Source organism: Acuticoccus yangtzensis, assembly GCF_001927245.1.
In the GTDB taxonomy this organism is placed as follows: domain Bacteria; phylum Pseudomonadota; class Alphaproteobacteria; order Rhizobiales; family Amorphaceae; genus Acuticoccus; species Acuticoccus yangtzensis.
In genome coordinates, this window is sequence record NZ_MJUX01000003.1 from 398327 (window position 1) to 454656 (window position 56330).

The window sequence follows — 56330 nt, forward strand, 5'->3', positions numbered from 1 at the left end:
AGCCAGTTGAAGAAGATCACCGCGACGACGACGAGAAGGAGGCCGCGCGCGGCGCCGAACACGAAGCCGACCAGACGGTCGATCGCGCCGACGGGGGAGTCCATCACGAAATCGGAGATCTTCATGGTGATCAGCGACACGACGATGAGCGAAGCAAGAAAGATGCCCGCAGCCGAAAGGCCGACGGCGATGGTGCGGTTGTCCACATATTCGAGAACGTAGGGCAGAGCCTGCTCGTAGAACATGTAGGCCATCACGGCGGCGGCGACCCAGGCGGCAATGCTGAGCACTTCACGCACGAAGCCCCTGAACATGGCAAGGACTGCCGAAATGAACACCACGGCAATGACAACGCCGTCGAGGATCGCGATATTCATCAATCGTCTCCGAAAGAGGAAGCCTGCCGCTCGTCGGCAAAGCCATTTGGTGCGATGCGGTGAACCAAATCGCTTAGCAATGCAACCTCACTGGTTGCGCAACCCTCGCTATCCGCAGCCCCTTGGCCGGGGACGATGGCTCCGCGAAACCCGAGCTTCGCCGCTTCCTTCAGCCTCCCATTGGCGTGGGGGACCGGGCGGACCCGGCCCGAAAGGCTGACTTCACCGAAATAGACCACGTCCGGCGGAAGGGCGATCCCCGCGCGGGAAGAAATCAGCGCTGCAGCCACGGCAAGGTCCGCCGCCGGCTCGGCAATGCGAAGACCCCCCGCGACTGCCAGATAAATGTCATAGCTCGATAATACAAGCGCACAGCGTGCCTCCAGCACCGCGAGCACCATGGAAAGGCGCGAGGAATCCCAGCCGATGACCGCCCGGCGCGGGGTGCCGAGGCGCGACGGGGCGACCAGCGCCTGAACCTCGACGAGGAGCGGGCGCGTCCCCTCCATGCCCGCGAACACCGCCGCGCCGGGCGAGGACACGTCCCGCTCGCCGAGGAAGAGCTCGGACGGATTGTCCACTTCACGCAGGCCGCCCCCCGTCATTTCAAAGACTCCCAGCTCGTCGGTGGGGCCGAAACGGTTCTTGGAGCCGCGCAGCAGGCGGAAGGCGTGGGACGGGTCGCCCTCGAAGGTCAGCACCGCGTCCACCATGTGCTCGACCACGCGCGGCCCTGCGAGCTGGCCGTCCTTGGTGACGTGGCCGACGAGGATCACCGCCGCCCCCGACAATTTGGCATAGCGGATCAGCGCCTGGGCGGAGGCTCGCACCTGCGTCACCGTGCCGGGGGAGGCCTCGGCGATGGAGGTCTGCAGCGTCTGGATGGAATCGATCACGACGAGCGCCGGGGGAGGGCCCGCCGACAGGGTTTCGAGGATCGTCTCCACCTCGGTCTCGGCGGCGAGGGCGACGGCGGACTTGTCGGCCCCCAGGCGCCGGGCGCGCAGCTGCACCTGCGCCGTCGCCTCCTCGCCGGTGACGTAGACGACCCGGTTGCCCCGATCCGCCAGCGTGGCCGCGACCTGAAGCAGCAGCGTCGATTTGCCGATGCCGGGATCCCCGCCGATCAAGACCGCCGATCCGGGGACGAGGCCGCCGCCCGTCACCCGGTCGAACTCGCCGATGCCGGTGACGATGCGCGGCGCCTCGGGGATCGGCGCGTCGAGCGAGGAGAGGGTGAGGCGGCGGCCCTTGGAGCGCGACGTCTTGCCGGTGGCGGCCGCCATGATATCGGCGGTTCCGGCCTCCTCGATGATGCTGTTCCAGGCCCCGCAGGCGTCGCACTTGCCGGACCAACGGTTGTGGACCGCGCCGCAGTCCTGGCACACGAAGCGGGAGGCGCGTTTGGCCAATCGGCTCTCCTTGCCCGGCGCCTTGGTGGGCGCTGCGGGATCTATTAGGGATCGGTCGCGAACACGGCGACGCCGTCCGGCAACCGCACCCAGGGATGGCGGCGACAGTCGTAGACCGAGGCGGTGGGGGCGGGGAAGGCCGGGTCGGCGAATCCCCCAACCGCGACGCTGACGCCGTCCTCTCCCGCCTCGGTGTGGAACAGCGTGGTGCCGCAGGAGGGGCAGAAGTGGAAGGTGAAGCGGGCGCCGCCGTCGCCGCGCCGCTCGTAGCGGGTCGACGCGCCGCGGACGGTGAACGGTGGTTCAAAGTAGGCGAGCGCGGCGAACACGCTGCCGGTGCGCCGCTGACAGGCGAGGCAGTGGCACAGGCCCGTGCCGAGATGGCGCGCGTCGTCGACGGTGATGGTGAGCGCGCCGCAGGAGCAGGTTGCGGTGCGCGGCGCCATCCTCAGAGCGGCCCGGCGATGCGCTCGGCCCGCCGCGAAAGGCCAGTCAGAAGTTCGTAGCCGATGGTGCCCGCGTGGGCCGCGACCCGGTCCACCGGAACGTTGGGGCCGATCACCTCCACGAAGTCGCCGCGCCGGGCGCCTGTGCCGGTCACGTCCACGGCGATGAGGTCCATGGAGACGCGGCCGAGGAGGTGGGCGGGCTGGCCGTTCACGAAGGCCGGGGCGCCCTTCACCATGTCCGAGCCGCCGGATTGGCGGATATAGCCGTCCGCATAGCCGAGCGAGATGATGGCGATCTCGGTCGGGCGCTTCACCGTCTCGGCGGCGCCGTAGCCTACGGTCTCGCCCGGCACGACCTTGCGCACCTGGATGATCCTCGCCTCCAGCCGCGCCGCCGGCTCCAAGGTGCCCGCCCCCTCGGCCGATGCGCCGCCATAAAGGGCGATTCCGGGGCGCACCAGGTCGTAGTGGGCCTGAGGGCGGGTGAGGATCGCGGCGGAGTTGGCGAACGTGGCCGGGACGTCCGCGAAGGCGCGGCGCACGGTGGCGAAGGCGGCCTCCTGGGCGGTGTTGAGCGAATGGTCCGGCACATCGGCACAGGCGAAGTGGCTGGCGAGGAGGCACGGGCGCGGACCGTCATAGGCAAGCGCCTCGGTGACATCGAGGCCGAGCCTGTTCATGCCGGTGTCGACGTTGAGGGCGAAGGGCGCATCGGCGGGCCAGTCCGCCACCGCCTCCAGCGAGGAGTGGAAGGGGCGCAGGTTGGCGGCGAGCGCCGCGGCCGTGTCGAACACGCCGTTCAGGATGTAGATGTCCACGTCCGGCAGCAGCGCGCGGAGCCTCTGCCCCTCGCCGAGCAGCGCGACGAAGAAGGTGCGGCAGCCCGCGGCGGCGAGCTTGGGGGCGACCACGTCGATCCCATGCCCATAGGCGTCGGCCTTGACCACTGCGCCGGCGGTGGCGCCGGTGCGGCTCTTGATCGTTTCCCAGTTGCGCACGATGGCGGCGGGGTCGATCGTCAAGCGCGCGGCTGCGGTGGTCGAAGCAGAGACGGTGGTGGCGAGACTGGCTGACATGCCGATTAAGCTAACCGAGCCTGCGCCTGCGGAGAACCGCCGCCGACGCATCAATGGCGTGCAGCGATGAGAGGACGCGTGCCGACTACGCGGGCGCCCTTCACCGCTTCTTGTTCCGACCATCCAAAGTCTTGGAGGATCGTGGCGGGGTCAAGCGATCGCCCGGACCCACGCGCAGGCGCCCCCTCTTGAGGGGGCGGCGAGCATGGGGAGGACGGTCGCTTGATGCCGTCACGATCCTTCTGAGCCTTGGTGCAGCCTTCAATCCTCTTCCGGATTGAAGGCCTGCCCGCTGGCGAAGCGGAGAGGAGCGCGAGGAGGGGAACTCCTCCTCGCTGCAGCGGTCCCGCACGGGATGCGCCGCCGCTCCCACTTGGCGGTGCCTCAATCGTTGGTGATCGCCTCGAAGCGGCGGATCATCTCGGCCAGGAAGGCCAGCTCCTTGGCACCGAGCCGCTTCTCGATCGTCGGAATATCGCCCTCGGTCTCCGGCGTCTCGCCGCGCTTCATCGGCGGCAGGCGCTTCAACTCCGGCGTTTCGTCCAGCTTGGAGCGCTGCACCACGACTTCGAGGTTGGCGCGCTCCACGAGGCCGGTGACGCGCAGCCGCTCCAATTCGGCCGCGAGCAGCTTCGCCTCGCCCGACAGGGTGACGGTGGCGTGGACGTAGCCGACGGGAACGGCGTCTTTGTCGTAATCGGCCATGTGCCTCCTACTCGTAGCTGACTGCGGTCCCGTGCTCGGGCGCAAGGTTGCCGAAGCGGGTCAACTCCGCCTCGAACTGGAGCTTCACCGTGCCGGTCGGACCGTGACGCTGCTTGGCCACGATCACCTCGGCAACGCCGTGGCACGCCTCCATCTTGGCCTCCCACTCGAAGAATTCCTGACTGCCTTCCGGCGGCTTGCGGGCCTGCAGGTAATATTCCTCGCGGTAGACGAAGAGGACGACGTCGGCGTCCTGCTCGATGGAGCCCGATTCGCGAAGGTCCGCAAGTTGCGGGCGCTTGTCGTCGCGGTTTTCCACCTGCCGCGAGAGCTGGGAGAGGGCGATGATCGGCACCTCGAGCTCCTTCGCCAGCGCCTTCAGCCCGGTGGTGATCTCGGTGATCTCGTTCACGCGCGACGCGCCCGGTTTGCCCGAGCCGGACAGGAGCTGCAGATAGTCGACGATGAGGAGGTCGAGCCCCTTCTGCCGCTTCAGCCGCCGCGCGCGGGCCGCCAGCGCGCCGATGGAGATGCCGCCGGTCTGGTCGATGAAGAAGGGCAGCGTCTGCATCGCCGTCGCGGCGCCCACGAGGTCCTGGAACTGGTGTTCCTCGAATGCGCCGCGGCGGATCAGCGAGGACGAGATACCCGACTGCTCGGCGAGGATACGGGTGGCGAGCTGCTCGGCACTCATTTCCAGGCTGAAGAAGCCGACGATGCCGCCGTCCAGCGTCTTGTTCACCCCGTTCTCGAGGCCCGCCCGGTAGGCCCGCGCGACCGCGAAGCCGATGTTGGTGACGAGCGAGGTCTTGCCCATGGCCGGACGCCCGGCAAGCACCACGAGGTCGGAGCGCTGCAGGCCGCCCATCAGCCTGTCGAGGTCGGTGAGGTGGGTGGCGATGCCGGACAAGGCGCCGGCGCGGTGGAAGGCGGCGTCCGCCATCTCGACCGATGCGGTCAGCGCGTCCGAGAAGGTGACGAAGCCCTGGCTCGCCGCGCCGCCTTCCGCGAGACCGTAAAGCCGCCGCTCGACACCCTCGATCTGCGCGCGCGGCGTCATGTCAGGCGTCGCGTCGTAGGACTCGTTGACGAGGTCTTCGCCGATGGTGATCAGCTCGCGCCTCATCGCGAGGTCGAAGAGGTTCCGCCCGTAGTCCTCGGCGTTGATGATCGTCGTCGCGTTGGCGGCGAGGCGCGTGAGGTACTCCACCGGGGCGAGATCGGCGAGCGGCTGGTCGGCGGGCAGGAAGGTCTTCACCGTCGACGGCGTCGCCACCTTGCCGGAGCGGATCAGCTTGGTGATCAGGTCGTAGATGCGCCGGTGCGGCTCGATGAAGAAGTGGTCCGTCTTCAGAAAGTCCGAGACGCGGTAGAAGGCCTCGTTGTTGACGAGGATCAGCCCGAGCAATTGCTGCTCGATCTCGATGTTGTGGGGCGCTTGCCGAATTTCGAGCGCGGTGTGATCGAGCGGCTGGTTCATCGGAGCTCCCGTGGGTTGGACGGCTGGTGTACGCCGCCCCGCGGTCCGCTTCATGGGAACAGATGCGAACCCTGCCATTCTCCACTCACTGTGGACGGGTTAAGAGCGAATTAAGCTCTTCCTAAATGATTCGCTTGACCCGTGCGACGGAGCCGCATCGCCGGTCCCCGGTGCGTTGCGTGAGCGGGTCGGCGGCGTGGTCTTGCGCGGCGATAGGCCGGCGCTGGCCCCGGCCCGTGCGCCGCGCACAGCCTCGCACCATCCACCCCGTGCAAACCAGAATTCTCATCTCGACGTGCCACCAGGAGGTGACGGCATGGGTGCGCTTGAAAAGCTCGCCGAGGCGTTGGCCGGCCATACACATCCGGCGGTGATGCTGTCCGGCGTGGTGTCGGAGGCGACGCCGACGGACCGTTATGTCCGCGGGCTGTCCGCCCACGCGGCGCTCGGCGACCAGCTCCTCATCAACCATCACGACGGCACCGCGCTTGCCGAGGTCGTGCGGATCGACCGCTCGCTCGTCGTCGCCTCGCCTTATGAAAGGCGCGCGTCCGCCTTCCTCGGTGCCAAGGCCTCGCTCGTGGGCCGGTTCGAGATCCGCCCGTCGGAGGCGTGGCTCGGCCGGGTGGTGGATGCGCTCGGCCGTCCGCTCGACGACGAGGAGCCGCCGCTGCCCGGCCCCGTGCGCCGGGTGGACGCCGACCCGCCCAAGGCGCTGAAACGAGCCCCGCTCAACAAGGCGATGAAGACCGGGGTGAAGGTGCTCGACATCTTCGCCCCTCTGGTGGAGGGCCAGCGCGTCGGCATCTTCGCGGGGTCCGGCGTCGGCAAGTCCACGCTGCTCGGCATGATCGGCGTGGCGGCGTCGTTCGATGTCGTCGTGGCGGCGCTGGTCGGCGAGCGCGGCCGCGAGGTGATGGAGCTGCTCGACGGCCCGCTCGCCACCCATCGCGACCGCACCGTCGCCGTCGTCTCCACCGGCGACGAAACGCCGATGATGCGCCGCCTCTGCCCGATGAGCGCGATGGCGATCGCCGAATATTTCCGCGACCAAGGCAAGCGCGTCCTCCTCGTGGTCGACAGCCTGACCCGCTACGCCCACGCCTCGCGCGATGTGGCGCTGGCGGCGGGGGAGCCTCCCGTGTCGCGCGGCTATCCTCCCTCCGTCTTCGCCGATATGACGCGGCTCGTGGAGCGGGCGGGGAGGGCGCAGGGCTTCGGCTCCATCACAGGCGTCTTCGCCGTCCTGGTGGACGGTGACGACATGGACGAGCCCGTGGCCGACACCGCGCGCGGCACTCTGGACGGCCACATCATCCTCTCGCGCGCGATCTCGGAGCAGGGGCGCCTTCCCGCGGTGGACCCGCTCTCGTCCCTCTCACGCCTCGCCGACAAGGCGTTCCGGCCGGACGAGTGGGAGCTGTCACGCCGCCTGCGCGCGCTCATCTCCCGCTTCGAGGACACGCGCGATCTGCGGCTTCTGGGCGGCTACAAGCCAGGGTCCGATCCCGAGCTCGACAAGGCGGTGAAGCTCGTCCCGCAGATCTACGAGGCGCTGGTCCAGATCCCGACCGATCCGCCGTCCACGGACGCTTTCGCTGAGCTTGCCCAACTTCTGACCTTACGGGGCGAGGCCGGCAAGGGAGCCGAACCCTCAGCCTGACACAAGCAGGAACACGCAAAACAGAATGCGTGTCGAGTGGACGGGCATGTCGGCCCGCGAGCGCTAATCGGATCGGCGTGGCGCCCTGACGGTCAGTCCGGCGCCGATAAAAGGAAAGTCCATGAGCCTCTACAATATTCTTCGGACCGGCGTGTCCGGCATGAACGCGCAATCCACGAAGTTGGCGACCGTCGCGGACAACATCGCGAACGCCAATACTGTCGGCTACAAGCGAGCCGATGCCGAGTTTTCGACCCTGGTCCTGAAGTCCGGTCCTGCCAACTATCAGCCGGGCGCTGTTCAGGCCAACATCACGCACGAAATCTCCCGCCAGGGCGCGCTGTCCTACACGCTGTCCAAGACCGATGTCGCCGTGCAGGGCGCCGGCTTCTTCGTGGTGCAGGACCAGAACGGCGGCCACTACCTGACCCGTGCCGGCTCCTTCGTCATCGACGGCCAGTCGGGCGACATGGTCAACGCCGCCGGCTTCGCGCTGATGGGCTTCCCCTCGATCGACGGTCAGGAGCCGTCCATCACGCTGAACGACACGGCCGGCCTTCAGGTCGTGAACCTCGACTACATGAACATGCGGGCGACCCCATCCACCGTCGGCACCTTCCGCGCCAACTTCGACGAAGGCGCCGAGGTGATCGACCCCGGCACCAACAACACGCCCGGCAACACCGCGGCCGGTGCCACCACGAGCGATCCCGTCGTCGACGTGAACTACACCGTGAAGTCCTCGGTCATCGCCTACGACGATCTTGGCCGCGCCAAGACGATCGACATCTACATGACGAAGATACAGGACTACGACCCGCTGGCGCCGACCGACCCGCAGTGGGAAATCGTGATGTACGACCAGTCGACGCGCAACACCGCGTTCGAGGGCGACTTCCCCTACGCCGTGCCCAATCCGCCGCTGGGTGAGGCCGCCGCCACCGAAGCCTGGATCGGCAAGGCCACCGTGACCTTCGATCCGACCAACGGCTCCATCTCGGCGATCGAGACCTTCGACGAGAAGACGGGCGCTTCCAACGGCGTGACGCTCGTCGACCCGAACAATCCGGATCAGCAGGCGCTCATCCAGGTCGCCCTGCCGGACGCCGAAGACCGCCTGGTGATGAACTTCTCCGGCACCACCCAGCTCGCCGCCGACTACGAGCCGCTCGAAGTCGAGATCAACGGCAACGCTCCGGCGACGGTGCAGGAGGTCGGCATCTCCGACGACGGCCGCGTCTACGCCGTCTACGAGGACGGCTCGGAGGTCGAGTTCTACCGCCTGCCGCTCGCCAATGTCCCGGCGCCGGATCAGATGGAGCCGCTTCCCGGCAACGTCTATCGCATCACGCCCCAGTCGGGTGCCGTTCGGATCGGCCTGCCGAACGATGCCGGCAACGGGTCGCTGGTCGTCGGCGCGGTGGAGCAGTCCAACGTCGACCTCGCCTCCGAGCTGACCGACATGATCATCGCGCAGCGCGGCTACACCGCCAATTCCAAGAGCTTCCAGACGGGCAACGAGCTTCTCGACGTCCTGATGAACCTCAAGCGCTAAGGATCACACGATGAGTCTCGACGTTGCAGCCAACGTCGCGCGACAAGCGCTGATTGTCGCGCAGCAGCAGATCGCGCTCTCCGGCCGCAACGTCGCGGCCGCCGGCGATCCGACGCGCAGCCGCACCTACGCCACCCTCTCCACCACCATCGACGGTGGCGTCCACGTCTCCTCGGTCCGCCGGGCCGAGGATCTGGCCCTCTTCACCCGCATGATCGCCGCCACCTCCGCTTCGGCCGAGGCGGACGTCGTGCTCGCCCATCTCCAGGTTCTGGAAGACACGATCGGCGACCCGGAGGACGGCACCTCGATCGCCTCCATGATCGGCGATCTGGAAGCGGCGATCGCCGACTATGCCAACGCGCCGGACGACCCGCTCTTCGGCCAGACCGTCATCGAAGAGGCGCGTCAGCTCGCCGAGGCGCTGAACAATGCGGCGACCGAGCTCAACATGCTGCGTGAGCGCGCCGACCAGGAAATGGCCGACTCGGTCCAGGAGGTGAACCGCCTGCTGGAAGACTTCCACGCCGCCAACAACGCGGTGAAGAAGGCGATCTCCACCGGCGCAGATCCGACGATGGACCAAGACCGGCGCGATGCGATCATCGCCGAACTGTCGATCTATATGGGCGTGTCGGTGCTGCAGCGGGACGGGGGCGACATCGCCCTCTTCACCGACAGCGGCATCACCCTCTACGACAAGTCCCCGCGCGAAGTCGCCTTCGTGCGCACCCCGGTCTACACCGTCGACACCCAGGGCGGCACCGTCATGATCGACGGGATGCCCGTGACCGGCCCGGACGCGCCGATGCCGCTGCGCTCCGGCCTCATCGTCGGCCAGGCGACGGTGCGCGACACCATCGCGCCCACCTACCGCCTGCAGATCGACGAGATCGCCCGCGAGCTGGAAACGATGTTCGCCGATGGCACCGGCACCCTCTTCGTCACCAATGGCGGGCCGGACTATGCCGGCACCATCGCGGTGGCCGCCGCCGTCGACCCCTTCCAAGGGGGTGCGGTGGAGAATTTCCGCGACGGCTCGGGCAATCCGTCCGGCTATGCGGCCTATCCGGACCGCCTTCTGGCGCTCGGCATGGCGTTCGAGGACATCCGCCCCTGGGACGTCGATGCCGAGCTGTCCGGCGCCACGACCCTGCGCGATTTCGCGACCGAATCCGTGGGGTGGCTCGAGAAGATCCGCGTGACCGCCTACGACAAGGCCACGCGCGAACGCTCGATCCTCGCAGGCGCGTCGGACGCGTTGTCCCGCTCCACCGGCGTCAACATGGATGACGAGTATGCCCTGCAGCTCGCTATCGAGCGCAACTATGCCGCGTCCGCGCGGCTGATCACCCTCATCGACGAAATGTTCGACGAGCTTCTGAGGATCTTCTGATGCATACAGCCTACGTGTCGACGGCGGCGCTTCGCAACGCGCCGCGCTCGGAGATCGTTCGCCTGCAGGCCGAACTGACGGACCGCACGGTCGAGATCGCCACACAGCGCCACGCCGACGTCGGGCTGGCGCTGGGCTCGGACACCGGCCGCACCGTCGGGACGCGCATGGACCTCGGCCTGGTGGAGACGCTGCTCATCTCGAACGGGTCCGCCACCGCGCGGATGGAGCAGACGCAGACCGCGCTCGCCGACCTCGAGACCATCGCCTCGGAGATGCTCGCCTCGATGGTGGCGCTGCCCCCCGGCAACGCCGCGGCGACGACGCTCAGCATCCAGGCCTTCTCGTCCCTGGACCGCTTCTCGGACCGGCTCAACGCATCGGACGGCGGGTCCTACCTGTTCGGCGGCCAGAAGAGCGACACGCGGCCCGTGGAGCGCTTCGACAACGGGCCGCAGGCCGCCATCGAGGCCGCCTTCACCACCAAGTTCGGCTTCCCGCCCAGCGATCCCTTGGCGGAGACGATCACCGTCACCGACATGCAGGACTTCCTCGCCAACGAGTTCGCCGATCTCTTCACCCTGGCGAACTATACCGGCACCTGGTCGCACGCCTCCTCGGACCGGATGGTGAGCCGCATCTCCCCGTCCGAGCGCATCCCGACCAGCGTGACGGCCAACGAGGAGGCCATGCGCACGATCGCCATGAGCTTCTCGATGATTGCCGGCCTCAACTTCGAGGGCCTCAATCAGGAAGTGCGCAACGCGGTGGTCGCCGAGGCGCGGATCGTCATGGGCACCGGCATCACCCAGGTCGTCAGCCTGAAGTCGATGCTGGGCTTTGCCGAAAACGCCGTCGCAAAGGCGAACGACCGGATGAGCCTGTCGCGGGACATCCTGCGGACCAAGATCGCCGATCTGGAAGGCGCCGATCCGGTGGAGGCGAAGGTGCGAATCGACCTGATCACCACCCAGATCGAGATGAGCTACGCGCTCACCAACCAGCTCTCACGCATGTCTATCCTCAACTACGCCTAAGGAGAGCGACCTTTGACGGCGAGTATCTATGCGGACGTTATCCAGGGCGGCAGCGAAATGGGCCGCGAACAGGAGAAAGAGGCCTTCGACCGGGGCATCTCTCTCATGGAAGCTGCCCAGGCCCGCCCCGACGATTTCGAACGCAAGCGAGACGCCGCCCGACACGTTCAGACCCTGTGGGGCTACCTGATCAAAGATCTGTCGCACCCCGCGAACGACCTTTCCGATGAACTGAAGGGCAACCTGATCTCCATCGGCCTGTGGGTCATCCGCGACATCGACGCGATCATCAGCGGGTCGAAGACCGACTGGGCCCCCCTCATCGAGATCAACAAAACCGTGCGCGAAGGACTGGCCACATGACTGCCTCGACCAACCGACGCTCCCCGCAGCCCGACGAGGGCCGGCGCGAGAGCCCCCGTCCGATGCACATCTCGCTTCGTGCAGGTGAGCGACTGTTCTTGAATGGTGCCGTCCTGCGCGTCGACCGCAAGGTGACGCTGGAGCTGCTCAACGACGCGACCTTCCTCCTGGAAAACCACGTCCTCCAGGTGGAAGACACCAAGACGCCGATGCGCCAGCTCTACTTCGCCGTGCAGGCGATGCTGATGGATCCGGCCAACGCCCCCGCCAGCCGCGCTCTGTTCGAGGCGATGGCCCACGACGTCACCCAGATCTACCGCTCGCAGACACTGCGCGGCGGCATTCTGGAGGCGGTGCGCCAGGTGCTGTCCGACCGGCCCTTCCATGCGCTGAAGACCCTGCGCGGCCTGTTCGCGGAGGAGACCGAGGTGCTGGCCGGACTGGAGGCGAGCCGGGTGCAGAACGCCGCGGCCCAGTCGTCCGCTCCGGTGTCGGAGCTGCCGAAGGCTCCGGCCAAGGCGGCGGCTCCGACGGGCGGCGAAATCCCCAAGCCGATCGCCGCCGGCAGTGGCACCGAGACGATGGACGAGGCCGCGTTCGCAGCGGTCGGCCAGCCGCGCCGCGCATCCGCCGGTCTCTCCCATTGACGCAGCCCCATTCCCGCAGCGCCGGGCCGGCCGGGCCTGTCCCCCGCTGTCCCTGATCGCCCGCACTTTCCGCATTGAAGGAGCAAGGCCATGTCCGTCTCTCCCATCAGCGCCGTCGGCACCAACACGGCAAACCAGACCTCGGCGCTGCAGCCCTCCGGCCCGTCGTCGCTCGACTACGACGCCTTCCTGCAGCTCCTGGTGACGCAGATGCAGAACCAGGACCCGCTGAACCCGATGAACGACACCGAGTATGTGGCCCAGCTCGCCACCTTCTCGAACGTCGAGCAGAACATCATCACCAACGAGAACCTGCAGGCCATGCTGACGGCCCAGTCGCTGGGTGATGCGGGATCGCTGATCGGCCGGACCGTGACGAGCGGTGACGGGACCAGCGGCGTCGTTACCGAGGTGCAGATCACCTCTCAGGGCAACATCGCCATCCTGGACAACGGGGCGGTGATCACGCTCGGCCAGGGCATGACGATCCGCTGATCATGACGGAAGTTGATGCCATCGACCTCGTTCAGTCGGCGATCTTCACCGTCCTCATCGCCTCGTCCCCGGTGGTGGGCGTGGCGATGCTGGTCGGCGTGACGATCTCACTGATGCAGGCGCTGACGCAGATCCAGGAAATGACGCTGACCTTCATCCCGAAGATCATCGCCATTCTGGTGGTGGCGGCGCTGACGGCCAGCTTCGTCGGCGGGCACATCTATGCCATGACCGAAGAGATCTACGGCAAGATCGAAACCGGCTTCTGACCGGCGGCGCCGGCCGCCGCCGTTACTCAGTCGCGCCGCAGGACGAACACGTCGCCCGGCACCGGCTCGCCTTCCTCCATGCGCACGGTGACGGGCTCGCTGGCAACCAGCGTCAGCCCCGCGGCGCCGAAGGTGTCGGCGATATAAGCCGGGGCGTGGGCGAAGCGCTGCGTGTCGGTCACGCGCCAGCCGCTTTCGGCGCGCTCGGTGGAGGCGACCAGCAGGCCGCCCGGTGTGAGGCACGGCCGCGCCGCCGCGGCGAAGGGCTTCAGGTCGCCGAGATAGGGCCACACGTCGGTCGCGACGATGAGGTCGAACGGCGACTCGTCCCATTCCGCCAGGAAGTTGACCGCCTCGCCCACGTAGAGGTCCTGGTACACGCCGCGCTCGTCGGTCATGTCCAGCATCTCTTCGGCGAGGTCGACGCCGACGATCCCGATCGCCACGTCCTTGAACGCCACGCCGGCGAGGCCCGTGCCGCAGCCGAGGTCCAGCATGCGCGCCGGCGGATTGACGTAGGGGCCCGCGAGGCGCCGGGCGATGGCGGGGACGTCGTAGCCGAGGTCGCCGACGAGGATGTCGTCGAACTCCTCCGCGTGCTGGCCGAAGAGGGTGGCGACGTAGGAGGGCGGGGCGGCCTTGGGGGTGGCGCGGCCGTAGCGGGCGAGGCGCATCACCACGCCGCAATGGTCGTCCGGGTCGATCTCCAGGCAGCGCAGGAAATGCTGCACCGCGGTTTCGATGTCGCCTGAGTCCTCCGCTGCGCGGGCGGCGTCGTAAGCTTCGCCCAGCGCCTCTTCGTCGATGCTCATCGGGTCCTTTTCATGCGTTGTGCGGCCGGGGCCACGCGGGTCGAAGGCCGCCGCCCGCGGCCCTCGCCGTCACCCCTTGCGGGCGACGAGGGCGGGCTGGGACGGCGCCACGCGGTCGCGGTTGGCGAGCGTGCGCTCGGCCGAGGTGATGTAGTCGCGTGTCAGGGGCACGGTGTCGATCGACTTGGCAAGCTGAATCTGGAACACCATCATGTCGCCTGTGCGGAAACTGGCCTCCGAGCCCGCCAGATAGAACTCCCACATGCGGGCGAAGGTCTCGCCGCGCAAGGCCACCGCCTCCGCGCGCCGCGCCGTGAAGCGCTCCAACCAGTGCTTCAGCGTCTCCGCATAGTGCAGGCGCAGGATCTCCACGTCGGTGACGATGAGGCCCGCCCGCTCCACCGCCGGCAGCACTTCCGAGAGGGACGGGATGTAGCCGCCGGGAAAAACGTAGCGCTCGATGAACGGGTTGGTGGAGCCGGGCTCGCCGGTGCGGCCGATGGAGTGGATCACCGCCACGCCATCGTCCTTCAACAGCCGCGCGCAGGTCTTGAAATATTCGTCATAGTAGCCGACGCCCACATGCTCGAACATGCCGACCGACACGATGCGGTCGAAGGTTTCGGAGACGGCGCGATAGTCCTGGACGCGGAAGGTGGCGTTGGGCACCTCGGCCGCGCGCGCGCAGGCGTATTCGGCCTGCTTGTCGGCCAGCGTGATGCCGACCACGTCCGCCCCGGTGATCTCGGCGAGGTAGAGCCCCATGCCGCCCCAGCCGCAGCCGATGTCGAGCACTTTCTGGCCGGGCTTCAGCAGCATCTTGGCGGCGATGTGCCGCTTCTTCGCCCGCTGCGCCTCCTCCAAAGACATGTCGAAGTGCGGGAAGTAGGCGCAGGAATATTGCCAGTCCTCGTCGAGGAAGAGGCGGTAGATCTCGTTGCCGACATCGTAGTGGTAGCTGGCATTGTGGCGCGCCGCGCGGGCGGTGTTGTGCTGGTGCCAACGGCGTGTCGCCTTGCGCAGGATGTGGGCGAGGCGGGACTGGCCGGTCGCCTCGAAGTTGCGCATCAGCATCACGAGGAGCGAGGTGAGATGGCCCTCTGTGAGCGACCATTCACCGTTCATGTAGGTCTCGCCGAGGGTCAGCTCGGGATTGCCGATCAACGCCCGTTCGACCTTGGGACTGTCGAGCGTCATCGTGTGGGGCGGGCCGCTGCCGTCGCCATATCGATGCGTCACGCCCGCGGTATCGATGACTTTGAGGTTGCCTTGGCGCACGACGCTGCGCAGAAGCCGGTTCAGAATTGGGTTCATCGCGCTTCTCCTACCCAGGCGGAAAAGGCTCCTTCACGAAGGCCGGGGACCCGCCTGCGACAGATTATCCGTGCCATTGCACATGGTGCGGCCTCCTAAACAATCCAGTCAAAAACGAACGGCCTTCAAAAACGAAAAAACCACCCCGGCAGCGTGTGCCGGGGTGGTCGTGGCGATCGAATGAGGCGGCGTGGTGCGGGAAGAGCCCCGTGGCGCCGCGGCTTGGATCAGACGTCGGGCTGGTCGCCGAGGCCGGGGACTTCGGCGTCCGCCTCGGGGGCGTCGGCCTCGTCCTCGTAGTCGTCGTCATCATCGTCGTCGTAACGCTCGGCGAGGACGTCTTCGCCCTTGGCCTGGCGCTCCGCTTCGTCGGCGGAGCGGGCGACGTTGATGGTCACCGGAACGATCACCTCCGGGTGGAGGACGAGGGTGACCTCGTGCAGGCCGATGGCCTTGATTGGGGTGCCGAGGTCGACCTGGCGGCGCTCGACGCTGAAGCCCTCGTTGGCGAGAACGTCGGCGATGTCGCGGGTGGACACCGAGCCGTAGAGCTGGCCGGTCTGGCCGGCCTGGCGGATCGCCACGAAGGTCTTCCCGGCGACGCGCTTGCCGACGGCTTCGGCGCTGTCACGGCGTTCCGCGTTGCGCTCCTCGAGGTCCGCCTTCTGGGCCTCGAACTTGGCGCGGTTGTCGCGGTTGGCGCGCAGGGCCTTGCCCTGGGGGAGAAGGAAGTTGCGGGCGAACCCGTCCTTCACGCGCACTTCCTGGCCCATCTCGCCCAGCTTGGGGACGCGCTCCAGAAGAATGACTTGCATCGTCTTTGTCCTATCTGTCCCGCCCCCGATCCGAGATCGTGGCGGTTAGAGGCCGGCGGTGCCGCGCCCCAGATGGTGCCGGTGGAAAGGCTCCACCGGCGGGGAAGATTATTTGATGACGTAGGGCAGCAGGCCGAGGAAGCGCGCGCGCTTGATGGCCTTCGACAGCTCGCGCTGCTTCTTCGCGGAGACCGCGGTGATGCGCGAGGGGACGATCTTGCCGCGCTCGGAGATGTAGCGCTGCAGGAGCTTCACGTCCTTATAGTCGATCCGCGGCGCGTTCGGGCCCGAGAAGGGGCACGTCTTGCGGCGGCGGAAGAAGGGGCGGCGGGTCGGAAGCTGGGCGATATCAACCATTATGCGTTCTCCCGGAAGCGCTCACCGCGCTCGCCACCACGTTCGCCGCGATCACCCCGATCGCCACGATCACCACGGTCGCCGCGATCACGGTCGCCGCGGAAACCGCCGCCTTCGCCGCCCTCGTCGCGCTCACCGCGCTCGCGGCGGCGGCGATCGTCACGATCGCGCTTCTGCTTCATGACGGAGGGGCCGTCCTCGTGCTCGTCCACCTTGATGGTGAGCGTGCGCAGAACGTCTTCGTTGAGGCGCATCTGGCGTTCCATCTCCTGCACGGCGGCGGAGGGAGCCTCGATGTCCATCAGCGCGAAGTGCGCCTTGCGGTTCTTGTTGATGCGATAGGAGAGGGTCTTGAGGCCCCAGTTCTCCACGCGGCCGACGGAGCCGCCATTCTCGCTCAGAACGGTCTTGTACTGCTCGACGAGCTCGTCGACAGCCTGACCGGACACGTCCTGGCGGACCAGGAACACGGTCTCGTATAAAGGCATGTTGCGTCCTCTAATTCCCCGCCGACCATCGGCAGGGCGCATCAAGCGTTGGCGCAAAGCCTCGTCGAAGTGCCGGTGAGGGCGCCTCGACCTTCGCGAGCAGGGACACGGGCGGACGAAGACGCGGAGAATTGACGCACCGCGCTCCGAGTGCGTGAGACGCACCCGCCGTTCAGCCCCAGGCCAACGTTGAGCGAGCGCGCATATGGGCCAGTTCGGGCGCGGAAATCAAGCGGGGACGGATAAAATCAAGGGAGAAAATGTCGTCCAACCGTCATTTCATTGTGCAGCGCATCTTGACGGGCGCGCCGCGCATGGTGTGAGTGCGCCCACTTGTCGGCCATGAGCCGCCTCAACATTGAGCAGCCAATCACACCATGACCTTTGCGTTTACCTTTCCGGGGCAGGGCAGCCAGTCCGTCGGCATGGGCCGCTTGCTCCATGACGCCTACCCGGCAGCCGCCCGCGTGTTCGAAGAGGTGGACGACGCTCTGGGCGAAAAGCTCTCTCATCTCATCTTCGAGGGGCCGGAAGAGGCTCTGCGCCTCACCGCCAACACCCAGCCCGCACTGATGGCCGTCAGCCTCGCCGCGATGCGCGCGCTCGAGGCCGAAGGGGTCCGCGTCGCCGATGCGCGCCTCGTCGCAGGCCACTCGCTGGGCGAATATTCCGCGCTCGCCGCCGCCGGCGCGCTCTCCATCGCCGACGCCGCGCGCCTCCTTCGCCTGCGCGGCGAGGCGATGCAGACCGCGGTTCCGGCGGGCGAGGGCGCCATGGCCGCGCTCCTCGGTCTCGACATGGAGACCGCCGAGGAGGTCGCCCGCCTCGCCGCCGAGGGCGAGGAAGTGTGCGACGTTGCCAACGACAACGCCCCCGGCCAGGTGGTCGTCTCCGGCAGCCTCGCCGCCGTGGAGCGCGCCGTCGCCATCGCCAAGGAGAAGGGCGCGCGGCGGCCGATGCTGCTTCCGGTCAGCGCGCCGTTCCACTGCCGCCTGATGGCCCCGGCCGCCGAAGCGATGGCCGATGCGCTCTCCACCGTCGACCTCAAGGCTCCGGCAGTCCCCGTGCTCGCCAACGTTTCGCTGGAGCTCCTGAGCGACCCCGCCGCCATCAAGGCGAGCCTGGTGCGGCAGGTGACGGAGCGGGTGCGCTGGCGCGAATCGGTCGCCAAGTTCGCAAGCCTGGGCGTGACGACGCAGGCCGAGATCGGCGCAGGTAAAGTGCTTGCCGGCCTCTCCAAACGGATCGACAAAGAGCTTGTGACCATGGTGGTGAACACCCCCGACGACGTGAAGGCGATGGCCGAGAACTGGGTGGCGGCGGCGTGATGTTCGACCTTTCCGGCAAGACCGCGCTGATCACCGGCGCGACGGGCGCCATCGGCGGCGCCACCGCGGCGGCCCTGAAAGCCCAGGGCGCCGCCATCATCGTCACCGGCTCCACCCAGGAGCGGGCCGATGCCGCGGCCGAGACGCTGGGCGCCAAGGCCGCCTTCGGCTGCGACATGGCCGACCGCGCCGCCGTCGACACGCTGGCGAGCGAGGCCGAGAAGGCCGGCCCCATCGACATCCTCGTCAACAATGCCGGCATCACGCGCGACCAGCTCATGATGCGCATGAAGGACGACGACTTCGACGCCGTCATCGAGGTCAACCTCGTCTCCGCCTTCCGCCTGTCGCGCGGGTTGATGCGCGGCATGCTGAAGCGCCGCTGGGGCCGAATCGTCACCATCGGCTCCGGTGTCGGCTCCATCGGCAACATGGGGCAGGTGAACTATGCGGCCGCCAAGGCGGGCCTCACCGGCTTCACCAAGTCGATGGCGCGTGAGGTGGCCAGCCGCAATATTACGGCAAACATGGTTGCACCCGGCCTCATCACATCCAAGATGAGCGATGCGATGAGCGAGGAGGCGCGGCAGATGATGCTCGGCGTGATCCCCATGGGCACGCTGGGTGACCCTAAGGACATTGCCGGAGCGGTCGTCTATCTCGCCTCCGACGAAGCGCGTTATGTCACCGGCCAGACGATCCACGTCAACGGCGGCATGTTCATGGGCTTTTGACCAGGGAGCTTCTGAAGAGGGGGCTTCTGAAGAGGAGGCTCCCGAACAAGGGGCTTCTGACGCCGGTGCCATGGGGCCGATGCCGTCCGGCTGAGGCCCCATGTTTCAACGGCGTTACGCTTTTTGAGCGTTCGGACACCAGCGGTTTGGAAACGGATGAGTTATCCACGCCGAAGACGGGCCGGACGCTTCGGGCTGGGCATTTTCGTTGTATGGAAATTCAGGGAAAACGCTCGACCCATCCCTCGCCGGCCGGCTGGCGCTTTTCAAACGGCAAAAAGGTGTGATACCGGCACCGGCAATTCGGGGGCGTCGGATCCGTCGCCCTCTCTCTCCCGTCACGCGCTCCGCCGCGACCGACACCATCTCAGCGGCCCGCAACACGGCCCATCAGGTTTAGAAGGACTTCCAATGAGCGACACGGCAGAACGTGTGAAGAAGATCGTCGTCGAGCACCTCGGCGTCGAGCGTGACAAGGTCACCGAGGATGCGAGCTTCATCGACGATCTGGGTGCCGATTCTCTCGACACGGTCGAGCTGGTGATGGCGTTCGAAGAAGAGTTCGGCGTCGAGATTCCCGATGACGCGGCCGAGACCATCCTCACGGTCGGCGACGCGATCAAGTTCCTCGACAAGAACGCGACGGCGTAACCCGCCTCACAATTTAAGTCGGATTGGCGGAGTGGCATAGTGCGTCGTGTCGTTGTGACCGGGCTCGGGACGGTCAACCCCATGGGAAATGGGATTGAGGCGTCCTGGGAGAAAATCGTTGCGGGCAAGTCTGGAGCTTCGGCGATTACGAAGTTCAAGACGGACGATCTTCCTTCGAAGATCGCCTGCCAGGTGCCGCGTGGCACCGGACCGGGCGAGTTCGACCCGTCGCAGACGATGGATGCCAAGGATCAGCGCAAGTTCGATGAATTCATCGTCTTCGCGTCCGCGGCGGCCGACGAGGCCATCGCCGATTCCGGCTGGAAGCCCACCGAAGAGGAAGACCGGGACCGCACCGGCGTCCTGATCGGGTCCGGCATCGGCGGCCTCAACCTCATCGACGTCTGCTCCACGCAGCTCGAAGAGAAGGGGCCCCGCCGCATCTCGCCCTTCTTCATCCCCGGCGCGCTCATCAACATGGCGTCCGGCGTGGTGTCGATCCGCTACGGCTTCCGCGGCCCCAACCACGCGGTGGTCACGGCCTGCTCCACCGGCGCCCACGCCATCGGCGACGCGGCCCGCATGATCGCCCTCGACGATGCGGACGTGATGGTCGCCGGCGGCACCGAAGCCACGGTGAACCGGCTGGCGCTCGCAGGCTTCGCCGCCTGCCGCGCATTGTCCACCAGCTTCAACGACGATCCGACCAGCGCGTCCCGGCCCTACGACAAGGACCGCGACGGCTTCGTGATCGGCGAAGGCGCCGGCGTGGTGGTGCTCGAAGAATACGAGCACGCCAAGAAGCGCGGCGCCAAGATCTACGGTGAAGTGATCGGCTACGGCCTGTCGGGCGACGCCCACCACATCACCGCCCCGGCGGCCGACGGCAACGGCGGCTACCGCTCGATGATGGCGGCCCTGAAACGGGCCAAGATCGCACCGGGCGAGATCGACTATGTCAACGCCCACGGCACCTCGACCCCGCTCGGCGACGAGATCGAGCTGAACGCGGTGACGCGGGTGATGGGCAACGACATCGGCGGCCTCACCATGAGCTCGACCAAGTCGGCCACCGGCCATCTTCTGGGCGCGGCCGGGGCGATGGAGGCGATCTTCTGCCTGCTCGCCATGCGCGATCAGGTGGCCCCGCCGACGATCAACCTCGACAATCCGTCCGTCGACACGGCCATCGATCTCGTTCCGCACACCGCCAAGGAAAAGAAAATCGACGTCGTCCTCTCGAACTCCTTCGGGTTCGGCGGGACCAACGCTTCGCTCGTCTTCCGCCGCGTCTGACGGGGAGTTAGTCCGTGTTTAAGCGAGGCCCAAAGGGCGGCAAGTCGAAGGCCGCCGATCTGCCGGAACAAGGCGGGCGCCGCTCCCGGCGTCCCGAGCCTCTGGTCCACGGCGGCAGAGGTCGCCGCAACAAGGGTGATGATGCGCCCCGCAAGCGCCGCTCACGGGCGGCGCGCCATCCCCTCGTCCTCCTCGCGAACATGGTTCTCTTCGTCCTCGTCGGCGGTGTCGCCGCGGGCATCGCCGGCCTCGTCGTGGGGCAGAAGATGTTCACCGCGCCCGGCCCGCTGGATCAGGATGTCGCCATCCTCATCGAGCGCGGGTCGGCGCTTCAGTTCATCGCCCAGGGGCTGGAGCAGCAGGGGATCATCTCCAACCAATACGTCTTCCTCGCCGCCGCCCGCGCGACCGGCGCCGCGGGCCGCATCCAGGCCGGCGAATATCTGATCCCCGCCGGCTCGACGATGCAGGAGGTCATGGCGCGCCTGGCCTCGGGCGACGTCATCCAGCACCAGATCACCTTCCCCGAGGGCCTCTCCTCGCTGCAGATCGTGCAGCGGATGCTCGATAACGACATTCTGACCGGCCCGGTCGAGGCGGTGCCGCCCGAGGGCTCGTTGATGCCCGACACCTACCGCCTCACCCGCGGCATGACCCGCGCCCGCCTCATCGAGACCATGCAGACCGCCCAATCCCGCGCGCTCGAGCGCGTCTGGGCCGAGCGCGATCCGGACCTGCCGCTCGACACGCCTGAAGAGCTCGTCATCCTCGCGTCCATCGTCGAGAAGGAGACCGGGATGTCCGGCGAGCGTGCCCATGTCGCCGGCGTCTTCGTCAACCGGCTCAGGCAGGGCATGCGGCTGGAGACTGACCCGACGATCCTCTACGGCCTCTATGGCGGCGAGGCGTGGACGCGCAGCCGCGTCATCACCGCCAGCGAGAAGGCCCGCCCGAACACCTACAACACGTATCAGATCAACGGGCTGCCGCCGGGGCCGATCGCCAATCCGGGCCTTGCCGCCATGGAGGCGACGGCGCACCCGACCGAGACGAACGACCTCTTCTTCGTCGCCGACGGCACCGGTGGCCATGTGTTCGCCGAAACCTATGCCGAGCATCAGCGCAACGTCGCGCGATGGCGGCAGATCGAAGCAGAGCGCCGGGCCGCCGGCACCGGACCGACAGAGTAGGGATCATGGCTCAGCGCGAGACGGCCCCCATCCAGTCCATGACGGGCTTTGCAAGCCGCGAAGGCGAGACGGGTGGGATCGGCTGGCAGATGGACGTCCGTTCGGTCAACGGACGTTCGCTCGATGTGCGGATCCGCCTTCCGGCCGGGCTCGACCGTCACGAGCCGGAAATCCGCCGCATGATCGCCGCCGCCTTCCGGCGCGGCAACATCGCGATGACGCTGACCTTCCGCCGCGGTGAAGCCCCGGCCCGCTACACGGTCAACCACGAGCAGCTCGCTGCCTACATCGACGCGATCCAGTCCCTTGCCGAGTGCGGCTCCGTCGCCGCGCCCCGCGCTGATGGGCTCCTGGCGCTCAAAGGCGTGATCGAGACCGCCAGCGAGGAAGAGACCGTCCTGCCCACCGAGGTGCTGACCGAGGTCATCGGCCTTCTGATCGGCGATCTGACCGCCGAGCGGCAGGCTGAAGGCGCCCGCATCGTGCCGATGATCCTGGGCCAGCTCGACGATATGGACCGCATCCGCGGCTATATCGACGAGCATCCCGAGCGCAAGGTGGAGACCATCAAGGCGCGCGTGGACCGGCAGATCGCGGCGCTTCTCTCCGGACAGTCACTGTCGGAGGAGCGACTACATCAGGAGGCGGCGCTGATCGCCACCCGCGCCGACGTGCGCGAGGAGTTGGACCGCCTGTCCGCCCACATCGCCGCCGCGCGCGAGCTTCTGGCCGAGGGCGGCCCCGTCGGCCGCCGGCTGGACTTCCTGGCCCAGGAGCTGAACCGCGAGACCAACACCATCTGCGCCAAGTCGCCCCACCACGCGGTCACCGCCATGGGGCTGGAGCTGAAGGCTGTGGTGGAGCAGATGCGCGAGCAGGTGCAAAACCTGGAATGACCGCACGCCAACTCCCCCGGCGCGGCCTCCTGGTCATCCTGTCCTCGCCGTCCGGCGCGGGCAAGAGCACCCTGTCGCGCCTGCTGCTCGACAAGGACCGCAACCTGTCCCTCTCGATCTCCGTCACCACCCGCGCCAAGCGCCCGTCCGAGGTGGACGGTGTCCACTACCACTTCGTCACCATGCGCGAGTTCGAGCGCATGCGCGAGCGCGGCGAGCTTCTGGAGTGGGCCGAGGTTCACGGCAATTGCTACGGCACCCCGCGCGACCCGGTGGAGACCGCATTGTCGGACGGGCGGGACGTCCTGTTCGATATCGACTGGCAGGGCGCCGAGCAGATCAACGGTGCGATGCCGGACGACGTGGTGTCGATCTTCGTGCTGCCGCCGTCCGGGCCGGAGCTGCACGCCCGCCTGGTGCGCCGTGCCGAGGACAACGAGGCCACCATCCTGCGCCGCCTGACCAACGCGCGTGAGGAGCTCGTCCACTTCAGCGACTACGACTATGTGGTGGTGAACGACGAGCTCGAAACCGCGCTCGCCGGCGTCACCGCCATCCTCAACGCCGAGCGCCTGCGCCGCCGCCGGATGACGGGCGTGGAAGCGTTCGTGGACGGGATCGTCGCCGCGCTCTAGACAGTCCGTCCCGGCACGGCGCCGGCGAGGGGGAGTGCATGGCGAAACGGACCGACCCCGGTGATACCGCGCCCACGCCTCGACGGGCCGGGCAGGCGCAGGACGGCCAGGCGCAACGCCTCACACGGGACGGGCCGCCAAACGCCCCACGTCCCGCGCTGGACCAGGACCCCCACGCCGTCAGCGATCCGCGCGAGCGCAACCTTGAAGTCGCCATCGGCCGCGAGGTGCGGGCCAGCCGCGGCCGCCTCGGCATCACCGCCGCGGAACTCGCCGCCAAGACCGGCATCTCGGTCGGGATGCTCTCCAAGATCGAGAACGGCCAGACCTCGCCCTCGCTCACCACGCTGCAGTCCCTCTCGCGCGCGCTGGGGGTGCCGCTGACGGCCTTCTTCCGCCGCTTCGAGGAGGCCCGCGCCGCCGTCTTCGTGAAAGCCGGGGAGGGGGTGGACGTCGACCGCCGCGGCACCCGTGCAGGGCACCAGTACAACCTCCTCGGCCACCTCGGTCAGACCTCCGCCGGCGTCACCGTCGAGCCCTATCTCATCACCCTTTCGGAAACCTCGGACGTCTTCCCCGCCTTCCAGCACGAGGGTGTGGAATTCCTGTTCATGCTTGAGGGCGAGGTCGTCTACCGCCACGCCGACATGCTCTACCGCATGACCCCCGGCGACAGCCTGTTCTTCGACGCCGACGCCCAGCACGGCCCCGAAGAGCTGGTGAGCCTGCCCATCCGCTACCTGTCGATCATCTCCTACCGCGGCGCCGATCCCGGCTAGCGAGAACTCATAGGAAATAATGTTTCCTGTGAGTTGATGGCGTCGCCGGGCGCTGCTATATCCTTCTCCACCATCGGAGGGGATCGCATGTGCGGTGTCGTCGGACTCTTTCTTAAAAATTCCAAGCTTTCGGGCGACCTCGGCGCGATGACGGCGGCCATGCTCGCCGTCCTCACCGACCGCGGACCCGACAGCGCGGGGATCGCCATCTACGACCCCGCCAAGGCCGGGAAGGTGAAGCTCACCGTGCGCGCCGAGGCCGGGGCGGATTGGGACGCGCTTGCCGCCCGTCTTGCCGAGGCGATCGGCGCGAAGGTGAAGGTCGCCCCGCGCGACACCCACGCCGTGCTGAAGCTCGCCGAGGACGCGGCCGACGACGCGTTTCATGCGCTCGCCACCATTGCGCCGGAGGTGACGCTGATGTCCCGCGGCGAGGCGATGGAGATCTACAAGGAGGTCGGGCTCCCCGCCGACGTGACGGCGCGCTTCGGCATCGCCGGGATGAGCGGCACCCACGCCATCGGCCACACCCGCATGGCGACCGAGTCGGCCGTCACCACCGTGGGCGCGCACCCGTTCTCCACCGGCGCCGACCAGTGCCTGATCCACAACGGCTCGCTGTCCAACCACAACAACCTGCGCCGCGTCCTGAAGCGCGAGGGCATCGCCTTCGGCAGCGAGAACGACACCGAGGTCGCCGCCGCCTACCTGACGCACAAGATGGCCGGCGGGCTCGGCCTCGGCGAAGCGCTCGACGCCGGCATCCGCGATCTGGACGGCTTCTACACCTTCGTCGTCGCCACCAAGACCGGCTTCGGCGTGCTGCGCGACCCGATCGCCTGCAAGCCCGCCGTACTGGCAGAGACCGACGACTACGTGGCGATCGGCTCCGAATACCGCGCCATGGTGATGCTGCCCGGCATCGACACCGCGCGCGTGTGGGAGCCGGAGCCCGCCACCAGCTATTTCTGGACGCACTGATGACCAGCTTCGACCTGGCGGCCCAGCCGCTGCGGGATCTCAACCGCGCCCTCCACGGCATCGCGGACGGCGACAACCGCACCGCCTGGGAGATCCTCAACCCGCGCGGCGCCCACGCCGTCGCGGTCGGCGTCAACCAACCGGTGGACATCACGGTGAAGGGCAATGTCGGCTACTACTGCGCCGGCATGAACGAGGCGGCGACGATCACCATCGAGGGATCGGCCGGGCCGGGACTTGCCGAAAACATCATGTCCGGCACCGTTCGCGTGAAGGGCGACGCCAGCCAATATGCCGCCGCCACCGGGCACGGCGGGCTGGTGGTGATCGAGGGCAACGCGTCATCCCGCTGCGGCATCTCCATGAAGGGCGTCGACATCGTGGTCGGTGGCAATGTCGGCCACATGAGCGCCTTCATGGGCCAGGCGGGGCACCTCGTCGTGCTCGGCGACGCGGGCGACGGGCTGGGCGATTCCATCTACGAGGCCGAGCTTTTCGTGCGCGGCACCGTGAAGAGTCTGGGCGCCGACTGCATCCGGAAGGAGATGGACGAGGCGCACATCGCGACCCTCGCCGGCCTTCTCGCAAAGGCTGGCTTCGATGCCGACCCGGCGAGCTTCAAGCGCTACGGCTCGGCCCGCAAGCTCTACCATTTCAACGTCGATCACGCCGACGCCTACTGAGGCCGCCATGACCACGAAAACGCCGCCGCAGTTCTCGGCCACCTTCGACGACTATACCCAAGCCGAAATCCGCCGCGCCGCCGCCACCGGCATCTACGACATTCGCGGCGGCGGGGCGAAGCGCAAGGTCCCGCATTTCGACGACCTTCTGGTGCTGGGCGCCTCCATGTCGCGCTATCCCTTGGAGGGCTACCGCGAGCGCTGCGACACGGACGTGATGCTCGGCAGCCGCTACGCCGAAAAGCCGATACACCTGAAGATCCCGATCACCATCGCCGGGATGAGCTTCGGCTCGCTGTCCGGCCCCGCGAAAGAGGCGCTGGGGCGCGGCGCCACCTTGGCGGGAACCTCCACCACCACCGGCGACGGCGGCATGACGGACGAGGAGCGCGGCCACTCCGAGCGCCTCGTCTACCAGCTCCTCCCGTCGCGCTACGGCATGAACCCGCGCGACCTTCGCCGGGCCGACGCCATCGAGGTCGTGGTCGGGCAGGGCGCAAAGCCCGGCGGCGGCGGCATGCTGCTGGGCCAGAAGATTTCTGCCCGCGTCGCTTCCATGCGCACGCTTCCCGAGGGGATCGACCAGCGGTCCGCCTGCCGCCACCCGGACTGGACCGGGCCGGACGACCTCGCCATCAAGATCACCGAGCTGCGCGAGATCACCGACTGGCAGGTGCCGATCTTCATCAAGGTCGGCGCGTCGCGGCCCTATTATGACACCGCGCTGGCGGTGAAGGCGGGCGCCGACGTCGTGGTGCTCGACGGCATGCAGGGCGGCACCGCGGCGACGCAGGCGGTGTTCATCGAGAACGTGGGCCTGCCGACATTGGCGGCGATCCGCCCCGCGGTGCAGGCGCTGCAGGACCTCGGCGTCCACCGCGAGGTGCAGCTCGTCATATCCGGCGGCATCCGCTCCGGCGCCGATGTGGCCAAAGCGCTGGCACTGGGCGCGGACGCCGTTTCTATCGGCTCGGCCGCGCTGACCGCGATCGGCGACAACGACCCGAAGTGGGAGGCCGACTATCAGGCGCTCGGCACCACCGCCGGCGCCTATGACGACTGGCACGAGGGCCGCGATCCGGCCGGCATCACCACGCAGGATCCGGAGCTTGCCGCGCGGCTGGACCCCGTCGCGGCTGGGCGGCGCCTCGCCAACTATCTCAGCGTGATGACCATGGAGGCGCAGACCATCGCCCGCGCCTGTGGCCACAACCACGTCCACAACATGGAGCCGGAAGACCTCGTGGCGCTGACCATCGAGGCGGCGGCCATGGCTGGCGTGCCTCTTGCTGGCACGGACTGGATCCCCGGGAAGACCCGCTTCTGAGGCCGTCCCGCCGCGCAATCCCCCGCCCGACTGGAGAGACATGTGACGAAGCCTGACGCCGTGGACCTTGCCGCCTACGCCGCGGACAACAAGGTCAAGTACTTCATGATCTCCTACACGGACCTCTTCGGCGGGCAGCGCGCCAAACTGGTCCCGGCGGCGGCGATCGGTGACATGCAGGCGGACGGCGCCGGCTTCGCGGGCTTCGCGAGCTGGCTCGACATGACCCCGGCGGACGCGGACATGCTGGCCGTGCCCGATCCCGCCGCGGTGTTCCAATTGCCGTGGAAGCCCGAGGTCGCCTGGGTGGCGGCCAACCCGGTGATGAACGATGCCGAGGTGGCCCAGGCGCCGCGCAACGTGCTGCGCAAGGTGCTCGCCAAGGCCGCCGCCGAGGGGCTGACGGTGAAGACCGGCATCGAGGCCGAATTCTTCCTCGTCACGCCGGACGGCAAGGCGATCTCCGACCCTGCCGACACCGCGTCCAAACCCTGTTACGACGCGCAGGCGCTGATGCGGCGCTACGACATCATCGCCGAGATCTGCGACGGGATGCTGGCGCTCGGCTGGGGGCCGTACCAGAACGACCACGAGGACGCCAACGGCCAGTTCGAGATGAACTGGGAGTTCGCCGACGCGCTGGTCACAGCGGACCGCCATTCCTTTTTCAAGTTCATGGTCAAGTCGATCGCCGAGAAGCACGGCCTGCGCGCGACCTTCATGCCGAAACCGTTCCAGGGCCTCACCGGCAACGGATGCCACATGCACGTCTCGGTGTGGGACGAGGCGGGCGCCAACCGCTTCGCCGATCCTGCGGCGGATCTGGGGCTGTCGGCGGACGGCAAGCATTTTCTCGGCGGCATCACGGCCCACGCCAAGGGGCTGACAGCGATCACCAATCCGGTGGTGAACTCCTACAAGCGCATCAACGCCCCGGTTACCGTCTCGGGCGCCACATGGTCGCCGAACACGGTGACGTGGACCGGCAACAACCGCACCCACATGGTGCGCGTTCCCGGGCCGGGCCGGTTCGAGCTGCGCCTGCCGGACGGTGCGGCGAACCCGTACCTTTTCCAGGCGGTCGCCATTGCCGCAGGGCTTTCGGGCCTTGCCGCGAAGGCCGATCCGGGTCCCCGCAGCGACATCAACATGTACACAGAAGGCCATCTGGCGGACGGCGTGAAGCTGCCGCTCAACCTCCTCGACGCGCTGCGGGCGTTCGAGGCGGACACCGCGCTGCAGGAGGCGCTCGGCACCGAGGTCTCGACCGCCTACCTGAAGCTGAAGCATCAGGAGTGGAACGATTATTCGCGCCACTTCACCGAGTGGGAACGGGCGACCTCCCTCGACATCTGACGCTCGACAACCGGCCGCACACCGGCGACGGTGACGCGCGGACTTGAAAGGGCGGCGCCCCCGGTGGAGCGCCGCCCGATGCCGTTGAACTGGCCGCCAATCGCGGCCCGCGCAGACCGCGCGAAGGAGGCCATACGTGCCAGGACCCACACCCGACCCCGTCACCAGCGCCACCAGTCTGCCATCCGAGGCGGATGTGGTCGTCGTCGGCGGCGGCATCATCGGCACCACCACCGCGCTGGAGCTGGCCGAGCGGGGCCACAAGGTGGTGCTGTGCGAGAAGGGGATCATCGCCGGCGAACAGTCGAGCCGCAATTGGGGCTGGGTGCGCCTCGCCCGCCGCGACCCGCGCGAGATCGAGCTGATGATGGCCTCGATCAAAATCTGGGAGGGGCTGTCCGAGCGCGTCGGAGCGGACACCGGCTACACCCAGTGCGGCGTGGTCGTGCCGTTCTACAGCGCCGCCAACGAGGCGGCGGACACCGCCTGGCTGGAGAATGTCGAAGGCCGCCAGACCCGCATCGAGCGCGTCGACCGGGAGACCGTGGACCGTCTGCTGCCGGGGCTGAACTTTTCCCACAATGGCGGCATCTACGCTCCGCACGACGGGCGGGCCGAGCCGCAGAAGGCCGCCCCCGCCGTTGCCCGCGCCGTCACCGCCAAGGGCGGCACGGTGATGACCGGCTGCGCGGTGCGCGCGCTCGACATCGAGGGCGGCGTGGTCAAGGGCGTCATCACCGAGCACGGGCAGGTGCGTGCGTCGTCCGTCGTGGTGGCCGGCGGGGCGTGGTCGCGCCTCCTGCTGCATCAGGCGGGCGTGACGCTGCCGCAGCTCAAGGTCACCAACTCCGTCATGCGCACGACGCCGGTGGATGACGGGCCTGAGGTGACGATCCGCGGCCCCAACTTCTCGGTCCGCAAGCGCGCGGACGGCGGCTACACGATCTCCACCCTCGTCGCCAACGACTTCGACCTGACGCCCGATTCCTTCCGCTTCTTCGGCAAGTTCCTGCCCGTTGCGAAGATGGAGTGGCGGCAGCTCCGCCCGCGCCTCGGCCCGCGCTTCTGGCGCGAGCTGAAGGAGTTCGCCCCGTGGGACCCGAACACGGAAAGCCCGTTCGAGGAGATCCGCATTCTGGACCCCAAGCCCAACAGGCGCATGACCGACCGCGCCTTCGCCGCCGCGAAAGAGGCGATCCCGGCCCTGCACAAGGCCGAGGTGGCGCAGCGCTGGGCCGGAATGATCGACGCGACACCCGATGCGGTGCCGGTCATCTCCACCGTGGAGAGCCGGCCGGGCCTCACCATCGCCACCGGCTTCTCCGGCCACGGCTTCGGCCTCGGCCCGGCGGGCGGGCGGCTGGCGGCGGACCTTGCAACAGGCGCGAAGCCGTTCGTCGACCCGGCCGCCTTCCGCCTCTCGCGCTTCTTCGACGGCTCGCCGATCGTCCCGCTCACCGGCGTCTGACACTCCGATAAGCGCTCCGGCCGCGCCGGGCAGGGGGCGGGGTGCGGCGCGGCACCGCATGGGCGTTTGACCCTGGTCGCTGCGCATCCTGCACGAACCCTGCATCGTGCGGTCCGGCGGGCGGTCGGGCGTCCGCCCGCACCGGCACGCGATGCCGGCGGAAGGGGGACACGATGCAGCGCCAGATCGGCCGGCCGGACAGCGGCGAGGGGCCCGCACCATGTCACGTCAGCGCCGCGGAGGTCGCCGCCGCGCTGAAGAGTGACCTTGCGGAAGGGCTGAGCGAGGACGAAGCGGCCCGCCGCCTCGTCGCCACCGGCCCCAACGCGCTGGCGGAGGCGAAGGCGGTTCCCCCACTCGTCCTCTTCCTGCGCCAGTTCCGCAGCCCGCTCCTCGTCATCCTCCTCGTCGGCGCGGCGATCTCCGCCTACACCGGCCATATGGTCGACGCTGCGGCGATCTTCGTCATCGTCATCCTCAATGCGCTGATCAGCTTTTGGCAGGAGTGGAAGGCGGAACGGTCCATCGCCGCGCTGAAGGGCATGGCCGCCCCGCGCGCCACCGTGCGCCGCGGCGGGGCGTGGCACGAGGTGCCCGCGCGCACCCTGGTGCCGGGCGACGTGGTGCGCCTCAAGGCGGGCGACATCGTGCCGGCCGACCTGCGCTTCACCGCCGCCAACCGCCTCGCCATCGACGAGGCGGCGCTGACCGGCGAGAGTGAGCCCGCCGACAAGGACGCGGACGCCCTCTGCTCGGCGGACACCGTCCTCGCGGAGCGGGTCAACATGGGCTTCATGTCCACCCTGGTCGCGAGCGGCACGGGGACCGGCCTCGTCACCGCCACGGGCATGGCGACGGAGGTGGGCGCCATCGCCGGGCTGATGGCGGCGGCCAAGGAGCCGAAAACGCCGCTGCAGACGCGCATCGAGAGCCTGTCGCGCATGCTCATGTTCGCCGCACTCGTGGTGGTCGCCATCGTCATCGCCATCGGCCTCAGAAACGGCATGAACGCGCTGGAGATGCTGAACACGGCGATTTCGCTCTCCGTGGCGGCGATCCCGGAGGGGCTGCCCACCATCGTCACCATCGTGCTGACCTTGGGCTCGCAGGCGATGGCCTCGCGCCATGCCCTGGTGCGGCGCCTCTCCTCGGTGGAGACGCTGGGCACCACATCCGTCATCTGCACGGACAAGACCGGCACGCTGACGCAGAACCAGATGCAGGTGATGCGCCTGTGGGCGGGCGGGACCACCTACACGGTGACCGGCGAAGGCTTCGACCCGCACGGCGACTTTCTGAACCCCGCCGGGACACCGTGCGCCGTGGAGGACGGGTCCGACCTCTGCCGCATGCTGATGATCTCCGCCTACTGCAACGAGGCGCGGCTCACGGCGGCGGACGGGCGCCCAGCCGTGGAGGGCAATCCGACAGAGGGGGCGCTAGTGGTCGCCGCCGCCAAGGCCGGCATCAGCCGCGCGGCGCTGAAGGCCGCACGGCACGACACCGTCCACGCCTTCCCGTTCGACTCCTCGCGCAAAATGATGAGCGTCCTCATGCGGATGCCGTCAGGCGCGCGGGTGCTGGTCGCGAAGGGCGCGCCGGACGTGATCCTGAAGCGCGCCACCCGCGTGCGGATCGGCGGCGAGGAGGTGGAGTTGACGGACGCCCGGCGTGACGAGATCGAGGCGGTGGTGGCGGGCTTCGGCGCCGATGCGCTGCGCACTCTCGCCGTCGCCTACCGCCCGGTTGACGACACCGCCCCACACGACGCCGACCACGAGCACGACGTCGTCCTCGCCGGGATCCACGGCATCATGGATCCGCCGCGTCCGCAGGTGGCGGCCGCGGTGGCCGAGGCCCGCAGCGCCGGTGTGCGCACGGTGATGATCACCGGCGACCACGCGGCGACGGCGGAGGCCATTGCCCGGCAGATCGGCATCATCGGCGGGCAGGGCGAGACCGTCCACACCGGCGCCGACCTCGACGCGATGAGCGACGAGGCGCTCGCCGCCATCGTCCCCCACGCGGCCGTGTTCGCGCGGGTGACGCCGGAGCACAAGCTCAGGATCGTCAAGGCGATGCAGGCGCGCGGCGAGGTGGCAGCGATGACCGGCGACGGGGTCAACGACGCCCCGGCGCTGAAGAGCGCGGACATCGGCATCGCCATGGGCATCACCGGCACCTCGGTCGCCAAGGATTCCGCCGCGCTGATCCTGCTGGACGACGACTTCTCCACCATCGTCGGCGCGGTGCGCGAGGGGCGGCGGATCTACGACAATCTGAGGAAGTTCATCCGCCAGGCGCTGACGGCCAACGTGGCCGAGGTGTCGACGATCCTGTTCGCCTTCGTGCTGATGGGGGCAGCGCCGCTGCTGCCACTGACGCCGCTGATGATCCTGTGGGTCAACCTGGTGTCGGACGGCATCCCGGCGCTCGCGCTCGGCGTGGAGCCGGCCGAGCCCGACGTGATGCGCCGCAAGCCGCGCGGGCGGGGCGAGAACATCTTCGCCGGCGGGCTGAAGGAGCGCATCCTCATCCGCGGCCTTGTGCTGGGGGCGGTGACCTTCTGGGTGTTCCAGACCGCGCTGTGGCAGGGGCACGCGGTGGACTATGCGCAGACGATGGCCTTCGCCACGCTCATCTTCGCCCAGCTCTGGCACATCTTCGACGCGCGCTCACTGACGACGCTGTTCGGCAAGAACCCGCTGACCAATCCGGTTCTGCTCGGCGCGGTGGCGCTGTCTTCCGCGCTCTCCATCGGCACCATCTACGCCGCGCCCGCCCAACTCGTCCTGGGCACTGTGGCGATCGACGCCTCACACTTGGCGCAGGCCTTCCTGTTCGCCGCGCTGCCGACCCTGGTGCTGTCGGGCCTGAAGGAGCTGTTCGGCATCCGCGTTCTTTAGAAGCGCGGCCGGGTCACGGCCGCGCCGTTCCGTCAGGCGGCGGCGATCGCCTCGGCGAGCGTCAGAAGCGCACGGTCGGTGCCACGCGGGCCGATGATGGAAAGGCCGAGCGGCTTTCCCTCGTGGCTGGCGAGCGGCATCGAGATTTGCGGCAGGCCGGCGAGACCGGCGACGCACAGGAGGTTCATCGCCGCGTGGCGGTAGGCGACTTCCACGTCGGCCACCTCGCCGCCCTTGGGCGGGGCGGTGCGCGGCACGGTCGGCATCACCAGAACGGTGCCCGGCGTGACCACCTCGCAGATGCGCTTCACGATCGCGGCGCGCTCGCCCTTCGCCTTGGCTATGGCGTCGGCGGGGATCGCCGCGGCGGTGGCGAAACGGTCGGCGACGCCGGGGCCGAATTGCGGTGCGTTGGCCTCCACCCACGGCCCGCAATTCACCCAGATCTCGCCGCCCTGGACCACGCGGAAGGTGGCCGACCATGAGGCGAGGCCGTCGCCCGCCACCGTCACGCTCTCGCCGGAGCCGAGTACAGCGTGGACGCGGGCGAGGGCGGGGGCGAGCGCCTCGGCCACGGCAGGCTCCAGCGCGGCGAAGGCGTCGTCCGCCACGACGAGGCGGGTGAGCGGGACGGCGGGAGCGTCGTCGCCCATCAGCACCGCGCCGACGAGGGCGAGGGTCGCCGCATCGCGCGCGAACCAGCCTGCGGTGTCGAAGCTCGGCGCGAAGGGGACGATGCCGGTCAGCGGGATGCGGTCGTGGGTCGGCCGCATGCCCCAGATGCCGCAATAGCTCGCCGGGGTGCGGATGGAGCCGCCGCAGTCGGTGCCGAGGGCGAAGTCGACCACGCCGCCCGCCACCGCCGAGGCGGACCCGGAGGACGAGCCGCCCGGCACACAGTCCGGCGCGGCGGGGTTGAGCGGCGTCCCATAATGCACGTTCTCGCCGGTCAGCGAGTAGCACATCTCGTCACAGATGGTGCGCCCCTCGCAGGACGCGCCCGCGGCGAGGAGGCGCGCCACGGCGGGCGCGGTCGTCGTCGCCGGGCCGTGCGTCGTCAGCCACAGGGGCTGGCCGTTGGCGCAGGTGGTGCCTTCGATGTCGTAGACGTCCTTCACCGCGAAGGTGAGGCCGGAAAGCGGGCCATCGCCGGTCGGGGCGAGGGTCACGTCATTGTCCTGGCAGAACGCGCCGAGGGCGGCCTTGTCGGCGCCCGATGCGGGCGGGCGGGCGGTGGTCACGGTCGAATTCATCCTCAGGCGGCCGGGCGGTGGATTTCGGCGACAGGGCGCGTCAACGTGCGCCTGCCGCGCTTGAAGGCATAAAGCACCGGTGCGAGCTCGGACACCGCAGTGTGCTGGCTGGCGCAGTCGATCACCGCGAGGTCGGCCGATTTGCCCGGCTCCAGCCCATAATCGGCGATGTTCATCAGCTTGGCCGACCGGCTCGTCACCATGTTGAAGCACTCCACGATGTCGCCCGCCGCGCCCACGTGACAGATGTTGGCGTTGAGGTTGGCCATGCGGATCAGCGAGCAGTCGCCGAACGGGGTGAACGGGTTGAGCACGTTGTTGGTGGAGAGCGAGCAGTTCACCCCGTGGTGCAGCAGCTCGTGGGCGTGGGCGACGCCGCGGGTGCGCCCCTCGGTCCGGTCGCGGCCCATCAGAAAGAGGTCGGTGGCCGGAAGCACGGTGAGCGCCACGCCCGCGTCCGCCATGCGCTTGCCGACGGCGGCCATCATGGCGGGATCGGCATAGGCGAGCTTGGTCACGTGGCCGATGGCGACGCGCCCGCCGCGCCCGAACTCCTCGGTCTTCCTGCACACATAGTCGAGGTCGAGCACCGAGGTGTCGGTGCCGAAGTCGAGGTGCATGTCGATGTCGGCGTCGAACTCGCGGGCGATGGCGAAAACGCGGTCGATCTGGCCGTTCGGATCCGTGTCCGTATAAGGCGCGGCGCCGACGACCTTGGCGCCCTTCTTCATCGCCTCCACCATCAGCTCTTCGGTGCCGGGATTGTTGGTCATCCCCTCCTGCGGGAAGACGCAGATCTCGATGTCGATGGCCCACTTGTAGTCGGCGATGAGCGCCATCACGCCCTCGAAGCCGCGGAGGCCGATGCCGGGGTCCACCTCGAGCTGGGTGCGCATGTGGGTGGTGCCCTGGAGGATGCACTTCTCCAGCGTCTTGGAGCCGCGGGCGTAGACGTCCTCGGGCGTGAACCCCGCCTTGGCCTTGGCAACCTCGCTGATCGCCTCGGGCAGATCGCCCTTCTTGGAGGCGCAGCGGTCGAGGATGCACGACTTGTCGAGGTGGATGTGGGTTTCGACGAAGCCTGGCGTGACGAGGCGGCCGGAGAGGTCCAGCGTCTCACCGTCGGCGGCAAGGCCCGTCTCGATCGCGGCGATCTTGCCGCCGTCGATGCCGATGTCCACGCTGGTGGCGGGGTCGCCCGGCAGGCGGGCATCCTTCAGGATCAGGTCCATGATGGTCTCGCGGGTTCAGGAGGCGGCGCCGAGATAGGCGTCCTCGAGGGTGTGGCTGGCGCGCACGGCGTCCGGCGTGCCGGAGGCCACGAACACGCCGCCCGACAGCACGTAGGCACGGTCGGCGATGGAGAGGGCCATGTCGGCCATCTGGTCGACGAGGAGAATGGTGGCGCCGTCGTCGCGCAGCGCGGCGAGGATGGCGTAGAGCTCCTCGATGAGCTTCGGGGCGAGGCCGAGCGACGGCTCGTCGAGGAGGAGCACGGTGGGCCGGGCGATGAGGCCTCTGGCGATGGCGAGCATCTGCTGCTCGCCGCCCGACAACAGCCCCGCCGGCTGGTTCTGCCGCTCGCGCAGGCGCGGGAAGCGGGTCAGCATCTCGTCCACGGCGGCGGACAGGTCGGCGGGCGGGCGGCCATAGGCGCCGAGCTTGATGTTCTGCACCACACTGAGCTGGCCGAACACCTGCCGCCCCTCCGGGACGAGCACCAAGCCCCGCCGTGCGATGCGGTCGGCGCTCTCGCCTTCCAGATGGTCGCCCGCGAGCTGGATCTGTCCGCCGACGGGGCGGTGCAGGCCCGACAGCGCACGCATGAGGGTAGACTTGCCCGCCCCGTTGGCGCCGAGCACCGCGACGAGCTCGCCCTTCGACACCTTGAGGTCGATGCCGCGCAGCACCTCGCTCGCCCCGTAGGAGGCGGAGAGGTTCGCCACCATCAGAGTGACGTCGCCGGGCACCTTGGCGGGCGCGGCCCGGCGGACGGCGGACGCGCCCTCACCGAGATAGGCTTTCAGCACCGCCGGGTTCTCGCGGATCGCGGCGGGCGTGCCCTCGGCGATCTTCACGCCCTGGTCGAGCACCAGGATGTGGTCAGAAATGCCCATCACCAGCGGCATGTCGTGCTCGATGAGGACGATGGTGAGCCCCTCGTCCGCCAGCCGCTTCAACAGGGTGCCGACGCGCTGGGTGTCATCCTCCGAAAGCCCCGCGGCGGGTTCGTCGAGCAGCACCACGTCGGGCCGAAAGGCGAGGGCGCGGGCGATCTCGACAAGGCGCTTGTCGACGTGTGGGAGGGTGCCCGCGGTGCGCTCCACGTCGCCGCTATAGCCGGTGAAGGCGAGCAGCGCCTCGGCCCGGCGGCGGCGGGCGGTGGTGGCCAGAGGCAGCACCGTCTCGACCCCGCCGACGCGCCCGTGCTTCATGGCGATCATCAGATTGTCGATCACGCTCATGTGCTCGAAAAGCTGCGTCGTCTGGTAGGTGCGGGCGATGCCGGCGCGGGCGACGCGGTGAGAACGCCGCCCGGTCAGGTCCGTGTCGCCGAGGCGCACGTTGCCCTTGTCGGGGCTGTAGTAGCCGGCGACGATGTTGAGCGCCGTCGTCTTGCCCGCGCCGTTGGGGCCGATGATCGACGTCACCTTGCCGGGCTCGGCCCTGAAGGAGACGCCCTGAACCGCCTTCACGCCGCCGAAGGTGATGGCGATGGCGTCCACCACCAGCGGCCGGGCGGAAGACGGCGCGACCTCCACGGCGGCGGCCGTCGCGGTGCGGGCCTTGGCGGCGGGGAGGAGGCCCGTCACCGCGCCGACGATGCCGCCGGGGGCTAGCCGCAGCACCACGAGGAGCAGCGCCGCCACCAGCAGGAGCCGGTATTCGGCGAGCCACGAGAAGGCTTCGGGCAGAAGCACGATGAGGAAGGCGCCGATGACGGGGCCGAGGATGGTGTCCGCCCCGCCGATCATCACCACCAGCAGGAACATGATGGATTCGAAGAAGGGGAAGCTTTCCGGGCTGATGAACCCGCTCATCGCCGCATAGACGCCGCCCGCGAGGCCCGCGAAGACGGCCGACACCGCGAACGCGGCGCAGCGCAGAAGCACCGGGTTGAAGCCGATCGACTGGGCCGCGACCTCCGAATCGCGCAGCGCCCTGAGCGCCTTGCCCCACGGGCTGGCGCTGAAGAGGGTGTAGAATGCGAGCGCCGCCAGCATCAGGACGAGGACGAGATAGGCGATCTCGGTCGGCCCGAACATCGTGCCGAACAGCACCGGCGGCATGATGCCGAGGATGCCGTTCCAGCCGCCGGTGAGGCCCTCCATCTCCGCCGCGCCCTGCTCGACGATGAACCCGAAGGCGATCGTCACCATGGCGAGATAAGGCCCGCGCACCCGTAGCGCCGGGATGGAGACGAGCGCCCCCGTCAGCCCCGCCAGCACGCCGCCCAGCGGCAAGGCGAGCCAAAAGCTGATCCCGTGGCTGACGGTGAGGATGCCCACCGTGTAGGCGCCGATGGCGTAGAAGCCGACATGGCCGAGCGAGATCTGCCCCGTCAGCCCGACGAGGATGTTGAGGCCGATGCCCACCACCGCCGTCAGCCCCGCCATGGAGAGGACGTAGACGAGATAGGCGTTCGACTGGCCGATCACGGCGATGGCGACGGCGGCGATGAGGACCCCGCCGAGAAGGTGTTTCAGCGTCATACCTTCTTCACCTCACGCGTGCCGAAAAGGCCGTCCGGGCGCAGAGCGAGCGCGACGATGACGAGGCCGAAGGTGGAGATCTGCGTATAGGTGGAGCCGAAGAGGGCGGTGATCAGCGCCTCGGCGATGCCGTAGAGGAGCCCGGCGCACATCACGCCCCACGGGTTGGTGATGCCGCCCAGGATGGCGACGGCGAAGGCCTTGATGCCGAACATCGTCCCCATGGTGGACGACACGGTGAAGAGCGGGGCGATGAGGATGCCCGCGACGCCCGCGAAGAAGCCGGAGAGGGCGAAGGCGCCGGACACCACCATGGAGACGTTGATGCCCATGAGGCGCGCGGCGGCCTGGTTCTGCACCACCGCCATCATGGCAAGGCCGTGGCGGGTGCGGCGGAAGAACAGCGTGAGTAGCACCGCGAGCGTGAGGCCGACCACCGGGATCAGCACCTGCTGCGGCTGCACGTTGAGGCCGAAGAGCTGGAAGGTGCTGGAGGTCAGCGGCGTCGGCGGCATGCCGCGCGGGTCGCGCCCGAAGGTGAAGAGGACGATGTTGTCGATCAGGAGGCCGAGGGCGACGGTCGCCATCAGCCACGCCTCCGAGCCGCGCCGCACGAAGGGGCGCACGGCCACGCGCTCCACCACCAGCCCCCACAGCGTGGAGGCGAAAAGTCCGGCGAGGATGGCGAGGGGGACGGGGAGGCCGAACGTCACCCACACGGAGAAGGTGACGACCGCGCCCAGCATCATCGTCGACCCTTGGGCGAAGTTGACCGTGTTGGAGACCACGTAAGTGACGTAGAAACCGAGCGCGAGCAGCCCGTACATGGCGCCGAGGCCGAGGCCTGTGACGAGGGCCGAAAGGATGAGCATCAGGAAGACGAGCCTTGTGCTGCGATGATCCGGCCGGAGCGCGGCCGCGGAGCCGGACCGCCGCGTAGACGGTCCGGCGATACGCCGAAAGGCGGGCGGCTTATTCGGTCGGAACGACCTCGTCGCCCTCGTAGTGGACCATGATGTAGTCGTCCGGGCCGAGCGCATCGTGGTTCTCGGCCGAGAAGGGCTTCTCGTAGGTCTTGATCAGCCCTTCATAGGTGCCGTCGAGGTCCTCCAGCGCCTGGCGGATGGCGTCGCCGTCCGTCGAGCCGGCCTGGGTGATCGCCAGCGCCAGAAGGTGCATCGCGTCATAGGCGTTGGCGGTGCCGACCGGGGCCATGATGTCGCCCGCGTCCTCCACGTCGTCGTACTTCTCGGCGAGCATGGAGATGACCTTCTCGCCCACCGGGCCCTGCTCGCCGTGGAACGAGTAGGTCTGGATGAAGTGGGCGTCCGGCGCGGTCGGCCCGGCAAGCTCCGGGAAGCGCCCGCCGGCGATGCCCCAGTGCGACACCACCGGCGCGTCCCAGCCCATCCGCTCGCGCGACTTCATCATCTGTGCGCCCGGCGGCGTGTTGGTGACGAGGATGATCGCCTCGGCGCCCGCGTCGCGCAGCCGCGTCAGCTGCGGCGTCATGTCGACGTCGGCGTTCTCGAACGTCTCGATGCCGACGATCTCCACCGCGTCGTTCGCGTCGTCCGCGGCGGTGAGGCCCCGCTCGTTGGACTCGCCCCACGGATTGTTGATCAGCATCAGCCCGACCTTCGACGCGCCGAACTTGGTGTTCGCGTAGTCGATCAGCTTCACGTCGACCAGGGCGTCGATCGCCGAGACGCGGAACACGAAGTTGGGGTCCGCCCCGTTGCGGGTGATTCCCGTGGCGGCCGCCCAGACGGCGATGAACGGCGTCTCGGTCTGGTTGGCGAGTGGCACGATGGCAAGGCCCACCGGCGAATCGATGCCGCCGAAGAAGGCGGTGACCTCTTCGTTGAAGATCAGCTCGCGCGCCGCGATCAGACCGCGCGGGGGACGCGATTCGTCGTCGCGCTGGACGAGCTCCAGCATGCGCCCGTCCAGAAGGCCGCCGGCGGCGTTGATCTCGTCGATCGCCACCATGAGGCCGCGTGTGATCGCCTCGCCGGACTGTGCCGAGGCGCCCGACAGCGCGGCGACGTGGCCGATCTTGATGGGATCGGCGGCCGCGGCGAGCCCGGCGCTGAGCGCCGCGATGCCGACGCCGGCGAGCGCCGTCAGCATCCGGGTTCTGATGAAGCTCCTCATTGTGCCATCCTTCTGAACGTTGAAGATAAGCGCGCCGGAGGGTGGCGCTTGGCACTGCAAATGCAACGGCGGGGCCACATGCCGCTTGTAAGTGAATTTTTACATACAAAAATTTGCGGGGCGCTCGAAGGACGGTGCGGCACCGCGTCGCCGAGGGCTACAAGGGAACGGCCGGCACAGGATCGGGTGCGGCGCAGGGAGCGAGGGTGAGGCGTGGCGGCAGGACGTGCAGCGGCAGAGGGCGAAGGTCCTGCGGCGAAGGTGGCCAACAAGGTGGCGGAAAGTCCGAAGGCCGCGCCGGCAAAGCGCCGGGTCGCCCGCGCACCGGCCAAGCGGGATGCCGCGGCCACCCGCCAACGCATCCTCGATGCCGCACGCCGCGCCTTCTGCGACCACGGCTACGAGGGCGCCCGGGTCGACCGGATCGCCGCCGCCGCACGGGCCAACGTGCAGATGATCTACCGCTATTATGGCGGCAAGGAGGACCTCTACCTGGCCGTCCTCGAGGACACCTATGCCTCGATCCGCACGCTGGAGCGTGAGCTCGACCTTGCCGCGCTGCCTCCGGTCGAGGGGATGCGCCGCCTGGTGGAGTTCACCTTCGACTATCTGCGCGACAATCCGGACTTCGCCGCCATCATCCGCAACGAGAACATGATGGGCGGGCGCTTCGTGCGCAAACTCGCCATGGTGCCGGATACGACGACGCCGCTGATGGCCGCCCTCAGCGATCTCCTCGACCGCGGCCACGCCGAGGGCGTCTTCCGGCCGAAGATCGACCCGCCCGAGCTTTACGTGACGATCCTGTCCCTGTGCATCATCCACATGGCGCAGCGCCACACCCTGTCGGTGATGTTCCAGCGCGACCTCGGCGCCGAGGATTGGCTGGGCGCATGGCGCGCCCGCGCTGTGGACGTGGTGCTGACCTACATGACCGCGCCGCGCGGCTGAGGCGGGGCCGGGTCACGCGGCCTTCAGCGCTGTGCGGGCGGGACCGCTGCTGCGAGGGCGTTCCCCCCTCGCGCTCCCCCGGTTCGCCACCGATGTCCGCTCGCGGACATCGGCATCAAAGAGCGGCCAACTGCGCAACAGCGCAGTTGGGTGGCAGGGGTCAGATCAGGCTGAAGAAGCCTGACCTGACACCCTGTATCGAGCCTTGGAAGAAGCGGGACGGCGTCAAGCGTCCGTGCTCCCCATGCTCGCCCGCCCGCCAAGAGGGCGGCCTGCGCGTGGGTCCGCGCGGACACTTGACCCCGCCCCACTCCTTCACACCATGTGCCCGGGGCAAGAGGGTTTTGCGCGCTTTCAGGCGTAGTAGTGAATCTCCAGAAGGACGCAGCCCTTCTCGGACTTGAACGGGCCGTGATAGGCGCCCGGCGGACGGCAGGCATAAGTGTTCGGCGCGAATGCCTCGCCCCCGTTGCCGTTCTCGTCGTTGCCCACGGTCAGATCACCGGAGATCAGGTAGACCTCCTCATAGTAGTCGTGGACGAAGGGCTTCGTTGTATATTCGCCCGGCTCGAACTTCAGAATGCGCGTGCGGTTGCCGACCTTCTTCTCCTCATCGAGGAAACCGGCCAGCACCTTCTGCTGAATGCCGGCCGGGTAACCCGGAGGCGGCGCGAACCCCTCCGTCAAATCCACGGCGTGGAATTCCTTGTGTTCCTTGTCGATGGCCATCGGCGGTCTTTCGGTTGGAGAACGGGTGTCCGGTTGGTGACGGGTTATTCGGCGGCAGTCTTCAGCGCGGCGACCTCGTCGCCCAGTGCGTAGGAGTTCAGGCAGCGGTCCACCAGACCCTGCGCCCCCGCCCAGTCATAGGTGCGGAAGGCGTGACCCTTCGTCACGAAGGTCGCCCCGGCGTAGAACATCTCGTACTGGGCGTGGCGCGAGCCGAACTCGGAGCCGATCGCATCCCACACCAGCTTGAAGAATTTCACCCTGTCGCGCGACGAGCGCACCGGGGACTGCTGCGTCTTGTCGATGATCGCGGCGATCTCCGGGTGGGCGAAATCCGACACGTCGGACGGCAGCATGATGACGCCGCCCCCGGCCAGATCGCGCAGCGTGTTCAGAACCTTGCCGTAGAGCTGCTGGGTCAGCACCTGGGCCGAGTAGAGGGTGTGGCGGTCCGGCACGAAATAGCCGTTCTCCATGCGCCCCTTCACCTCCATGGAGCGCACCAGCGCGTCCACCATCTCCGCCTCGGCGGAAACCTGGCCCAACATCTCGCGCACCTGGGGGAAGGCCAGCGTCCCGTTGGTCTCGGCGATGCCGCGGGCGAGACCGGCGAGGAAGCGCATCTTCACCATCAGCCGGATCTGGCACTGATAGTTCTGGTAGGAGTGGGCCGGCGTCGCATGGAACTGTTTGGCCACCATCTCCACACTCTTGTGGATGAAGACGCGGTCCCACGGCACCTTCACGTCGTCGAAGTACAGCACCGCGTCGTTCTCGTCGAACTGGTGCGCCAGCGGGTTGTCGAACTTCGACGGGGCCGCCGCCTCGTAGGACTTGCGCGACAGAATCTTGAGCCCCGGCGCGTTCATCGGGATCGCGAAGGAGATGGCGTAATTCTCGTCACCCTCGCGCAGCGGCTGGATGCAGGTGACGAACACCTCGTTGGCCATGATGCCGCTGGTCGCCAGCATCTTCGCCCCGCGCACCGTGATGCCGGTGGTGTCCTCGTCCACCACGCCTGCGGTCAGGAACGGGTCGGCCTGCTCGTTCGCGGTCTTCGAGCGGTCGGCCTGTGGGTTGATGATGACGTAGGTGAGGAAGAGATCGTTGTCCCGCGCGTAGGCGAAGTAGTCCTTCAGCGCCTTGGCCCGAGCGGGGTCGTAGTCCTCGAACACCTTGAGGCCCATCACCATGCCGGACAGGCAGGACGCGACGTGGTCCGGCGAGCGGCCGAGGAAGCCATAATGCTCGCCCGCCCAGGCCTCCAGCGCCTCGCGCCTGTCGACGAGGTCGGCGTAGCTCGTCGGCAGCGACCATTGCTTGTTCACCTGTGCGCCGGTCTCGGTGGTGAAGGTCATCAGCTCCGGGTTGGCGGCCTGGAAATCGTACAGCGCCGCGTAGGAGCGCACCGCGTTGCGGAAGGCCGGATGGTCGACCGGGTCGGCCACCTTCTCGCCGCCGATATAGACCGCCCGCCCATCGCGCAGGCTGTCGAGGTGCATCGCGCCGGTCTTGATCATCGTTCGGGTCCTTTCCGCGCTACCAGCCGAGTAGCCACAGGGCGTCGGCGGGGACGGCGATATCGTGCTGATGGGTGAGGTCGCGGTAGCGCCCCTGGTGGAACACCAGGGGGTCCGCGTTCGGCCGCGGCCTCTCGAAGGCGAGGACGCGGCCGATGAAGATGGTGTGGTCGCCGCCCGGCACCTGATGCTCGGCGGCGCACTCGAAGTGGGCGACGGCGCCCTGGATCAGCGGCGCGCCGGTGAGGCCGGTCTCGGGGGCGAGACCCTCCCACTTGTCCGTCATTGCGCGGGCGAAGCGGTTGGAGATGGCGCTCTGGTTGTCCGCCAGAACGTTGATGGCGTAGTGGGTGGCCGCCCGCCAGCCGTCGATGCCGCTCGCCGCGTTGGCGACCGAAAACAGCACCAGCGGCGGGTCCAGCGACACGGACGCGAAGGAATTCACCGTCATGCCGAGGCGCGTTCCGTCCGGCAGGGCGGCGGTGATGACGCACACGCCGGTGACGAAGTCGCCCAGCGCGCGGCGCAGCGCCTTGGGGTCGATCGCGGGCGGTGCGTCGTCGCTCACGAGGCGATCTCGCGGCGCTGCGTCTCGTAATCGAGGAGGGCGAGCGCGTTGTCGCCACCGGCGATGAGGCCGGGAAGGAGAACGCGCAGCCGGTCGAAGTCGGACGCGCCGAGCGCGGCGAAGAGGGTGTCGTTCACCTGCGCCTGCGTCTCGGCCATGCGGTTCAGCCGCTCGGTCCCCGCGTGGGTGATGGTGAGGTTCACGCGCCGCCCGTCCGACGGGTTCGGCGCCTTCTCGACGAGGCCCTTCTTGGCGAGGCGACCCACCTCGGCGGTCACGAAGGCGCCGCTATAATGAAGGTGGCTTGCGACCGTCGACACGCTGACATCGCCGGCCCGCGACAGATGGGCGATGGAGATGAGGATCGTATATTGCGGGCCGGAGAGGTCGGTCAGGCCGCCGAGGCCCTGACGCACCGCTTCGAGCCGCGCGGTGAAGGCGAGGAGGCCGTGGACGACGCTGCGGAACGCATCGTCGCTCCCCTCGCGGACCAGAGCGGGGCGGTTGACCGTCATCGGCCGATCCGGGTTCGGATCGTCTGCGCCGTGAACGGCAGCGGAAGGGGTGCGCTCAGGATACAATCCTGGCTCCTTTCAAAACTATATTCGCTAAGTTACAAAGGTAATTCGCCGTGTCAATGCCTTTGGCAGGGGCATGGCGAAAGGGTGTGCAGCAATGTGCCGGGACGGCCCGGCGCCCGCACCGCCCGTGCCCGCGTCGCGGTGTCGGATTTGCGAAGGGATCCGCGTCGGCTCGGGTGGCTGAGGGGAAGCGCCGCGCTCAGTGGCCGAGGGCGGCCAGCGTCGTCTCGCTCACCTCGCCGCGCTCGATCTTCAGCGCCCGATCGGCGACACCGGCCAGAAGCTGCGGGCTGGATTCGGTGATCAGCAAGGCGAGGTCGCCGCGCGCGTCCCGCACCTTGGCGAGCGTGCGCGCATAATTCAGCGCCAGCGCCGGGGCCAGCCCCTGGAAAGGTTCGTCCAGCAGAATGGCCTTGGTCGCCACCACCAGGGCGCGGGCGAGCGCCACCATCTTGCCTTGACCGCCGGACAGGCTGCCACCTGGGCGTTTTCTGAGGTCCGCAAGCTCGGGCATCAGGTCATAGACGGCAGAGAGGCGCTCGCCCTTCACCTCTTTCGAGAGGTTCAGCGCCACCGCGGGCAGAAGCAGGTTCTCCTCTACCGAAAAGGCCGGGATCATCCGCCGGTCCTCCGGCGCGTAGCCGATGCCGAGCGCCGCCCGCTGGTGGTCCGCCGCGGCGAGGAGATCGGTTCCGCCGAGGCTCATCGACCCGCCGGTGAGCGGGACGAGGCCCATGATCGCTCGCAAAGTCGTCGTCTTGCCCGAGCCGTTGCGGCCGACGAGAACAGCGGTCTTCCCCTGCGGCAGCTCGAACGTCACCCCGCGCAGCACGGTGTGCCCCGCCAGCGACACGCGCACGTCGTCGAGTTTCAACATCAGAGCACCCCCACGACGTCCCGCAGCACGGCCGGATCGGTCAGCACGGCATCGGGCGCGCCGTCCGCCACCACGCGCCCCTGGTTCCACACCACCACGCGGTCGGCGTATCGGCGCACGAGGTCCATGTCGTGCTCCACGAACACGGCGGTGACGCCGCGCTCGCGCAGCACCGCGGCGAGGCGGTCCATCAGCGGAAATTTCTCGTCGGTGGAGACGCCCGCGGTGGGCTCGTCCAGCAGCAGGAGGCGCGGCTTCAGCGCCAGCGCCAGGGCGATGTCGGTCAGCTTGCGCGCGCCCTCGTTCAGCGCGTTGGACGATGCGCCCACCATGTCTGCAAGGCCCACGGTGGTGAGAAGATCCATCGCCGCCTCTCGCACCGCCGGGCTGCCGAGCGGCGACTGCCAGCGCCAGAAGCCCTGGTTCGCCGCCACCGCCAGCATCAGGTTCTCCAGAACCGTGTGCTCGGTGAAGAGCTGCGGGATCTGAAAGGCACGGGCGATGCCGAGCTTCGTCACGTCGCGCGGGCGGGCGCTGGTGATGTCGCGCCCTTCGAGCCTGATCGTCCCGGCCTGAGGCTTCACGTAGCCGGTGGCGAGGTTGATGAAGGTCGTCTTGCCCGACCCGTTGGGGCCGATGATGGCGAGGAATTCGCCCGCGTTCACGTCGAGGTCGACGCCGTCGGCCGCCTTCACGCCGCCGAACGCCACGCGCACGCCGCGCACGGACAGAAGCGGGGCGCTCATGGCCGCTCTCCCTTGCGGGTGATCCGCTCGATCAGCCCATGGAGGCCGCGCGGCAGGAAGAAGATCACGACGAGAAGCCCCGCACCGATGATGATGTTCCAGGCGTCCGGCGCGTAGATCACCGCCGCCGCCCGCACGCTTTCAAGGAAGGTGGCGCCGATGAACGGTCCCGCCACGCCGCCGATGCCGCCCAGCACTGCCACCAGGACGAGCTGGCCCGAGGTGGTCCAATAGGCGAGGTCCGGCGTGATGTGGCCGACGATGAGCGCATGGATCGCCCCGCCGATGCCGGCCAGCACCGCCGAGCCGACGTAGGCGAAGAGGAGCACGCGCGGCACGGCGATGCCGAGATATTCAAGGCGGATCTCGTTGGACTCGACGGCCGGTAGCGCCTCACCCATCGGGCTCTTCAGGTAGCGGTGGACGACGATGCCGACCACGAAGGCGAGGCCGAGGCCGCCATAGAGCAGGATCGCCTCGAACGCCTCGCGACCGACCGTCATGCCGAGCACGCGGGGCGTGGCTATGGATAGGCCGTCCGTGCCGCCGGTGAGGGTGTAGAGCTTGGACAGCAGCGTGTAGCCGACCATCGACACCGCAAGGTTCAGCATGGCGAAGAAGATGCCGCGATAGCGCACCATGAAGAGGCCGATGACGAGGCCGAAAAGGCCCGACACGACGGCGGCCGCGACGAGCTGCGGGATGAGAAGGTTCACCCCCGCGCGGCTGGACAGGAAGCCCACCGTGTAGGCGCCGACCGCGTAGAAGAGCGCGTGGCCGATGGAGATGAGCCCGGCGCGCAAGAGGATGGCGACGCCGAGCGCGGCGAACCCTTTGGCGAGCACCAGCGTGAACACGAAGGCGAGCCACGGGAAGAAGGCCGGGATGGCGGCGAACGCGGCGGCGAGGGCGAGGATGATGATGAAATGCAGCATGGCGCGTCAGATCTTGCGCTGTGTGGCGGCGCCGAACAGGCCGTAGGGGCGCACGAGCAGCACGGCGAGCATGACGAGATAGGGAGCGACGGGTTCGAGCTGCGGCACATAGTAGATGGCGAGCACCCGCGCGATGCCGACGATGACGGCGGCGAGCGCCGCGCCCTCGATCTGGCCGAGGCCGCCGATCGCCGCGACCGCGAAGCCGAGAACGATCGCCTCGGCGCCGAGCCCCGGCGCCACGCCCGAGTTGGGCGAGGCGAGCGCCCCGCCGAGCGCGGCCAGAAACACGCCGATGGTGAAGGCGGCCATGTAGACGCGCCGGGTGTCGATGCCGAGCGTTGCCGACACTTCCGGGTCCGCCACCACGGCGACGATCATCTTGCCGAGGCGCGTGTGGTGCAGCATCACGCGCAGCGCCACCACCACGGCGGCCGCCAGCGCGATCAAGAGAAGCTGGTAGTTGAGGTAGATGATCCCGCCGATATCGGAGATGCCGAGCACGTTGACGGCGGCGTCCTGATAGTAGGCCTGCACCCCGAAGACGAGCTTTTGCAGATCCTCGAAGATGAGGAAGAGCGCGAACGTCACCAGGATCTGCACCGCTTCGGGCTTGCCGTAGGTGAAGCGGATGAAGGTGCGCTCGATCACCGGGCCGAGCAGCGCGGCGGTGAGAGCGGCGGAGAGGAAGAGAATGGGGAAGGACAGCCACTGTGGCGCCCCCGCGCTCATCACCACCCCGCCGATGGTGACGGCCACATAGGCGCCCACGGCATAGAAGCTGCCATGGGCGACGTTGAGCACCCTAAGGACCGAGAATACCAAGGTCAGCCCGACGGCGATGAAGAAGATGAGGGCCGAGGCGGCGAGGCCGTCGACCAGCATGGGAAGGAGAAAGTCCATGGCGCGTCCGGGGTGGTGTCTCTTGCTGCAGGCGCCCCCGCCGGGACGGCGCCGCCAGGGCGGCGGTGCGCCCTGGTCAGGGGAGGGCGGGGCCGCCCTCCGGACGATGCGGGCGAGCGTGTCGCCCGCGCGATCAGTTCAGCGAGCCGGGGGCGGGCAGCTCGGCGGCGAACTCCGGCGTCAGCGTCGACACCCATTCGATCGGATCCGCGCCGACGGGCGGGGTGATCGCGGCGCCCGGATAACGCACCATCTCGGCAAGCTCCGGGGTGCCCGTGCCGCCGGTCGTCATGCCGACGATCTGGTCGACGATGCCGTCGTGGTCCTCACGCACGGTGACGGTGCCGGTCAGCGTTTCCGCGGTGATGCCGTCCAGCGCGGCCAGCACCTCGTCCTTGGTCGGCCAGGTGCCGCCATTGGCTTCCATCGCCGCCTCGTAGGCCGTCTTCACCACGAGGATGGTGTTGGCCATCTTCATGCCGGGGAACACCGGATAATCGCCGAACTTCTCGTTGTAGGCGGCGGCGAAGTCGAGCGCCTCCTGCTTGGCGTCCGGCGCGTTCCAGAAGCTGTCGCCGAGAACGCCGACGATGACGCCCTCCGGCAGCTCGACCCGCTGCAGGATGGATTCGCCCAACGCCAGGATCACCTGCGACGAGCGGAACAGGCCGCGCGCGCTCGCCTGACGGGCGAAGCTCTCGAGGTCGCCGCCCCACATGTTGGAGAAGATGATGTCCGGACGCGCCGCGGCGATGCGGCTGATTTCGGTGTTGAAGCTCTGCGTGCCGAGCTTGGGGAAGAGCTCCACCACCACTTCGGCGTTCGGGTTGAAGGCCTTCATGGCCGCGGTGAAGATCGCCGCCGCATCGTGGCCGAACGCATAGTCGGGGTTGATGATGGCGATGCGCGTCGCGTCCGGCGCCTTCTGCGCGGCATATGCGGCGTAGGCGACGAATTCGGGCACCGTGGAGGAGTTCGGGCGGAAGACGTAAGGATGCTCGGCGTTCAGGAAGAGCTGGTGCGTGTCGCAGTTCCAGGTGACCATCGGCATTTCGAGCTGGTCGGCGATCGGCGCCAGCGCCATGCAGTTGCCGGAGGAGAGGGCGGCGACCATGATGTCGGTGGAGCCGTCGCCGGCGAGGCGGCGGAACTCGGAAACCACGCCTTCGCCGCCCTGCGCCTCGTCCACATAGGTCGGGGCGACGGGCACGCCGCCGATGCCGCCGTCCGCGTTGATCTGCTCGATCATCAACTCGGCGGCGTTGCGGCCGGGCATGCCGTAGGCGGCGGCCGGTCCCGAGGCGAAGGTGAAGATCCCCATGCCGAGCTGCTCGGGCTTGTCCTGGGCCAATGCTGCGGGGGCAAGCATGGGAGCGGCGGTCATGGCCAGTGAAAGGGCTGCCACGATTGCTTTCATCAAGGGCTCTCCTTCGAGTGGAACCGCCGTAGCGGTGTGGTCAACGGGTCGGACGGGGGTCGAGCATAGCCGGACCGCAGGGGCCTCCGACTCACGCACGGCGGGGCCTCGGGAGGCATTTAAAAAGAACTTGTGAAATTTCACAAGTTCTTCCATGAAGGATTTATGAGGCTCGCAGAGATACGGACATGCCGTTCGTTTCGTATGCGGCGCGCAATCTAATACAAGATCGGGGCCAAGATGCGAGGCTTCCTGGCGAAGGAGTGGGAATGGTCGACCTGGCGCTGAGGATCGAAAGCCGCGACGGTGTGCGCGACATCACGATGACGGTGAAGACACTCATCGTTGCAGGGTGGACCGGCCGCGACAAGGAGTCGATGGAGCATCACATCGCCGAGCTTGAGGCGATCGGTGTAAAACGTCCGGCTCACACGCCGATGTATTATCCGATGTCGCCGACCCGTATCAATCATGAGACACACTTGGACGCGATCGGCGACGCGCACAGCGGCGAGGCGGAATTTGTCCTTTATCAGACCCCCGAGGGGCTGTTTGTCGGCGTCGGCTCCGACCATACGGACCGTGAGGCCGAAACCATCGGCATCACCTTGTCCAAGCAGCTGTGCGACAAGCCCGTCTCGGTGACGGTGTGGCCCTATGACGAGGTCGCGGGTCACTGGGACGAGCTGGAGATCGAAAGCGTCGTCGAAATCGGCGGTGACAGCGTGACCTACCAGACCGGGCGGGTCAGCGCGATGCTGTCGCCCGAAACGCTGATCCAGGGCCTGCCGGGCGGTCTGCCCGTGGGTGCGGTGATGTTCGGCGGGACGCTTCCGGCGATCGGCGGCGTGCGTCCGGCGGATCGATTCGAGGCGACCTTGCGTGATCCGGTGTTGGGCCGGTCCATCTCGCATGGGTATACGGTGCACAACTTGCAGGTCCCCGGTTGAGGGAGAATTCCTCGTAATGGTTGAATGCGGTCATGATTTTGAAGGGTAGAGGGCGGATTCGGCGATGAGTATCGGAATGGAAAGCCACGCCCCCGCCGGCAAGCCCCTGCGCCGTCGCTCCCTTCGCGACGTCGCTTATGACCGCATCAAGGAAATGATCATCACCTGCGAGCTTCGGCCCGGCGAGGTGATCAGCGAAGCCGCGGTGAGCGCCGCCCTCGACATCGGCCGAACCCCGGTGCACCAGGCGCTGGACCGGCTGATGGTGGACGAGCTCGTCGAGGTCATGCCGCGCAAGGGCGTGATCGTGCGCCCGCTCAGCCTGCACGAGGCGCACGATCTGTCCGAGGTGCGTCTCATCAACGAGACCTATTCGGTGCGCCTGGCCGCCCAGAGGATCACGCCGGCCGAAATCGACCTGTTGCACCAGAACCTGATCCGTATGCGCGCTGCGGAGCGGGACTATGATTATCACGCCCTCATCGGCGTCGACCGGGAGTTCCACGCCACGCTGGCGTCGGCCAGCCGGAACCTCATCATGGCCGATTTCCTGTCGAACCTGCAGGATCGGGCGCTTCGGTTCTGGTTCGTGTCGCTGAAGGTGCCGGAGCATCTGGCGCGCATCTGCAGCCAGCACACGGCAATCGTCGACGCCGTGGCCGAGCGGGACCCGGACCGCGCCGAGGAGGCCATGCGCTTCCACATCGAGCAGTTCCGCAACAACGTCAGCCGCCTCATCTGAGGCGGCGGCGCGGCCCGGCGGGCGCTATTCCATCGCCAGGATCATGTTGCGCACGGCCGGGTAGATCTCCTTTTCCCACCGCTTGCCGTTGAACACGCCGTAGTGGCCCACATTGGCCTGCAGGTGGTGGCGCTTCAAATGCGGGCGCAGCGAGCGGCAGAGATCGTGCGCGGCGGTGGTCTGGCCGAGCGAGCAGATGTCGTCGCGCCCGCCCTCCACGGTGAGGAGGAAGGTGTTGCGGATCGCGCCGGGGTCCACCAGCTCGCCGCGGTGGTGGAACTCGCCCTTGGCCAGCTCCGCCCGCTGGAAGATCCGGTCCACCGTCTCCAGGTAGAACTCTGCCGTCAGGTCGAGCACGGCGAAATATTCGTCGTAAAAATCCTTGATCTTCTTCGCCTTCTCGTCCTCGCCGTTGAGAAGGTAGGTGTAGAGCTTGCGGTGCTGGTCCTTGTGGCGGTCCATGTTCATCGCCATGAAGGCGGCGAGCTGGATGAAGCCGGGATAGACCCGCCGCCCGCCGCCCTTGTGCTGCCACGGCACGGTGGCGATCAGGTTCTTCTCGAACCACTCCAGCGGCTGATCGAAGGCGAGTTCGTTGACGAGGGTCGGGCTCTCGCGCGTGTCGATGGGGCCGGCCATCAAGGTCATCGTGCGCGGCGTCGCCGGGTTGTTGGCCTGGGACATCACCGACACGGCGATGAGCGCCTGAACGCACGGTTGGCACACGGCGAGCACGTTGCTGCCGGGGCCGAGATGCTCCAGGAACTTGATCACGTAGTCGACATAGTCTTCCACGCCGAACCGTCCGGCGGACAGGGGGACGTCGCGCGCGTTCGTCCAGTCGGTGATGTAGACGTCATGGTCCTGCAGCAGGGTCTGGCAGGTGCCGCGCAGCAGCGTCGCGAAGTGGCCGGAGAGGGGGGCGACGACGAGGATCTTCGGCTGCGGCGTGTCGATGTCCTTGGCGAAGCGCAGCAGTGTGCCGAAGGGGAGGCGCATCGCCACCTCTTCGCGGACGGGCACGTCCCGATTGCCGACGCGCACGGAGGAGATGCCGAACGCAGGCCGCTTATGGCTCAGCTTGAAGCGGGAGAGCATCTCCATGGAGGCATCGAAGATGCTCCGCTCACCGGGACGGACGGGAAGCACGGGCCAACCGCCGATGCGAGCGTGCCGCGCGAAGGCGCGCAATGGCGCGATCATGTCGTCTTGCAGCTGGTACATCTGGTAAAGCATCGGCGCGTTCCCTTACGTCCCCCAACTCGCTAAGCTAGCTAGGACATTCTCATTCATGATGCGATCAATTTCTCATCCGCATCATGAAACCAGCGGAGCGATGGCCATGGCCGAAGCCACCCTCACTATATCGTCCAAGAATTACTCCTCGTGGTCGTTGCGAGGCTGGCTTCTGTGCAAAATGGCCGGTCTCGACTTCGAGGAAAAGCCGGTCGACATCGACGATCCGGAGCAGCGCCAGGAGCTTCTTCTGCTCTCGCCCTCGGTCCGCGTGCCGCGGCTCGCCCACAACGGGGTCGAGGTGTGGGACACCCTGGCGATCGCCGAATACCTCTACGAGATCGCACCGGGTGCCGGCCTGTTGCCGGAGGATCAGGCGGCACGCGCCCACAACCGCGCCGTCTCGGGCGAAATGCACTCCGGGTTTTATAATCTGCGCTCGGCCTTGCCGATGAACATCAAGGCGCGTCACCAGTCGTTCAAGATCTTCTCCGGCGCCCGGCCCGACGTGGCGCGCATCAAGGAGATCTGGACCGAATGCCTGACGCGCTACGGCGGCCCCTTCCTGTTCGGCGCACCGACGATGGCGGATGCGATGTATGCGCCCGTGTGCACCCGGTTCCGCACCTATGCGGTCGAGCTGGAGCCGGAGTTGCAGGCCTACTGCGACACCATCTTCGACTGGGCGCCGATGCAGGAGTGGATCGCCGCCGCGCTCGAGGAGCCGGACGAGGTGATCGAGCTCGAAGTGGAGTTCTGAGTCTCAGCCCCACCTGCGGCGGGATGCCGCACCTGGCGCAGTAGAGAGCGCGACTCTGCAGCAACACCCCAGACCTCGTGTTCGGCCGCCGGTGTGCGCATGGCGGCCGCAGAGCGGGGGCAGTCGAAGCCGCTCGTTCGCATTGCTGCAACGGCTCGGGCCGCGGCACGTTTGGGTGCACACGGAAAGACAAGGGCTTTCCCGCTCGTACGCAGCGACCGGCGTCGTGCCTTGAGCCAAGCTCGAAATGCGAAAAATTCCAAAAGATTGCCATGGTGCCCTCGAGTTTGGAGGAATTCTTGCTGCATGGAGTATAGTTTAAAATAAATCTAGCTCTAGCCGGTCAAGTTTTTCGTTGACCTCCACCACACGCCGTCTTAACGCCCGCAAATGTTGCGTTTTTCCACTCAGCGGGCGGTACGGATGGCGGCAGGGTTCAGCGGCACGGCGAAGGGGGCGGGGCTCTCGCGCCGCACGATCCTCGCGATGGCGGGGACGGTGGCCGGTGCCGCCGCCGTTCGGGCGCTGCTGCCAGCCCCTGCACACGCCACCGCGTCCGCGCTGCGCCACGGCTTCTCGCCCATCGGCACGCTCAAATACGCCCCGCACGAGGCGTTCGCCTATGTCGATCCCGCAGCGCCGCGCGGGGGAACGCTGCGCCTGTCGCGCGTCGGCGCCTTCGATACGGTCGACACGCTGACCTATCCGGGTCGCCCGCCGGCGGACCTGCGCCTGATCTACGACCATCTCTTCATAGCCAGCGACGACGAGGTGGCGAGCTACTACGGCGTGCTCGCCGACGATATCGACGTCGCGGCGGATTATTCCCGCGTCACCGTGCGCATCAACGCCGCCGCACGCTGGCACGACGGGCGACCCGTGCGGGCCGAAGACGTGGTCTTCACGTTCGCGCGGCTGAAGGAGGCGGGCGCGCCTTTCTACCGCCAGGCCTTCCGTCCTTTGACCGTGTCCGCCGAGGGCGACCGCGTCATCTTCGCGACCAGCCGCGCCGGCGACCGTGACGTGGTGCGGCGCATTTCGACCATTCCGATCCACCCCGAGCACGTGTGGGCGGAGGGAACACCCGCGGCGCCCGTCGGCTCCGGCCCTTATCGTCTGGAGACCTTCGCGGCGCCCGAGCGGCTGAGCCTGGTACGCGCCGAGGACTATTGGGGCGCCGATCTTGCCGTCAATCGCGGGCGCTGGAACTTCGACCGCCTGGCGTTCAGCTTCTACCGCGACCCGACCGTGGCGCTGGAGGCCTTCAAGGCCGGGGAGACGGACGTTCGGGCCGAGGACGACCCGGCGCGCTGGGCGGGCGGCTATGATGGTCCGGCGCTGAGGGCAGGCGACATCGTGCGCGAGGAGGCGGCGGTGGAGGGCGTCGGCGAGCTGGCCGGGCTCGTCTTCAACATTCGCCGCGCGCCTTTGGCCGACCGCCGCGTGCGCCTGGCGCTCATGCTGGCCTACGACTTCGAGGCCGTGAACCGGCTGATTTTCCACGGCGCCTACCAGCCACTGGACAGCGTCTTCGCCGGCACACCGCTGGAGGCGGACGGCGAGGCGGGACCCGAGCGCGCGTTGCTGCCGGGCCTGTCCGAGGCGGCGCTTACAAATCCCGACCCGCTGGCGGGGCTGCCGCGCCCCGGCTCGCGCGAGGCGCTGGGCGAGGCGATGCGTCTCCTCGACGAGGCGGGGTACGTCATCGACGGCGGCGCGCGGATCGACCCCTCGACCGGCGCGCCGCTGGTGCTCAGCGTTCTGTCGATGGGTCCGGCCTTCGGCAAGGCGCTGGCGTGGCTGACGAACGGGCTGCGGCGCATCGGCGTCGAGCTTGCCGAGGTGAGGGCCGATCCCGCCACCGCCGCAACGATGATGCTGGAGAAGGACTTCGACCTGGCGACGCTGACCTGGTCGCCGGCGCGCCTTCCTGGCACGGCCGAGCGGCTCTTGTGGCACAGCGCGCTGGCCGATGCGCCGCATTCCTACGCCTTGTCGGGCGTTGCCGATCCGGTGCTGGACGGGGCGATCGAGGCGCTGGAACGCGCGTCCGACCCGGACGAGCTGGCGCTTGCCGGGCGCGCCTTCGACCGCGCCTTCCGCCAGATCGCGCCGATGATCCCGCTGTGGCGTGAGGCCAGCGTCCGTACCGCGTGGTGGGACCGCTTCGGCCGACCCGGCGCGGAGGTGGCCGGCTTCGCCCCGTCCCCTGTCGATCGCTGGTGGAGCCGCGCCTGATGCGCCGCGCCCGCCGGCCTCTCATTTTCCCTTTCCTGCCAAACGATGGAGGCGCGTCGTGTTTATCGCGATGAACAGGTTCAAGGTTCGCAAGGGCTCCGAGGAGGAGTTCCAAAATGTGTGGCTGAACCGCGAAGTGAAGCTGCGCAAGGAGCCGGGTTTCGTGGAGTTCAAGCTTCTGCGCGGGCCGGAGCGTGAGGACCACACGCTCTTTTCCTCGCACACCACCTGGGCCAGCGAGGACGATTTCACCGCCTGGACCGAGAGCGCGGCGTTCCGCGAGGCGCACCGCGCGGCGCCCACCCGCGCGCCTCTCTACATCGGCGGGCCGAGCTTCGAGGGTTTCCTCGTGTTGCAGACCGTCGGCCCGGCAGAGACCGAAGCGGCCTGAGCCGCGCCCGGCGCCGTGGAGCGGGAGGGGCGGCGCGTCTGCCCCTCTCCACGATGATTGCACGCTCCTGGCAAGATCGTGCTTTTGAATTACTCTGATTTACTTTTGTTGTACTGTGGCAACTGTGCAGTTTTGTGTATGAATATTATTGACTCGCGCCCGCCTGTGCGCCAATTGTCCGACGAAATTCACTGAAACATCAAAAGATGGTGGCGCAGTCAGCGTGGCTCGTCACCAGAAGAGGTGCTGCTATGATTACAGTCGATGCCACACAGGTCGCGGAAGGTGTCGACTATGCGTCGTTCCTTGCAGACTACTATGATGGTCTTCCGGTCGGCGCATCCACCTATCACGGTGGTGAACCGAGCTTCGCCTATGGCGGCTCCTACTATGTGAGCGGCCCGCAGGTTGCCTTCTCGTTCGAAGAGTTCGCGCAGATGGTCCTGCTCTCGGGCAGCGACATCGCGTACGACTTCATCGCCAACGGTGCGCAGTACGGTCACGGCATTTCGGGCGACATCGACTCGATCACCTTCGGCTACGACAGCGACAGCGTGACCACGGCGGACGGCACCGAGAACGGCCTCCTCGTCGGCCTCGAAGGTCTGACCATCAGCGGCCTCGGCCTGGAAGCCGAGCCCGGCAGCGGCAACGTGCTGGAAAACCCGGTCTACGCCCTCTACACGGCCGCGCGGACCGGCACGAACGGCGAAGAGGTCGACT

Annotated in this window: 54 protein-coding genes and 1 pseudogene (2 of these 55 running past the window's edge); 29 read left to right on the forward strand and 26 right to left on the reverse strand. The window is 68.0% G+C overall.

Going from position 1 to position 56330, the window contains the following annotated elements:
- The 6 genes and pseudogenes from BIX52_RS11060 to BIX52_RS11085 all read right to left on the reverse strand — a co-directional run.
- Positions 1-377 (reverse strand): annotated as a pseudogene (locus tag BIX52_RS11060) (CvpA family protein); its annotated part reaches 160 nt to the left of the window's first position; the annotation flags it as partial.
- The gene (radA, locus tag BIX52_RS11065; protein WP_075221110.1) at positions 377-1789 is read right to left on the reverse strand and encodes a DNA repair protein RadA; all 1413 of its coding nucleotides are present in this window, start codon (positions 1787-1789) and stop codon (positions 377-379) included. The pseudogene BIX52_RS11060 and the gene radA, both read right to left, overlap by 1 nt.
- A 44-nt stretch (positions 1790-1833) precedes the next feature.
- Positions 1834-2235 carry a GFA family protein gene (locus BIX52_RS11070; RefSeq protein ID WP_075221111.1) on the reverse strand — a complete coding sequence of 134 codons (402 nt, stop codon included), beginning with the start codon at positions 2233-2235 and terminating at the stop codon, positions 1834-1836.
- A 2-nt stretch (positions 2236-2237) separates the two neighbouring features.
- Complete coding sequence (gene alr / locus BIX52_RS11075; RefSeq protein WP_425426674.1) at positions 2238-3437, reverse strand: alanine racemase; 1200 nt, start codon at positions 3435-3437, stop codon at positions 2238-2240.
- 261 nt (positions 3438-3698) lie between these two features.
- Positions 3699-4019, reverse strand: coding sequence for a hypothetical protein (locus BIX52_RS11080; RefSeq protein ID WP_075221113.1), 321 nt, complete (start codon positions 4017-4019; stop codon positions 3699-3701).
- A gap of 7 nt (positions 4020-4026) precedes the next feature.
- Positions 4027-5499: a replicative DNA helicase gene (locus tag BIX52_RS11085; protein WP_075221114.1), complete on the reverse strand. Its 1473-nt coding sequence runs from the start codon at positions 5497-5499 to the stop codon at positions 4027-4029.
- 316 nt (positions 5500-5815) lie between these two features.
- Here BIX52_RS11085 and BIX52_RS11090 point away from each other — a divergent pair, with 316 nt between their 5' ends.
- From BIX52_RS11090 to BIX52_RS11125, 8 genes are all read left to right on the forward strand, one after another.
- Positions 5816-7162 carry a FliI/YscN family ATPase gene (locus tag BIX52_RS11090; RefSeq protein ID WP_075221115.1) on the forward strand — a complete coding sequence of 449 codons (1347 nt, stop codon included), beginning with the start codon at positions 5816-5818 and terminating at the stop codon, positions 7160-7162.
- A 121-nt stretch (positions 7163-7283) separates the two neighbouring features.
- Complete coding sequence (locus BIX52_RS11095) at positions 7284-8717, forward strand: flagellar hook protein FlgE (RefSeq protein ID WP_075221116.1); 1434 nt, start codon at positions 7284-7286, stop codon at positions 8715-8717.
- A 10-nt stretch (positions 8718-8727) separates the two neighbouring features.
- Positions 8728-10113 carry a flagellar hook-associated protein FlgK gene (gene flgK / locus BIX52_RS11100; RefSeq protein WP_075221117.1) on the forward strand — a complete coding sequence of 462 codons (1386 nt, stop codon included), beginning with the start codon at positions 8728-8730 and terminating at the stop codon, positions 10111-10113.
- Complete coding sequence (locus tag BIX52_RS11105; protein WP_075221118.1) at positions 10113-11150, forward strand: flagellar hook-associated family protein; 1038 nt, start codon at positions 10113-10115, stop codon at positions 11148-11150. Before flgK ends, BIX52_RS11105 begins: the two co-directional genes overlap by 1 nt.
- 12 nt (positions 11151-11162) lie before the next feature.
- Positions 11163-11513 (forward strand): flagellar biosynthesis regulator FlaF, encoded by a 351-nt coding sequence (gene flaF / locus BIX52_RS11110; RefSeq protein ID WP_083548535.1) that lies wholly within the window; start codon positions 11163-11165, stop codon positions 11511-11513.
- Positions 11510-12160: a flagellar biosynthesis repressor FlbT gene (gene flbT / locus BIX52_RS11115; RefSeq protein ID WP_205647799.1), complete on the forward strand. Its 651-nt coding sequence runs from the start codon at positions 11510-11512 to the stop codon at positions 12158-12160. Before flaF ends, flbT begins: the two co-directional genes overlap by 4 nt.
- A 90-nt stretch (positions 12161-12250) precedes the next feature.
- A complete protein-coding gene (flgD, locus tag BIX52_RS11120; RefSeq protein WP_075221120.1) occupies positions 12251-12655 on the forward strand; it encodes a flagellar hook assembly protein FlgD in 405 nt (134 codons plus the stop codon).
- 2 nt (positions 12656-12657) lie between these two features.
- Entirely contained in the window at positions 12658-12924 is a 267-nt protein-coding gene (locus BIX52_RS11125; protein WP_075221121.1) for a flagellar biosynthetic protein FliQ, read from the forward strand.
- A gap of 26 nt (positions 12925-12950) precedes the next feature.
- Here the strand turns inward: BIX52_RS11125 and BIX52_RS11130 are convergent, their stop codons facing one another.
- From BIX52_RS11130 to rpsF, 5 genes are all read right to left on the reverse strand, one after another.
- Entirely contained in the window at positions 12951-13736 is a 786-nt protein-coding gene (locus BIX52_RS11130; RefSeq protein ID WP_075221122.1) for a class I SAM-dependent DNA methyltransferase, read from the reverse strand.
- A gap of 69 nt (positions 13737-13805) precedes the next feature.
- A complete protein-coding gene (locus BIX52_RS11135; RefSeq protein WP_075221123.1) occupies positions 13806-15050 on the reverse strand; it encodes an SAM-dependent methyltransferase in 1245 nt (414 codons plus the stop codon).
- Between the two features lie 227 nt (positions 15051-15277).
- The gene (rplI, locus tag BIX52_RS11140; RefSeq protein ID WP_075221124.1) at positions 15278-15865 is read right to left on the reverse strand and encodes a 50S ribosomal protein L9; all 588 of its coding nucleotides are present in this window, start codon (positions 15863-15865) and stop codon (positions 15278-15280) included.
- Between the two features lie 108 nt (positions 15866-15973).
- A complete protein-coding gene (rpsR, locus tag BIX52_RS11145) occupies positions 15974-16222 on the reverse strand; it encodes a 30S ribosomal protein S18 (RefSeq protein ID WP_075221125.1) in 249 nt (82 codons plus the stop codon).
- A complete protein-coding gene (gene rpsF / locus BIX52_RS11150; protein WP_075221126.1) occupies positions 16222-16710 on the reverse strand; it encodes a 30S ribosomal protein S6 in 489 nt (162 codons plus the stop codon). The genes rpsR and rpsF overlap by 1 nt, the downstream gene beginning before the upstream one ends.
- Before the next feature lie 377 nt (positions 16711-17087).
- Here rpsF and fabD point away from each other — a divergent pair, with 377 nt between their 5' ends.
- The 14 genes from fabD to BIX52_RS11220 all read left to right on the forward strand — a co-directional run bounded on the left by fabD (position 17088) and on the right by BIX52_RS11220 (position 32940).
- Positions 17088-18038: an ACP S-malonyltransferase gene (fabD, locus tag BIX52_RS11155; RefSeq protein ID WP_075221127.1), complete on the forward strand. Its 951-nt coding sequence runs from the start codon at positions 17088-17090 to the stop codon at positions 18036-18038.
- Positions 18038-18772, forward strand: coding sequence for a 3-oxoacyl-ACP reductase FabG (gene fabG, locus BIX52_RS11160; protein ID WP_075221128.1), 735 nt, complete (start codon positions 18038-18040; stop codon positions 18770-18772). Before fabD ends, fabG begins: the two co-directional genes overlap by 1 nt.
- A gap of 411 nt (positions 18773-19183) precedes the next feature.
- On the forward strand, positions 19184-19423 hold the full coding sequence (locus BIX52_RS11165; RefSeq protein ID WP_075221129.1) for an acyl carrier protein: 240 nt from the start codon (positions 19184-19186) through the stop codon (positions 19421-19423).
- A 39-nt stretch (positions 19424-19462) separates the two neighbouring features.
- Positions 19463-20719: a beta-ketoacyl-ACP synthase II gene (fabF, locus tag BIX52_RS11170; RefSeq protein WP_075221130.1), complete on the forward strand. Its 1257-nt coding sequence runs from the start codon at positions 19463-19465 to the stop codon at positions 20717-20719.
- Between the two features lie 14 nt (positions 20720-20733).
- Positions 20734-21909 (forward strand): endolytic transglycosylase MltG, encoded by a 1176-nt coding sequence (gene mltG / locus BIX52_RS11175; RefSeq protein WP_208990393.1) that lies wholly within the window; start codon positions 20734-20736, stop codon positions 21907-21909.
- A 5-nt stretch (positions 21910-21914) separates the two neighbouring features.
- Complete coding sequence (locus BIX52_RS11180; RefSeq protein ID WP_075221131.1) at positions 21915-22805, forward strand: YicC/YloC family endoribonuclease; 891 nt, start codon at positions 21915-21917, stop codon at positions 22803-22805.
- Entirely contained in the window at positions 22802-23440 is a 639-nt protein-coding gene (gene gmk / locus BIX52_RS11185; RefSeq protein ID WP_075221132.1) for a guanylate kinase, read from the forward strand. The genes BIX52_RS11180 and gmk overlap by 4 nt, the downstream gene beginning before the upstream one ends.
- Before the next feature lie 38 nt (positions 23441-23478).
- Positions 23479-24219 (forward strand): helix-turn-helix domain-containing protein, encoded by a 741-nt coding sequence (locus BIX52_RS11190; RefSeq protein WP_083660170.1) that lies wholly within the window; start codon positions 23479-23481, stop codon positions 24217-24219.
- Positions 24220-24306: 87 nt separating this feature from the next.
- Positions 24307-25200: a class II glutamine amidotransferase gene (locus BIX52_RS11195; protein ID WP_075221133.1), complete on the forward strand. Its 894-nt coding sequence runs from the start codon at positions 24307-24309 to the stop codon at positions 25198-25200.
- The gene (locus BIX52_RS11200) at positions 25200-25883 is read left to right on the forward strand and encodes a GltB/FmdC/FwdC-like GXGXG domain-containing protein (protein WP_075221134.1); all 684 of its coding nucleotides are present in this window, start codon (positions 25200-25202) and stop codon (positions 25881-25883) included. Before BIX52_RS11195 ends, BIX52_RS11200 begins: the two co-directional genes overlap by 1 nt.
- A gap of 7 nt (positions 25884-25890) precedes the next feature.
- The gene (locus BIX52_RS11205) at positions 25891-27210 is read left to right on the forward strand and encodes an FMN-binding glutamate synthase family protein (RefSeq protein ID WP_075221135.1); all 1320 of its coding nucleotides are present in this window, start codon (positions 25891-25893) and stop codon (positions 27208-27210) included.
- Between the two features lie 42 nt (positions 27211-27252).
- The gene (gene glnT / locus BIX52_RS11210; protein WP_075221136.1) at positions 27253-28566 is read left to right on the forward strand and encodes a type III glutamate--ammonia ligase; all 1314 of its coding nucleotides are present in this window, start codon (positions 27253-27255) and stop codon (positions 28564-28566) included.
- A 136-nt stretch (positions 28567-28702) separates the two neighbouring features.
- Entirely contained in the window at positions 28703-30034 is a 1332-nt protein-coding gene (locus BIX52_RS11215) for an NAD(P)/FAD-dependent oxidoreductase (protein WP_075221137.1), read from the forward strand.
- Positions 30035-30207: 173 nt separating this feature from the next.
- Positions 30208-32940 (forward strand): cation-translocating P-type ATPase, encoded by a 2733-nt coding sequence (locus BIX52_RS11220; RefSeq protein WP_075221138.1) that lies wholly within the window; start codon positions 30208-30210, stop codon positions 32938-32940.
- Between the two features lie 32 nt (positions 32941-32972).
- On the opposite strand, the gene BIX52_RS11225 is transcribed toward BIX52_RS11220, so the two are convergent.
- The 5 genes from BIX52_RS11225 to BIX52_RS11245 all read right to left on the reverse strand — a co-directional run bounded on the left by BIX52_RS11225 (position 32973) and on the right by BIX52_RS11245 (position 40063).
- On the reverse strand, positions 32973-34181 hold the full coding sequence (locus BIX52_RS11225; protein ID WP_205647800.1) for an amidase: 1209 nt from the start codon (positions 34179-34181) through the stop codon (positions 32973-32975).
- 14 nt (positions 34182-34195) lie between these two features.
- On the reverse strand, positions 34196-35425 hold the full coding sequence (locus BIX52_RS11230) for an amidohydrolase family protein (protein ID WP_075221140.1): 1230 nt from the start codon (positions 35423-35425) through the stop codon (positions 34196-34198).
- Positions 35426-35440: 15 nt separating this feature from the next.
- Complete coding sequence (locus BIX52_RS11235; RefSeq protein ID WP_075221141.1) at positions 35441-37906, reverse strand: branched-chain amino acid ABC transporter ATP-binding protein/permease; 2466 nt, start codon at positions 37904-37906, stop codon at positions 35441-35443.
- Entirely contained in the window at positions 37903-38778 is an 876-nt protein-coding gene (locus tag BIX52_RS11240) for a branched-chain amino acid ABC transporter permease (RefSeq protein WP_075221142.1), read from the reverse strand. Before BIX52_RS11240 ends, BIX52_RS11235 begins: the two co-directional genes overlap by 4 nt.
- A gap of 100 nt (positions 38779-38878) precedes the next feature.
- Positions 38879-40063: an ABC transporter substrate-binding protein gene (locus tag BIX52_RS11245; RefSeq protein ID WP_075221143.1), complete on the reverse strand. Its 1185-nt coding sequence runs from the start codon at positions 40061-40063 to the stop codon at positions 38879-38881.
- Between the two features lie 213 nt (positions 40064-40276).
- Between BIX52_RS11245 and BIX52_RS11250 the strand changes: the two genes are divergently transcribed.
- Complete coding sequence (locus tag BIX52_RS11250; protein WP_205647801.1) at positions 40277-41014, forward strand: TetR/AcrR family transcriptional regulator; 738 nt, start codon at positions 40277-40279, stop codon at positions 41012-41014.
- Positions 41015-41368: 354 nt separating this feature from the next.
- On the opposite strand, the gene BIX52_RS11255 is transcribed toward BIX52_RS11250, so the two are convergent.
- The 9 genes from BIX52_RS11255 to BIX52_RS11295 form a co-directional block, all read right to left on the reverse strand.
- On the reverse strand, positions 41369-41743 hold the full coding sequence (locus BIX52_RS11255; protein ID WP_075221144.1) for a cupin domain-containing protein: 375 nt from the start codon (positions 41741-41743) through the stop codon (positions 41369-41371).
- Positions 41744-41787: 44 nt separating this feature from the next.
- Complete coding sequence (locus BIX52_RS11260; RefSeq protein WP_075221145.1) at positions 41788-43263, reverse strand: 4-hydroxyphenylacetate 3-hydroxylase family protein; 1476 nt, start codon at positions 43261-43263, stop codon at positions 41788-41790.
- A gap of 19 nt (positions 43264-43282) precedes the next feature.
- Entirely contained in the window at positions 43283-43831 is a 549-nt protein-coding gene (locus tag BIX52_RS11265) for a flavin reductase family protein (RefSeq protein ID WP_075221146.1), read from the reverse strand.
- Positions 43828-44346 carry a MarR family winged helix-turn-helix transcriptional regulator gene (locus BIX52_RS11270; protein WP_075221147.1) on the reverse strand — a complete coding sequence of 173 codons (519 nt, stop codon included), beginning with the start codon at positions 44344-44346 and terminating at the stop codon, positions 43828-43830. The genes BIX52_RS11265 and BIX52_RS11270 overlap by 4 nt, the downstream gene beginning before the upstream one ends.
- 265 nt (positions 44347-44611) lie before the next feature.
- Positions 44612-45289 carry an ABC transporter ATP-binding protein gene (locus BIX52_RS11275; RefSeq protein ID WP_075221148.1) on the reverse strand — a complete coding sequence of 226 codons (678 nt, stop codon included), beginning with the start codon at positions 45287-45289 and terminating at the stop codon, positions 44612-44614.
- Complete coding sequence (locus tag BIX52_RS11280; RefSeq protein WP_075221149.1) at positions 45289-46035, reverse strand: ABC transporter ATP-binding protein; 747 nt, start codon at positions 46033-46035, stop codon at positions 45289-45291. Before BIX52_RS11280 ends, BIX52_RS11275 begins: the two co-directional genes overlap by 1 nt.
- A complete protein-coding gene (locus BIX52_RS11285; RefSeq protein WP_083660171.1) occupies positions 46032-46970 on the reverse strand; it encodes a branched-chain amino acid ABC transporter permease in 939 nt (312 codons plus the stop codon). Before BIX52_RS11285 ends, BIX52_RS11280 begins: the two co-directional genes overlap by 4 nt.
- Positions 46971-46976: 6 nt before the next feature.
- A complete protein-coding gene (locus BIX52_RS11290) occupies positions 46977-47873 on the reverse strand; it encodes a branched-chain amino acid ABC transporter permease (protein WP_075221150.1) in 897 nt (298 codons plus the stop codon).
- Between the two features lie 133 nt (positions 47874-48006).
- Complete coding sequence (locus BIX52_RS11295; RefSeq protein ID WP_075221151.1) at positions 48007-49290, reverse strand: ABC transporter substrate-binding protein; 1284 nt, start codon at positions 49288-49290, stop codon at positions 48007-48009.
- A 269-nt stretch (positions 49291-49559) separates the two neighbouring features.
- Between BIX52_RS11295 and BIX52_RS11300 the strand changes: the two genes are divergently transcribed.
- Both BIX52_RS11300 and BIX52_RS11305 read left to right on the forward strand, forming a co-directional pair.
- Positions 49560-50240, forward strand: a complete 681-nt coding sequence (locus BIX52_RS11300) for a DUF2848 domain-containing protein (RefSeq protein WP_075221152.1) — start codon at positions 49560-49562, stop codon at positions 50238-50240.
- Positions 50241-50304: 64 nt separating this feature from the next.
- Positions 50305-50982, forward strand: a complete 678-nt coding sequence (locus BIX52_RS11305) for a GntR family transcriptional regulator (protein WP_075221153.1) — start codon at positions 50305-50307, stop codon at positions 50980-50982.
- A 24-nt stretch (positions 50983-51006) separates the two neighbouring features.
- Here BIX52_RS11305 and BIX52_RS11310 read toward each other — a convergent pair whose 3' ends face one another.
- Positions 51007-52218, reverse strand: a complete 1212-nt coding sequence (locus tag BIX52_RS11310) for a polyhydroxyalkanoate depolymerase (protein WP_075221154.1) — start codon at positions 52216-52218, stop codon at positions 51007-51009.
- Between the two features lie 106 nt (positions 52219-52324).
- On the opposite strand from BIX52_RS11310, the gene BIX52_RS11315 reads away from it, so the two are divergent.
- The 4 genes from BIX52_RS11315 to BIX52_RS11330 all read left to right on the forward strand — a co-directional run.
- A complete protein-coding gene (locus tag BIX52_RS11315; RefSeq protein ID WP_075221221.1) occupies positions 52325-52978 on the forward strand; it encodes a glutathione S-transferase family protein in 654 nt (217 codons plus the stop codon).
- 423 nt (positions 52979-53401) lie between these two features.
- Positions 53402-55216: an extracellular solute-binding protein gene (locus tag BIX52_RS11320; RefSeq protein WP_075221155.1), complete on the forward strand. Its 1815-nt coding sequence runs from the start codon at positions 53402-53404 to the stop codon at positions 55214-55216.
- Positions 55217-55274: 58 nt separating this feature from the next.
- Positions 55275-55607, forward strand: a complete 333-nt coding sequence (hmuQ, locus tag BIX52_RS11325; protein ID WP_075221156.1) for a heme-degrading protein HmuQ — start codon at positions 55275-55277, stop codon at positions 55605-55607.
- Between the two features lie 251 nt (positions 55608-55858).
- Positions 55859-56330 carry the beginning of a calcium-binding protein gene (locus BIX52_RS11330; RefSeq protein WP_075221157.1) on the forward strand. The gene runs 827 nt beyond the window's last position, so 472 of the gene's 1299 nt are visible here — the first part of the coding sequence; the start codon lies at positions 55859-55861; its stop codon lies off the right edge, out of view.

Excerpts from the sequence above, each read along its gene's own strand:
- BIX52_RS11070 (WP_075221111.1), bottom strand. The coding sequence starts at position 2,235 with ATGGCGCCGCGCACCGCAACCTGCTCCTGCGGCGCGCTCACCATCACC.
- alr (WP_425426674.1), bottom strand. The coding sequence starts at position 3,437 with ATGGTCGGAACAAGAAGCGGTGAAGGGCGCCCGCGTAGTCGGCACGCG.
- BIX52_RS11080 (WP_075221113.1), bottom strand. The coding sequence starts at position 4,019 with ATGGCCGATTACGACAAAGACGCCGTTCCCGTCGGCTACGTCCACGCC.
- BIX52_RS11085 (WP_075221114.1), bottom strand. The coding sequence starts at position 5,499 with ATGAACCAGCCGCTCGATCACACCGCGCTCGAAATTCGGCAAGCGCCC.
- BIX52_RS11090 (WP_075221115.1), top strand. The coding sequence starts at position 5,816 with ATGGGTGCGCTTGAAAAGCTCGCCGAGGCGTTGGCCGGCCATACACAT.
- BIX52_RS11095 (WP_075221116.1), top strand. The coding sequence starts at position 7,284 with ATGAGCCTCTACAATATTCTTCGGACCGGCGTGTCCGGCATGAACGCG.
- flgK (WP_075221117.1), top strand. The coding sequence starts at position 8,728 with ATGAGTCTCGACGTTGCAGCCAACGTCGCGCGACAAGCGCTGATTGTC.
- BIX52_RS11105 (WP_075221118.1), top strand. The coding sequence starts at position 10,113 with ATGCATACAGCCTACGTGTCGACGGCGGCGCTTCGCAACGCGCCGCGC.
- flbT (WP_205647799.1), top strand. The coding sequence starts at position 11,510 with ATGACTGCCTCGACCAACCGACGCTCCCCGCAGCCCGACGAGGGCCGG.
- flgD (WP_075221120.1), top strand. The coding sequence starts at position 12,251 with ATGTCCGTCTCTCCCATCAGCGCCGTCGGCACCAACACGGCAAACCAG.
- BIX52_RS11125 (WP_075221121.1), top strand. The coding sequence starts at position 12,658 with ATGACGGAAGTTGATGCCATCGACCTCGTTCAGTCGGCGATCTTCACC.
- BIX52_RS11130 (WP_075221122.1), bottom strand. The coding sequence starts at position 13,736 with ATGAGCATCGACGAAGAGGCGCTGGGCGAAGCTTACGACGCCGCCCGC.
- BIX52_RS11135 (WP_075221123.1), bottom strand. The coding sequence starts at position 15,050 with ATGAACCCAATTCTGAACCGGCTTCTGCGCAGCGTCGTGCGCCAAGGC.
- rplI (WP_075221124.1), bottom strand. The coding sequence starts at position 15,865 with ATGCAAGTCATTCTTCTGGAGCGCGTCCCCAAGCTGGGCGAGATGGGC.
- rpsR (WP_075221125.1), bottom strand. The coding sequence starts at position 16,222 with ATGGTTGATATCGCCCAGCTTCCGACCCGCCGCCCCTTCTTCCGCCGC.
- rpsF (WP_075221126.1), bottom strand. The coding sequence starts at position 16,710 with ATGCCTTTATACGAGACCGTGTTCCTGGTCCGCCAGGACGTGTCCGGT.
- fabD (WP_075221127.1), top strand. The coding sequence starts at position 17,088 with ATGACCTTTGCGTTTACCTTTCCGGGGCAGGGCAGCCAGTCCGTCGGC.
- fabG (WP_075221128.1), top strand. The coding sequence starts at position 18,038 with ATGTTCGACCTTTCCGGCAAGACCGCGCTGATCACCGGCGCGACGGGC.
- BIX52_RS11165 (WP_075221129.1), top strand. The coding sequence starts at position 19,184 with ATGAGCGACACGGCAGAACGTGTGAAGAAGATCGTCGTCGAGCACCTC.
- BIX52_RS11180 (WP_075221131.1), top strand. The coding sequence starts at position 21,915 with ATGGCTCAGCGCGAGACGGCCCCCATCCAGTCCATGACGGGCTTTGCA.
- gmk (WP_075221132.1), top strand. The coding sequence starts at position 22,802 with ATGACCGCACGCCAACTCCCCCGGCGCGGCCTCCTGGTCATCCTGTCC.
- BIX52_RS11190 (WP_083660170.1), top strand. The coding sequence starts at position 23,479 with ATGGCGAAACGGACCGACCCCGGTGATACCGCGCCCACGCCTCGACGG.
- BIX52_RS11195 (WP_075221133.1), top strand. The coding sequence starts at position 24,307 with ATGTGCGGTGTCGTCGGACTCTTTCTTAAAAATTCCAAGCTTTCGGGC.
- BIX52_RS11200 (WP_075221134.1), top strand. The coding sequence starts at position 25,200 with ATGACCAGCTTCGACCTGGCGGCCCAGCCGCTGCGGGATCTCAACCGC.
- BIX52_RS11205 (WP_075221135.1), top strand. The coding sequence starts at position 25,891 with ATGACCACGAAAACGCCGCCGCAGTTCTCGGCCACCTTCGACGACTAT.
- BIX52_RS11220 (WP_075221138.1), top strand. The coding sequence starts at position 30,208 with ATGCAGCGCCAGATCGGCCGGCCGGACAGCGGCGAGGGGCCCGCACCA.
- BIX52_RS11230 (WP_075221140.1), bottom strand. The coding sequence starts at position 35,425 with ATGGACCTGATCCTGAAGGATGCCCGCCTGCCGGGCGACCCCGCCACC.
- BIX52_RS11235 (WP_075221141.1), bottom strand. The coding sequence starts at position 37,906 with ATGACGCTGAAACACCTTCTCGGCGGGGTCCTCATCGCCGCCGTCGCC.
- BIX52_RS11240 (WP_075221142.1), bottom strand. The coding sequence starts at position 38,778 with ATGCTCATCCTTTCGGCCCTCGTCACAGGCCTCGGCCTCGGCGCCATG.
- BIX52_RS11245 (WP_075221143.1), bottom strand. The coding sequence starts at position 40,063 with ATGAGGAGCTTCATCAGAACCCGGATGCTGACGGCGCTCGCCGGCGTC.
- BIX52_RS11255 (WP_075221144.1), bottom strand. The coding sequence starts at position 41,743 with ATGGCCATCGACAAGGAACACAAGGAATTCCACGCCGTGGATTTGACG.
- BIX52_RS11260 (WP_075221145.1), bottom strand. The coding sequence starts at position 43,263 with ATGATCAAGACCGGCGCGATGCACCTCGACAGCCTGCGCGATGGGCGG.
- BIX52_RS11270 (WP_075221147.1), bottom strand. The coding sequence starts at position 44,346 with ATGACGGTCAACCGCCCCGCTCTGGTCCGCGAGGGGAGCGACGATGCG.
- BIX52_RS11275 (WP_075221148.1), bottom strand. The coding sequence starts at position 45,289 with ATGTTGAAACTCGACGACGTGCGCGTGTCGCTGGCGGGGCACACCGTG.
- BIX52_RS11280 (WP_075221149.1), bottom strand. The coding sequence starts at position 46,035 with ATGAGCGCCCCGCTTCTGTCCGTGCGCGGCGTGCGCGTGGCGTTCGGC.
- BIX52_RS11285 (WP_083660171.1), bottom strand. The coding sequence starts at position 46,970 with ATGCTGCATTTCATCATCATCCTCGCCCTCGCCGCCGCGTTCGCCGCC.
- BIX52_RS11290 (WP_075221150.1), bottom strand. The coding sequence starts at position 47,873 with ATGGACTTTCTCCTTCCCATGCTGGTCGACGGCCTCGCCGCCTCGGCC.
- BIX52_RS11295 (WP_075221151.1), bottom strand. The coding sequence starts at position 49,290 with ATGAAAGCAATCGTGGCAGCCCTTTCACTGGCCATGACCGCCGCTCCC.
- BIX52_RS11300 (WP_075221152.1), top strand. The coding sequence starts at position 49,560 with ATGGTCGACCTGGCGCTGAGGATCGAAAGCCGCGACGGTGTGCGCGAC.
- BIX52_RS11305 (WP_075221153.1), top strand. The coding sequence starts at position 50,305 with ATGAGTATCGGAATGGAAAGCCACGCCCCCGCCGGCAAGCCCCTGCGC.
- BIX52_RS11310 (WP_075221154.1), bottom strand. The coding sequence starts at position 52,218 with ATGCTTTACCAGATGTACCAGCTGCAAGACGACATGATCGCGCCATTG.
- BIX52_RS11315 (WP_075221221.1), top strand. The coding sequence starts at position 52,325 with ATGGCCGAAGCCACCCTCACTATATCGTCCAAGAATTACTCCTCGTGG.
- BIX52_RS11320 (WP_075221155.1), top strand. The coding sequence starts at position 53,402 with ATGGCGGCAGGGTTCAGCGGCACGGCGAAGGGGGCGGGGCTCTCGCGC.